At 70.0% G+C, this 45,989-nt stretch carries 46 protein-coding genes and 1 pseudogene (1 of these 47 running past the window's edge); 15 read left to right on the forward strand and 32 right to left on the reverse strand.

All coding sequences use genetic code 11. The features are described from left to right. Together AB0I43_RS32970 and AB0I43_RS32975 are read right to left on the reverse strand one after the other, a co-directional pair. Nucleotides 1–653, reverse strand: the 5' portion of a protein-coding gene (locus tag AB0I43_RS32970; RefSeq protein ID WP_356981354.1) for an FAD-dependent monooxygenase. 406 nt of this gene lie to the left of the window's left edge; the window shows 653 of its 1,059 coding nt (coding positions 1–653); its start codon is at nucleotides 651–653; the stop codon falls past the left edge of the window. Between the two features lie 55 nt (nucleotides 654–708). Next, nucleotides 709–1,317 carry a helix-turn-helix domain-containing protein gene (locus tag AB0I43_RS32975; RefSeq protein WP_356981355.1) on the reverse strand — a complete coding sequence of 203 codons (609 nt, stop codon included), beginning with the start codon at nucleotides 1,315–1,317 and terminating at the stop codon, nucleotides 709–711. A 70-nt stretch (nucleotides 1,318–1,387) separates the two neighbouring features. Here AB0I43_RS32975 and AB0I43_RS32980 point away from each other — a divergent pair, with 70 nt between their 5' ends. Next, nucleotides 1,388–2,281: an NADP-dependent oxidoreductase gene (locus AB0I43_RS32980; protein ID WP_356981356.1), complete on the forward strand. Its 894-nt coding sequence runs from the start codon at nucleotides 1,388–1,390 to the stop codon at nucleotides 2,279–2,281. A gap of 6 nt (nucleotides 2,282–2,287) precedes the next feature. On the opposite strand, the gene AB0I43_RS32985 is transcribed toward AB0I43_RS32980, so the two are convergent. The 3 genes from AB0I43_RS32985 to AB0I43_RS32995 form a co-directional block, all read right to left on the reverse strand. Next, nucleotides 2,288–3,034, reverse strand: coding sequence for a class I SAM-dependent methyltransferase (locus AB0I43_RS32985; RefSeq protein WP_356981357.1), 747 nt, complete (start codon nucleotides 3,032–3,034; stop codon nucleotides 2,288–2,290). 320 nt (nucleotides 3,035–3,354) lie between these two features. Further along, nucleotides 3,355–4,875 (reverse strand): aldehyde dehydrogenase (NADP(+)), encoded by a 1,521-nt coding sequence (locus tag AB0I43_RS32990; protein ID WP_356981358.1) that lies wholly within the window; start codon nucleotides 4,873–4,875, stop codon nucleotides 3,355–3,357. A gap of 28 nt (nucleotides 4,876–4,903) precedes the next feature. After that, nucleotides 4,904–5,371 carry a MarR family winged helix-turn-helix transcriptional regulator gene (locus AB0I43_RS32995; protein ID WP_356981359.1) on the reverse strand — a complete coding sequence of 156 codons (468 nt, stop codon included), beginning with the start codon at nucleotides 5,369–5,371 and terminating at the stop codon, nucleotides 4,904–4,906. A gap of 122 nt (nucleotides 5,372–5,493) precedes the next feature. On the opposite strand from AB0I43_RS32995, the gene AB0I43_RS33000 reads away from it, so the two are divergent. Further along, entirely contained in the window at nucleotides 5,494–6,147 is a 654-nt protein-coding gene (locus AB0I43_RS33000; RefSeq protein ID WP_356981360.1) for a nitroreductase family protein, read from the forward strand. 54 nt (nucleotides 6,148–6,201) lie between these two features. After that, the gene (locus AB0I43_RS33005) at nucleotides 6,202–6,819 is read left to right on the forward strand and encodes an SMI1/KNR4 family protein (protein WP_356981361.1); all 618 of its coding nucleotides are present in this window, start codon (nucleotides 6,202–6,204) and stop codon (nucleotides 6,817–6,819) included. A gap of 6 nt (nucleotides 6,820–6,825) precedes the next feature. Here AB0I43_RS33005 and AB0I43_RS33010 read toward each other — a convergent pair whose 3' ends face one another. Further along, nucleotides 6,826–7,512: a GAP family protein gene (locus AB0I43_RS33010; RefSeq protein WP_356981362.1), complete on the reverse strand. Its 687-nt coding sequence runs from the start codon at nucleotides 7,510–7,512 to the stop codon at nucleotides 6,826–6,828. A gap of 163 nt (nucleotides 7,513–7,675) precedes the next feature. On the opposite strand from AB0I43_RS33010, the gene AB0I43_RS33015 reads away from it, so the two are divergent. Beyond that, nucleotides 7,676–8,164, forward strand: a complete 489-nt coding sequence (locus AB0I43_RS33015) for a carbonic anhydrase (protein ID WP_356981363.1) — start codon at nucleotides 7,676–7,678, stop codon at nucleotides 8,162–8,164. Between the two features lie 113 nt (nucleotides 8,165–8,277). Then, nucleotides 8,278–9,117 (forward strand): DMT family transporter, encoded by an 840-nt coding sequence (locus AB0I43_RS33020; protein ID WP_356981364.1) that lies wholly within the window; start codon nucleotides 8,278–8,280, stop codon nucleotides 9,115–9,117. A gap of 6 nt (nucleotides 9,118–9,123) precedes the next feature. Here AB0I43_RS33020 and AB0I43_RS33025 read toward each other — a convergent pair whose 3' ends face one another. From AB0I43_RS33025 to AB0I43_RS33045, 5 genes are all read right to left on the reverse strand, one after another. Next, nucleotides 9,124–9,522: a hypothetical protein gene (locus AB0I43_RS33025; RefSeq protein ID WP_356981365.1), complete on the reverse strand. Its 399-nt coding sequence runs from the start codon at nucleotides 9,520–9,522 to the stop codon at nucleotides 9,124–9,126. Nucleotides 9,523–9,584: 62 nt separating this feature from the next. After that, complete coding sequence (locus tag AB0I43_RS33030; RefSeq protein WP_356981366.1) at nucleotides 9,585–9,950, reverse strand: hypothetical protein; 366 nt, start codon at nucleotides 9,948–9,950, stop codon at nucleotides 9,585–9,587. A 1-nt stretch (nucleotide 9,951) separates the two neighbouring features. Then, the gene (locus tag AB0I43_RS33035; RefSeq protein ID WP_356981367.1) at nucleotides 9,952–10,605 is read right to left on the reverse strand and encodes a hypothetical protein; all 654 of its coding nucleotides are present in this window, start codon (nucleotides 10,603–10,605) and stop codon (nucleotides 9,952–9,954) included. Between the two features lie 34 nt (nucleotides 10,606–10,639). After that, nucleotides 10,640–11,617 (reverse strand): alpha/beta hydrolase, encoded by a 978-nt coding sequence (locus AB0I43_RS33040; RefSeq protein ID WP_356981368.1) that lies wholly within the window; start codon nucleotides 11,615–11,617, stop codon nucleotides 10,640–10,642. 26 nt (nucleotides 11,618–11,643) lie between these two features. Further along, a complete protein-coding gene (locus tag AB0I43_RS33045) occupies nucleotides 11,644–12,111 on the reverse strand; it encodes a DinB family protein (RefSeq protein WP_356981369.1) in 468 nt (155 codons plus the stop codon). An 88-nt stretch (nucleotides 12,112–12,199) separates the two neighbouring features. Here AB0I43_RS33045 and AB0I43_RS33050 point away from each other — a divergent pair, with 88 nt between their 5' ends. Beyond that, complete coding sequence (locus AB0I43_RS33050; RefSeq protein WP_356981370.1) at nucleotides 12,200–12,766, forward strand: XRE family transcriptional regulator; 567 nt, start codon at nucleotides 12,200–12,202, stop codon at nucleotides 12,764–12,766. Between the two features lie 201 nt (nucleotides 12,767–12,967). Here AB0I43_RS33050 and AB0I43_RS33055 read toward each other — a convergent pair whose 3' ends face one another. Both AB0I43_RS33055 and AB0I43_RS33060 read right to left on the reverse strand, forming a co-directional pair. After that, nucleotides 12,968–13,621 carry a CE1759 family FMN reductase gene (locus tag AB0I43_RS33055; RefSeq protein WP_356981371.1) on the reverse strand — a complete coding sequence of 218 codons (654 nt, stop codon included), beginning with the start codon at nucleotides 13,619–13,621 and terminating at the stop codon, nucleotides 12,968–12,970. Next, nucleotides 13,618–14,760, reverse strand: a complete 1,143-nt coding sequence (locus AB0I43_RS33060) for an LLM class flavin-dependent oxidoreductase (RefSeq protein WP_356981372.1) — start codon at nucleotides 14,758–14,760, stop codon at nucleotides 13,618–13,620. Before AB0I43_RS33060 ends, AB0I43_RS33055 begins: the two co-directional genes overlap by 4 nt. Before the next feature lie 112 nt (nucleotides 14,761–14,872). On the opposite strand from AB0I43_RS33060, the gene AB0I43_RS33065 reads away from it, so the two are divergent. Continuing rightward, nucleotides 14,873–15,901 (forward strand): DUF5996 family protein, encoded by a 1,029-nt coding sequence (locus tag AB0I43_RS33065; protein ID WP_356981373.1) that lies wholly within the window; start codon nucleotides 14,873–14,875, stop codon nucleotides 15,899–15,901. Here AB0I43_RS33065 and AB0I43_RS33070 read toward each other — a convergent pair. Together AB0I43_RS33070 and AB0I43_RS33075 are read right to left on the reverse strand one after the other, a co-directional pair. Further along, entirely contained in the window at nucleotides 15,879–17,000 is a 1,122-nt protein-coding gene (locus AB0I43_RS33070) for a serine hydrolase domain-containing protein (RefSeq protein ID WP_356981374.1), read from the reverse strand. The genes AB0I43_RS33065 and AB0I43_RS33070 overlap by 23 nt on opposite strands. Nucleotides 17,001–17,072: 72 nt before the next feature. Further along, a complete protein-coding gene (locus tag AB0I43_RS33075) occupies nucleotides 17,073–17,564 on the reverse strand; it encodes a GNAT family N-acetyltransferase (RefSeq protein ID WP_356981375.1) in 492 nt (163 codons plus the stop codon). 150 nt (nucleotides 17,565–17,714) lie between these two features. Between AB0I43_RS33075 and AB0I43_RS33080 the strand changes: the two genes are divergently transcribed. Continuing rightward, complete coding sequence (locus AB0I43_RS33080) at nucleotides 17,715–18,635, forward strand: sensor histidine kinase (protein WP_356981376.1); 921 nt, start codon at nucleotides 17,715–17,717, stop codon at nucleotides 18,633–18,635. Here the strand turns inward: AB0I43_RS33080 and AB0I43_RS33085 are convergent. Continuing rightward, nucleotides 18,632–19,471 (reverse strand): SigB/SigF/SigG family RNA polymerase sigma factor, encoded by an 840-nt coding sequence (locus AB0I43_RS33085; RefSeq protein WP_356981377.1) that lies wholly within the window; start codon nucleotides 19,469–19,471, stop codon nucleotides 18,632–18,634. The two genes, AB0I43_RS33080 and AB0I43_RS33085, sit on opposite strands and share 4 nt — an antisense overlap. An 88-nt stretch (nucleotides 19,472–19,559) precedes the next feature. After that, complete coding sequence (locus AB0I43_RS33090) at nucleotides 19,560–20,831, reverse strand: GAF domain-containing protein (protein WP_356981378.1); 1,272 nt, start codon at nucleotides 20,829–20,831, stop codon at nucleotides 19,560–19,562. 234 nt (nucleotides 20,832–21,065) lie between these two features. Between AB0I43_RS33090 and AB0I43_RS33095 the strand changes: the two genes are divergently transcribed. Then, nucleotides 21,066–21,485, forward strand: coding sequence for a nitroreductase family deazaflavin-dependent oxidoreductase (locus AB0I43_RS33095; protein WP_356981379.1), 420 nt, complete (start codon nucleotides 21,066–21,068; stop codon nucleotides 21,483–21,485). A gap of 3 nt (nucleotides 21,486–21,488) precedes the next feature. Here the strand turns inward: AB0I43_RS33095 and AB0I43_RS33100 are convergent, their stop codons facing one another. The 5 genes from AB0I43_RS33100 to AB0I43_RS33120 all read right to left on the reverse strand — a co-directional run bounded on the left by AB0I43_RS33100 (nucleotide 21,489) and on the right by AB0I43_RS33120 (nucleotide 25,875). After that, nucleotides 21,489–21,809, reverse strand: a complete 321-nt coding sequence (locus AB0I43_RS33100) for a hypothetical protein (RefSeq protein ID WP_356981380.1) — start codon at nucleotides 21,807–21,809, stop codon at nucleotides 21,489–21,491. Between the two features lie 113 nt (nucleotides 21,810–21,922). Then, nucleotides 21,923–22,786, reverse strand: a complete 864-nt coding sequence (locus AB0I43_RS33105) for a hypothetical protein (protein ID WP_356981381.1) — start codon at nucleotides 22,784–22,786, stop codon at nucleotides 21,923–21,925. A gap of 296 nt (nucleotides 22,787–23,082) precedes the next feature. Then, nucleotides 23,083–24,273: a site-specific integrase gene (locus AB0I43_RS33110; RefSeq protein ID WP_356981382.1), complete on the reverse strand. Its 1,191-nt coding sequence runs from the start codon at nucleotides 24,271–24,273 to the stop codon at nucleotides 23,083–23,085. A 35-nt stretch (nucleotides 24,274–24,308) separates the two neighbouring features. Further along, entirely contained in the window at nucleotides 24,309–24,920 is a 612-nt protein-coding gene (locus tag AB0I43_RS33115) for a DUF998 domain-containing protein (RefSeq protein ID WP_356981383.1), read from the reverse strand. Nucleotides 24,921–24,993: 73 nt separating this feature from the next. Next, entirely contained in the window at nucleotides 24,994–25,875 is an 882-nt protein-coding gene (locus AB0I43_RS33120) for an SDR family NAD(P)-dependent oxidoreductase (protein WP_356981384.1), read from the reverse strand. 201 nt (nucleotides 25,876–26,076) lie between these two features. On the opposite strand from AB0I43_RS33120, the gene AB0I43_RS33125 reads away from it, so the two are divergent. Next, the gene (locus AB0I43_RS33125; protein ID WP_356981385.1) at nucleotides 26,077–26,514 is read left to right on the forward strand and encodes a hypothetical protein; all 438 of its coding nucleotides are present in this window, start codon (nucleotides 26,077–26,079) and stop codon (nucleotides 26,512–26,514) included. A 9-nt stretch (nucleotides 26,515–26,523) separates the two neighbouring features. Here the strand turns inward: AB0I43_RS33125 and AB0I43_RS33130 are convergent, their stop codons facing one another. The 5 genes from AB0I43_RS33130 to prpD form a co-directional block, all read right to left on the reverse strand. Beyond that, complete coding sequence (locus tag AB0I43_RS33130) at nucleotides 26,524–27,111, reverse strand: dihydrofolate reductase family protein (RefSeq protein WP_356981386.1); 588 nt, start codon at nucleotides 27,109–27,111, stop codon at nucleotides 26,524–26,526. A gap of 79 nt (nucleotides 27,112–27,190) precedes the next feature. Then, nucleotides 27,191–27,997 carry a metalloregulator ArsR/SmtB family transcription factor gene (locus AB0I43_RS33135; RefSeq protein ID WP_356981387.1) on the reverse strand — a complete coding sequence of 269 codons (807 nt, stop codon included), beginning with the start codon at nucleotides 27,995–27,997 and terminating at the stop codon, nucleotides 27,191–27,193. 104 nt (nucleotides 27,998–28,101) lie between these two features. Continuing rightward, nucleotides 28,102–29,220 (reverse strand): bifunctional 2-methylcitrate synthase/citrate synthase, encoded by a 1,119-nt coding sequence (locus tag AB0I43_RS33140; RefSeq protein WP_356981388.1) that lies wholly within the window; start codon nucleotides 29,218–29,220, stop codon nucleotides 28,102–28,104. Beyond that, a complete protein-coding gene (prpB, locus tag AB0I43_RS33145) occupies nucleotides 29,220–30,134 on the reverse strand; it encodes a methylisocitrate lyase (protein WP_356981389.1) in 915 nt (304 codons plus the stop codon). The genes AB0I43_RS33140 and prpB overlap by 1 nt, the downstream gene beginning before the upstream one ends. Next, the gene (gene prpD / locus AB0I43_RS33150; protein ID WP_356981390.1) at nucleotides 30,134–31,636 is read right to left on the reverse strand and encodes a 2-methylcitrate dehydratase PrpD; all 1,503 of its coding nucleotides are present in this window, start codon (nucleotides 31,634–31,636) and stop codon (nucleotides 30,134–30,136) included. The genes prpB and prpD overlap by 1 nt, the downstream gene beginning before the upstream one ends. A gap of 154 nt (nucleotides 31,637–31,790) precedes the next feature. On the opposite strand from prpD, the gene AB0I43_RS33155 reads away from it, so the two are divergent. Continuing rightward, nucleotides 31,791–33,206: a short-chain fatty acyl-CoA regulator family protein gene (locus tag AB0I43_RS33155; RefSeq protein ID WP_356981391.1), complete on the forward strand. Its 1,416-nt coding sequence runs from the start codon at nucleotides 31,791–31,793 to the stop codon at nucleotides 33,204–33,206. Here the strand turns inward: AB0I43_RS33155 and AB0I43_RS33160 are convergent. Together AB0I43_RS33160 and AB0I43_RS33165 are read right to left on the reverse strand one after the other, a co-directional pair. Continuing rightward, entirely contained in the window at nucleotides 33,191–34,186 is a 996-nt protein-coding gene (locus AB0I43_RS33160) for an SMP-30/gluconolactonase/LRE family protein (RefSeq protein WP_356981392.1), read from the reverse strand. The genes AB0I43_RS33155 and AB0I43_RS33160 overlap by 16 nt on opposite strands. 554 nt (nucleotides 34,187–34,740) lie before the next feature. Then, complete coding sequence (locus AB0I43_RS33165) at nucleotides 34,741–36,255, reverse strand: DUF222 domain-containing protein (RefSeq protein WP_357433256.1); 1,515 nt, start codon at nucleotides 36,253–36,255, stop codon at nucleotides 34,741–34,743. Nucleotides 36,256–36,780: 525 nt separating this feature from the next. On the opposite strand from AB0I43_RS33165, the gene AB0I43_RS33170 reads away from it, so the two are divergent. Genes AB0I43_RS33170 through atzF form a run of 3 tightly spaced genes read left to right on the forward strand, consistent with a single transcriptional unit; the run spans nucleotide 36,781 to nucleotide 43,118 of the window. Continuing rightward, complete coding sequence (locus AB0I43_RS33170) at nucleotides 36,781–37,494, forward strand: GntR family transcriptional regulator (protein ID WP_356981547.1); 714 nt, start codon at nucleotides 36,781–36,783, stop codon at nucleotides 37,492–37,494. A gap of 2 nt (nucleotides 37,495–37,496) precedes the next feature. Then, nucleotides 37,497–41,396, forward strand: coding sequence for a 5-oxoprolinase/urea amidolyase family protein (locus AB0I43_RS33175; protein WP_356981546.1), 3,900 nt, complete (start codon nucleotides 37,497–37,499; stop codon nucleotides 41,394–41,396). Beyond that, nucleotides 41,397–43,118: an allophanate hydrolase gene (atzF, locus tag AB0I43_RS33180; RefSeq protein ID WP_356981545.1), complete on the forward strand. Its 1,722-nt coding sequence runs from the start codon at nucleotides 41,397–41,399 to the stop codon at nucleotides 43,116–43,118. Nucleotides 43,119–43,156: 38 nt separating this feature from the next. On the opposite strand, the gene AB0I43_RS33185 is transcribed toward atzF, so the two are convergent. Together AB0I43_RS33185 and AB0I43_RS33190 are read right to left on the reverse strand one after the other, a co-directional pair. Then, complete coding sequence (locus tag AB0I43_RS33185) at nucleotides 43,157–44,278, reverse strand: NADH:flavin oxidoreductase (RefSeq protein ID WP_356981544.1); 1,122 nt, start codon at nucleotides 44,276–44,278, stop codon at nucleotides 43,157–43,159. Between the two features lie 134 nt (nucleotides 44,279–44,412). Continuing rightward, a complete protein-coding gene (locus tag AB0I43_RS33190; protein ID WP_356981543.1) occupies nucleotides 44,413–45,252 on the reverse strand; it encodes a helix-turn-helix transcriptional regulator in 840 nt (279 codons plus the stop codon). A gap of 133 nt (nucleotides 45,253–45,385) precedes the next feature. Here AB0I43_RS33190 and AB0I43_RS33195 point away from each other — a divergent pair, with 133 nt between their 5' ends. After that, nucleotides 45,386–45,787 carry a RidA family protein gene (locus AB0I43_RS33195; RefSeq protein ID WP_356981542.1) on the forward strand — a complete coding sequence of 134 codons (402 nt, stop codon included), beginning with the start codon at nucleotides 45,386–45,388 and terminating at the stop codon, nucleotides 45,785–45,787. Between the two features lie 52 nt (nucleotides 45,788–45,839). On the opposite strand, the pseudogene AB0I43_RS33200 reads toward AB0I43_RS33195, so the two are convergent. Beyond that, nucleotides 45,840–45,989: pseudogene (locus tag AB0I43_RS33200) on the reverse strand (serine hydroxymethyltransferase); the annotation flags it as partial.

Consider the following 45,989-nt stretch of genomic DNA (forward strand, 5'->3'; position numbering starts at 1 on the left):
CGCAGGAACCACAGGGCCGGAGTGTTTCCGTCCCAGACGTGGCCGAACGTCGCGCCCTTGCCCGCCGGAGTGATCTCGTCGTAGAAGTGCAGAACCGCGGCGGGTGTGGGCAGTGTGAGCGGTTCGGTGGTCATGCCGTAGAGGACGACGTCGCCTGAATAGACGGGGGTGCGGGCGGGTTCGAGCGCGGTGCGCACCATCGAGTCGATGCCGTCCGCCGCGACGACCAGCTCGTCGCCGAACGCGACGGCGGGGCCTGATGGTCGGTGCAGCGTGTGCGCGGCGAGGTCGATGCCCGAGATCGGGACGCCGAAGTGCGCGTCCGCCCCGGAGGTGGCCAGGGACTCGCGGAGTACGTCGATCAGGTTGGCGCGCAACCAGAATCGGTGGCCGCGGTCCATCCGCGCGGAGTGCACGCCGACGCTGTTGGCGTAGTCCAGGCCGAGGAGCGGGTGCGAGGCCGCGTGCAGGGCGGACAGGTCAACGCCCAATCCGGTCAACGCGGCGTGGCCGCGATCGTCGAGGAACAGGAACGCCCCGCCGGAGCTGCCGGCTCGTTGCTGTTCGTACAGGGTGACTTTCGTGCCGCCGTGGGCCAGCGCCGCCGCCAGTGCCGTGCCGGCGATGCCGCCGCCGAGGATGATGGTCGCCACGATCGATCCTCCTGGGTTGTGCTCACACTACGCCGGGATGTCGATTCCCAGTTGATCACGTCCGGTCGTGTGCGGGAGGCGAATCGGGCACGATCGGCGCACTGTCCCACGCCGCCTGGATCATTCGGAAGATCTCGTCCACGGCGGCCGCCGGATCGGCGGCGTCGCGCGCCAGCGAGTAGGCGTCGACCACGAAGCGTGCCAGCGCCCGGCAGCTGGTCGCGGTCCGCGTGCTGCCGGGCTGGGCGGCGATCGCCGCGGCCAGTGATTCCGCGTGCCGCAGCCGCATCGACTCCTCGTACTGGCGCAGCGCGTGCGACTCGCAGACCATGTGCCAGATCGGCGCGGCCTCGCTGGAGGCGCAGTGCCGCATGATCGCGTGGACCTCGTGGCGCAACGCGGGAATCAGCGGCTCGCCCGCCGCGCGGTCGGTGACGGCGCGGGTGAGGCGCTGCTCGAAATCGGCGTCCCGCTCGAAGATCAGGGCTTCCTTCGACGGGAAATGCGCGAACAGCGTGGTGACGGCGACATCCGCCTCGGCGGCCACCTCGCGGATGCCCACGGCCTCGTAGCCGCGTTCGAGGAACAGGCGCAGTGCGGTGTCCGCGATCTTCTGGCGGGTCGCGGCCTTCTTGCGTTCGCGGCGGCCGGGCGGCGAGGTCATGCCGGAACACTAGCAGGTACAAAACCATAGCTGTTTCAAAACACTAACCGTTAGTGTTAGCGTCGTCGGCATGAAGAGCGTGAGATTCAGTGAGTTCGGCGGTCCGGAGGTTCTGCGGTTGATCGACACGGAGGAGCCGCACGCCGGGCCAGGGCAGGTGCGTGTCGCCGTGCGGGCGGCGGGCGTGAATCCGGTGGACTGGCGGATTCGGGAAGGGCAGGTGCTGGGCGCTCATCCGATCACGTTGCCGTCCGGGGTCGGGCTGGACGCGGCGGGCGTGGTGGACGAGGTGGGGCCGGGCGTCACCGGGGTGGCGGTCGGCGACGCGGTGTTCGGCGAAGGTGCCGACACCTACGCGGAATTCGCGGTGCTGTCGGCCTGGGCGCGCATGCCCGACGGACTGTCGTTCGAGGAGGCCGCCGGGTATCCCTCGGTCGTGGAGACCGCCATCCGGATCCTCGACCAGGTGGGGGTGCGGCCGGGCGAGACGCTGCTGGTCAGCGGTGCGGCCGGGGGAGTCGGCTCGGCCGTGCTCCAGATCGCGCGCGATCGCGGCATCACCGTGATCGGCACGGCCGGGTCCGCGAACCAGGACTATCTGCGCGGCCTGGGCGCGCTGGCCACGACCTACGGCGACGGCTGGGTCGAGCGGGTGCGCGGCCTCGGCCGGGTCGACGCGGCCCTGGACCTGGCGGGCGCCGGCGTGCTCGGCGAACTCGTCGCTCTCACCGGCGATCCGGGGCGCGTCGTCTCCATCGCCGACCTCACCGCACCCGAATTCGGCGTCCGATTCTCCGGTGTCGCGGGCAGCGTGCCGGACGCTCTCGCCGCCGCCGTCGACTTGATCGCCCGCGGCAAGCTGCACATTCCGGTCGAGCGGTCCTACCCGCTCGCCGACGCCGCGGCGGCGCATCGCGACAGCCGGGCCGGCCACACCCGCGGCCGGCGCGTCATCGTCGTCTGAGCACGCCTACCGATCCGGTTTGCGCCACACCGACACGTGGCTTTCGCTGTCATTAGTGAAGGGCGCACCCCGCCAATCGGCATGGCGCGATTCCGGCTCCATTTCCGCCAATCGCGCCATCAGGTCGCATTCGGCGGGCCAGATGTAGCGGAAGTTGCTGGCGCCGTAGGTCACCGAGCCGTCGGGGTGCCGGAGGTAGTGATGCGATGTGCCCTGCTGGGTGCTCATGTCGAAGGTGTCGAAACCGGCGTGCCGGTTTCCCACGTGGAACGGCACGGCCACCTGCCCCGGCGGGAACCGCCGAATGCCGGGAACATTCAGTTCGAGAACGAACCGTCCGCCGGGTGCGAGATGTCGCGCGGCATTGCGGAAGCACTCGACCTGCTCGGCTTGGGTTCGCAGATTGCCGATGCTGTTCCACACCAGGTACACCAGGGAGAATTCGCCGGGGACCCGGGTCGAGGTCATATCGCCGACGACGACCGGAAGATCGGGGCGTTTGCGGTGGAGTCGATCGGCCATCGGCGCGGAGAGTTCGATTCCGCTCACGTCCAGGCCCCGCTCCAGCAAGGGGATCGCGACGCGGCCGGTGCCGATCGCGAACTCGAGCACCCGGCCGCCGACGGCCGCGTTCGCGAGGAATCGCACTGCCGGATCGAGCACGTCGGGTGCGAACATGAATGCCGAATCCTGGTCGTAGCGTGCCGCTTGCGCGTCGTCCCATACATCGCTGCTGACCACGGCGGTCAGCATTCCCGACGGACGGCTCCTGCTGCCACTCGTTTTTCAGAGCCATCGCCACTGCAACGCTCGATAAGTGACCGGGATCACAACATTGGAGTGGTGTGAGCTGTTCGAGGAGCGCGGGAGCGGGTATGCGCTGCTTTGCGATCCGCAGTGGGCGGATGGGCTCGGCAGAGGAAGGGAATCGTGGCGGTGACCGTCGTCGTGTTGGTCGGAATATCGGTGCTGGCGATGGGAGTCATCGGCTGCCACGCGGTCGTGGCCGCCGGCTACTGGTGGGAAATGCGCGAGCTACGACGGAACCTGCTAGGGCGGTCCGCCGCCGAGCCTCAGCTGGTGGTGGAGCGGCCGTCGACGCGCCTGGGCAACCCCGTGGGATTGCCGGCGCGCAGCTCGGGCGGCAGCAGCGGATCCGGGGTGTTCTGATAGACGACAGGCCGCAGCCAGCGTTCGATGGCTGTCGCGCCGACCGAAGTAGACGTCGAGGTGGTGGCCGGGTAGGGCCCGCCGTGGTGCTGGGCACCGGCGACCGCGACGCCGGTCGGCCACTGATTGATCACCAGCCGACCGGCCAGAGCGCGCAGCCGGTCGAGTAGTGCGGACGTGCCCGGATCACCGAGATCCTCGTCCGCGAGTTGAATTGTGGCGGTGAGGTTTCCGCTCAGCCGGGTCAGCACGGCCGCGACGGCCTCGAAGTCGGGATAGCGGACCGCGACGGTGACCGGCCCGAAGCATTCCTCGAGCAGCAGGTCCTGTGCGCCGGTGGCGAGGGCCGTCGTCGTGGTGGTGAGCAGCGCGGCGGGCGCGGTGCGGCCGGTGGCCGGCGGGGTGACGAGGGCCGCGACCTCGGGCAGGGCCGCCCGTTCGGCTACGCCCCGGACGAAATTCGCGCGCATGCGCTCGTCCAGCATCGTGCCCGGCGCGGTTTCGGTCAGTGCCTTGGCCAAGGCCGTCAGCAGGTGGTCGCCGTCGGGTCCGGACGGCACGAAGACGAGACCGGGTTTGACGCAGAACTGGCCGGTGCCCAGCGTGACCGAACCGGCCAGCTCGGTTCCGAGGCGCTCCGCCCGCTCGGTCGCGGCGGCACCGGTGACCACCACCGGATTCAGGGAGCCCAGTTCGCCGTGGAAGGGGATCGGGACCGGGCGCGCCGCGGCCGCGTCGAACAGGGCGCGACCCCCGCGGATCGAGCCGGTGAAACCGGCCGCCGCGATCAGCGGATGACGAACGAGCTCCAGCCCGGCGTCGAAGCCGTGCACGACCTGCACGACATCGGCTGGGATAGCGCATCTTTCGGCCGCCGAGCGCAGGACCGTGCAGACGGCCTCGGAGGTCGCCGGGTGGTCGGGGTGCGCCTTGACGACCACGGGGCAACCGGCCGCGAGCGCGCTGGCGGTGTCGCCACCGGCCACCGAGAAGGCGAAGGGAAAGTTGGAGGCGGAGTAGACGGCGACCACGCCCAGCGGAATCTTGAAGCGGCGCAGATCAGGTCGCGGCGGAGTGGCTTCCGGGTCGGCGTGATCGATGATGATGTCGAGGTATTCACCCCGGGTCACGACCTCGGCGAACGCGCGCAATTGCGCACTGGTGCGGGCGATCTCGCCATGCAGGCGGGGGAGGCCGAGAGCTGTTTCGGCGTCGGCGAGGGCGGCGAGGGTGGTGGTGTGGGCGTCCAATTCGTCGGCCGCGGTGCGCAGGAACAGCGCCCGCCGCGTGCGGTCCGCGAGCGCGGACAGGGTGGCGTCTGCCGCGCGCACCGCCGCGTCGACCGCGCTCGCGTCCGCTTCGATCGCCACCCGGTCCCGGCGGTCGCCGGTTCGCGCGTCCACGCTCCACACCGCACTACTCATCGCGCACCCTCCTCATCGACTACCGAACTTACTGCGGGCGGCCTCGGTCGGCGAACAGCAGCTTGCCCAGCAAGGTGGTGAGCTGGTCGCGCTCGGTGTGGGTGAGTGCGGCGAAGGCGCTGTCCAGGAATGCCGGGACGGTCTTCTCCGCCTCGGCGAGTGCGCGGCGGCCGGTTGCGGTGATGGTGACCGCGTAGGCGCGGCGATCGGCGGGATCGCGGTCGCGACGCACCAGGCCGGCGTCCTCCAGGTCGTCGGCGATGCCGACCATGACGCTGCGGTCGATGCGCAGCTCGGCGCTCAGCGTCTGCTGCGAGCAGGGGCCGACGCTCGCGAGCATCTTCAGGACCAGGTGCTGGCCGACGCCCAGGCCGGTGTCGGCGGTGGCCTGTTCGGCGGCGCGGGCTATGCCCGCGGACGCTCGGCACAGCGCGATATCCGGGCGTTCCACGGCGAGCCGGGGGAGGTAGGAGGCGGTCGGGTCGGTCCTGGGCATATCCGTAAGTTAGCACAATAGTCTGCTGACAGATCGTTTGACAGCTGACTGTTGTCGGCCATACCGTTTCGGATCGTAGTGTCAAAGATATTCTGGGAACAGATGATTCGAGGAGTGGTCGGATGTCGCTCAACCTGTCCGCCGACGAGGTCCTGTCCACCACGCGGGCCGTGCGCAAACGTCTCGATCTCACCCGGCCGGTGCCCCGGCGGCTGATCGAGGAATGCGTGGATCTCGCGATGCAGGCGCCCACCGGCCGCAACCGGCAGCGCTGGCACTTTCTGATCGTCACCGACAAGGCGCGGCGCGCGGCCGTCGCCGACATCTACCGCAGGGCACTGCATCTGGCCCAGGGCACGCCGCTGACGGCCGAGGACATGCGCAGGATGAACGCGCACGGTTCCTGGCCGCGGATCGCCGAGGGGGTGGAGTACCTCTACCGGCACATCCACCAGGTGCCGGCCATCGTCATTCCCGCAGTCGAGGGGCGCACCGATCGTGCGTCCGTGACCGACCAGGCCGGGACCTGGGGTTCCATCCTGCCCGCCGCCTGGAGCTTCATGCTCGCCGCGCGCGCCCGCGGCCTGGGCACCGTCTGGACCACGGCGCAGGCGCCGCTCGAGCGCGAGCTGGCCCAGCTGCTGCATGTGCCCTATGACCAGGTCATGCTGGCCGCGCTCATTCCGCTCGCCTACACCGTCGGCACCGATTTCCGCCCCGCCCAACGTATCTCCCGCGATCGCGTGCTGCACTGGGACGACTGGCGGACGGCGTGAGGGGGCCGGGGCCGGAAAATCGGCCCGTGCGCGCCGAACGCTTATGGTCACACCGTGACTCTCGGCACTTTCGATCATGAGTGGGATCGCCTTCTCACCCTGCTGTCCTACTACTCGCCCGCGGCGCGGGCCGCGTTGCGGCCACCGGCCGCGAGCGCGGAGATCGACCGCCTGGAAACCGAATTCGGCTGCCCGCTGCATCCCGAACTGCGGGCACTGCTGCGGCGCAACAACGGCGCCGCGAACACCAGATACGGGGATCGGCTCGAACGCACCGGCGCGTTCCTGCCCGGGGGTTACCAGCTGATCGACGCCGACGGGATCATCGCGGCCCACCACAGCTCCGTCGACATCATGCGGCGAGTGCTGACGCCGGAGCTGTGGCAGGAGGACGAGCTATACGGTCACATGCACCAGTGGGCGACCATCGCTCACTCCGTCGCGGGCGGCGCGCTCATCATCGATCATCGGCCCGGGCCGGCCTACGGCCATGTCTACGAGATCGGGATCGGCTCGGGAACCACCGAGGGCACGCTGTGGGGGACCAGTCTCGCCGCCTTCGTCCGCCGGGTCGCCAACGCGCTCAATACGAGAAGCGCGTTCCGTGACGAGTGGCCGACCGTGCGCGAGAGTGAATTGTCCGGGCAGATCCTGCTCGCCTGGGAGCGATGACCGCGCTCACCACAGCGCCGAGTAATGCCGGAGCGCGTCGACGATCAGCGCGATGCCCAGGATCGCCAGCAGGATTCGGACCGAGCCGGGTCCGAAGCGGCGCAGGAATCGCATCAGGACGCGATGGATTCGCCGCGCGCGAGGTGATCGCCGGGTCGCGGTGAACAGCACCAGCGCCGGCGGGAGCAGCGCGATCAGGCAGTACGCGACGATGATCAGCGGCCACAGCGCGGGCCGGGGATCGCGCGCGGCCAGCATGGTCAATCCGGCCAGATAGGGCACCGCCGTCGGCGCTTGCCCCAACCCGATCGCCACGCCGGCCAGCCCGAGCAGCAGCGGCCGCCGCCGCGCCGCCATCGCCCACCCGGGCACCGCGACGCTCGCGTTCCCGGAGAACCGGACCGCGCCGAGCGCCACCAGCGCCACGCCCGCCACCAGCGTCGCCCGATACCGCATCGCAGGCGTGATCTCGATATCGACGAGATCGGTGAGAAACCCTATCCCCAGCACCGTGCAGAGCCCGAAAACAGTGGTGACGGCAAAAACCCCGCCCATCAAACTCAGCGCCCCCGGCACCGGCGACCGCCGCCCCAGACGACTGTCATAGATCACCGCGGCAGTCACCCCCACCAGCAAGGCATCCAGCGAATCCAGAAACGCGAACCCCGCGAGCGCCAGTAAGAAGATCAACATGCCACCCCCGACCCTACCCGCGGCCCGGACCGCTCTCGTCGAGCCCGAGGCGGGCAAGGGTTAACTTCACGGTGCGTGCATCCCTCGCGGGGTGGGGGTGGGTGGGAGAGCGTCGGATGCGGAGATTCGCATGTCCTCAATCCGTCGACGCTAGGACACGAGCATGAGCGCAACCGATGATTTTCTCGTCAACAATGCGGCGTACGCGGCGCAGTTCAGTGGGCCGCTGCCGTTGCCGCCGAGTAGGCAGGTGGCCGTGGTGGCGTGCATGGATGCCCGGCTGGATGTGTATCGCATTCTCGGGTTGCGGGAGGGGGAGGCGCACGTGATCCGGAATGCCGGGGGTGTGGTCACCGAGGACGAGATCCGGTCGCTGGCGATCAGTCAGCGGCTGCTGGGCACGACCGAGATCATTCTCATCCATCACACCGACTGCGGCATGCTGACGTTCACCGACGACGATTTCAAACGGGCTATTCAGGAGGAGGTCGGGATCAAGCCGACCTGGTCGGCGGAGGCGTTCCCGGACCTGGACGACGATGTGCGGCAATCGATCCGGCGGATCGAGGCGAGTCCCTTCATCACCGCGACCACCTCGCTGCGTGGATTCGTCTTCGATGTCGCCACCGGGAAGCTCAACGAGGTCGGTTAGTCAGCACCGCCCACGTTCGTGGGCGGTGCCTTCTCGGTATTTTGTTTACATGTAACGAATCTCCGGCTACGGTAATCGTTACTTGTAACGAACTCGAGAAGGAACACTGCGTCATGATCGCGATCGCGCTCGCCCTCGGAGCCGCACTGGGCTGGGGTACCTCGGATTTTCTCGGTGGCCGGGCCAGCCGCAGGGCACCGTTGCTCACGGTGTTGCTGATCTCGCAGACCACCGCGCTGGTCCTGGTGGCGGGTTTCGCGCTGGTTCGCGGCGGCGGCCTGCCCGGCCCGGGTGCGCTGGGTTACGCTGCGCTCGCGGGCCTGGCCGAAACGGCGGCGGTCGCCGCGCTGTACCGCGGCCTCGCGGTCGGCAGTATCAGCATCGTGGCGGCGGTCGCCTCGACCGCGCCGGCGGTGCCGTTGCTGGCGGGGCTGCTGGCCGGTGAGGTGCCGGGGGCGATCCAATCGGCGGGTCTGGCCATCGCGCTCGGGGGGCTGGTGATCGCGTCCTATCAATCCGATCGCGGCGGTGCCGGCGGGCGGGTGCTGCCGAGCGTCGGGTTCGGTTTGCTCGCCGCGGTCGGCTTCGGCACGTTCTTCCTGGCCATGGATACCGCGAGCAGCGGCAGCGTCGGATGGGCGCTGCTCACCGCCCGGCTCACCGCGGTGGCGGTCATCGGCGGCGTCGTGCTCGCGCTGCGGCACCGAGTCACGGTGGCGGCCAAGGATATTCCGTCGATCGTCGTAATCGGCGTGCTGATCGTGACCGCCGACGCCCTCTACGCGACCGCCTCGACGCTGGGCATGGTCGGCATCGTCGCCGTGCTCGGCGCCCTGCACACCCTGGTCACCATGGCGCTGGCCCGAATCTTCTTGCGGGAGAGGCTTGCCCGCCCGCAGCAGCTCGGCGTCGGAGCCGCGATCGCCGGGGTGCTCGCGATCGCGGCGGGCTGAATGCTTTCAGTCGGAGCGCACCGAACGCCCGGTCGAGCGGGTGCGCAGATAGGCATAGAGGAACGCGAAGGTGAAGGCCAGGTGCACGACGAGGAAGAGGCGGGCGAGGTCGCGCGCGTCACCGGTGGCGACGCCGACGACGTCGTTGGCGGCGACGACGCCGAAGCCGATCAGGTTGGCCAGCAGCACCGCGTCGCGGACGGGGGACGGTTCGGCATTGCGGCACAACCAGTTCAGGGCCGCGATGCCGAGGAAGGGGCCGCCGAGCAGGCGCAGCAGGGCGATGAGTTCGGTGGAGGCGTCCTCGGGGACGGCGTCGACGCCGAATCGGGCCGGGACGATCAGCAGCGCCAGGCCGATGATCAGCAGGTAACCGGCGGCGGTGAGGAGCAGCGATTTGACCATGGGGCACAGCTTCCGTTCGAGCAGGTCCGCACCTCGATCCTAGGCCAGTGCGGCCGCCCGGGTCAGAGCTCTACGCCGATTTCCGGGGCGTCGCGAGGTTCGCGCGGCCGCCGGGCCCACCACCCGGCGACATAGGCGACGGTGGCGATGATCAGGATGTGGGCGCTCAGCAACACGAGCATCGGGAGCACGAAGCCCGCGTCGGTGACCGCGCCGCGCTCGGTCACGCAGTAGAGCGTGTAGTTGGTGGAGGTGCCCTCGGAGTCGTGGAAGGTGTCCGACACCACCATGGGCTCGTCGTAGGGCGACGCGCAGAACAGCGGGGCGGTGAGTTTCGCTTCGCCGGGCCAGATCGCCACCGGCACGACAGTGCTGAATACGCCGACTCCCACGCCGGTCGCCAGTGCGGCACGCAACGAATGCGTCATGTCAGACCTGCCGGATGCCGAGAAAGGCGCCGTGGCGGTCGAATTCGGCCACCATGTCGGTGCGCTGCGAGACCACGTTGGCGACCATGCGGATCTCGGCGCCGAAACGGCTCACCACGACCACCGGCACCTCGCCGGTCGTGAGTCCGCTGCGGGCGACGGCGGTGTCGACCAGCTCCTCCAGGCGCGCGAGCCCCGGCACCTCGCTCACCGCGAAACCCTCGGCGTCCAGGTCGTCGAATGCCGAGACCCGGACCGCCTCGGGCGCGCTGAGCGCGCCGAGCATGAAGGAGTAGTCGTCGAGCGTGCGGGACCCGTCGGCGTGCCGCACCCGCAGGCGCACCGCCGCGGTGCGGGCGGTGAGATCGGGTCGCGCGGTGAGAAATCGGGATACCTGCACCGGCTGGTTCGGCAGCACCAGCCGGAACTGGGTGGTGTCCGGCGCGGTGAGCACGATGACCGAGGCCTGGAAATCGCCGACGCCGAGACGTTCGCGCACCGCGGCGAGCGCCGAGGTGGCGAGCCGGTTGTCCAGTCCGCTGCCGCGGGTCCGGAGTTCCTGTTCGAAATCGGCCCGGTCCACCGCGCCGAAACACCCGCCGGCCGCGAGCACGACCAGGCACAGTGCGGCTCGCAGCCACCTCCGAGGGTGCATGCCCGAATCCTAAACGCTCACAAGTCGAATGGCGCTAGCCGTCGAGGAACCGTTCCAGTTCGGCGGTGACGAATCCGGGGTTCTCCTCCACCAGCCAGTGCCCGGCGCGCGGAACATCGACGGCCCGCACGATATTGGTCATCCGCGGCGCGGCGGTCGCGCGGACGGCGTCGAGCTGCCCCTGCGCGGTCAGGAGCAGGGTCGGGACCTGGGTGGGCGCCGCCGCGGTGGCGTCGCGCACGTCCTGCTCGAGCGCGCGGTACAGCTCGAACCCGCCCGCGAGCGCCTCGGGCCGCCGATAGGTGCGGGCGAACTCGTCGACGTCGGCGGCGCTGAACGGTGACCGGTCCGCGGTGCCGCCGAAGGCGCTGCCCTCGAAGGCGACCTGCGGATAGAACAGGTCCAGGTATTCGCGGACGTCGTCGCCGACCACGGTCTCCGGCACCCGGCGCTGGGTGTGGAACGCGATGTGCCAGCTCATACCGCGATAGGTCGCCGCGTCGACGGCCGGGCCGGGCAGCGGCAGATCGAGGTAGCCGAGACGGGCGGTGTCCTGGGGAAATTGGGCGGCGTACTGGAAGGCCACGGCCGCGCCGAAATCGTGGCCGACGACGCGGGCGTCGCGGATGCCGAGGCGCTCGGCGATCAGGGTGTGCACGTAGCGCGCGAGCGTGGCCTTGTCGTAGCCGCTGGGCACGCCGGTGCTGTCGCCGAGGCCGGGCAGGTCGATGGCGTAGACGGTGTGGTGTTCGGCGAGTTCGGGCATGATCGGCCACCAGCCGTACCAGGTTTGCGGCCACCCGTGGATCAGCACCACCGGCGAGCCGGAGCCACCTTTCACATAGTGCATGCGCACGCCGTCGACGTCGGCGAACTGGTGCTCGAAGGTCCGCTCGAACGCGGGGTCGGCCCGGGTCGCGGCGGCGTAGGGCGCGCTCTCGGCGGTGGTGGGTGCGCAGGCGGTGAGGGCGAGCGCGACCGCTACGGCGGCGGCGCGGAACAGACGGTTCATCGGATATTCCTTTGTGCGAGCGGGGTTCAGCGGCCGGTGCGGCCGTCGATCAGTTCTCGGAGGATGTCCGCGTGGCCCGCGTGCCGCCCGGTCTCCTCGATCATGTGGGTGAGCGCCCAGCGGACGCTGGGTTCGCTGCGGTCCGGCAGTGGTGCGGCGAGATCGGTGCAGCCGTCCAGGATTTCGTCGGCCGCGCGCACCGTTCGCCAGTAGCGGGCGACCACCTCGGCGCGCGACTCGGTGGCCGCGACGCGGAAGGTGGCTTTCCAGTTGGTGATTCGCTCCCCGAGGAACAGCGCGCGTTCCACGGCTTCCAGGTGCGCGAGCAGGCCGAGCAGGTGCGTGCCCGACGGCACGCCCGCGGTGCGGACCTGCGGTTCGGGCGCGCCGGCCACCTTCGTGGCGATCGCAGTGCGCAGGTAGCCGAGAAAGCCGCGCAGGACTTCGGCCTCGCTGTTGCCGGTGCGCGGGGGCGGGTTGTCGCGGCGGGCCATGGCGGTCTCCTTCGGTCGGGGTGACCCGAGTGTCGCCGGAGCGATCACCGGATGGCACGCGATCTTGCGGTTCCGGCAAGATCGAGGGATGGATCCCGAAACAGACGACGTGCTCGACACCGTCGGCCCGCGCCTGCGGGCCCTGCGCCGTGAGCGCGGGTTCACCCTGGCCGATCTGGCCGCGACCACCGGCGTCTCGGAGAGCACGCTGTCGCGGCTGGAGAGCGGGCAGCGCCGGGCCACCCTGGAACTACTGCTGCCGCTGTCGCGGACCTACGGCGTCCCGCTGGACGACCTGGTCGGCGCGCCCCGCACCGGCGACCCCCGGATTCACCTGAAGCCGATCGAGCGGCACGGCATGGTGTTCATCCCGCTGTCGCGGCGGCCGGGCGGCGTGCACGCGTTCAAGATGATCATCCCCGCGTGCGACGCGCCGCAGGAGCCGGCATTGAAGACACACGAGGGCTCGGAATGGGTATACGTGCTCAACGGACGGTTGCGGCTCGTGGTGGGCACGCGCGATCTGATCCTGCCCCCGGGCGAGGCCGCGGAATTCGACACTGCGCTGCCACACTGGCTGGGCAGCGCAGACGGCAGCGCAGTAGAGCTGCTTATTTTATTTGGATTGCAGGGCCTGCGCACGCACGTGCACTGAGCGCAGCCGGCAGCGCAGCAGAGCTGCTGATCTTGTTTGCATTGCAGGGCTGCTCACGGACGTGCACTGCGCGCAACCGGCCGCCCGGTCGAGCTGCTGATCCTGTTCGGCTCGCAGGGCCTGCGCACGCGCGTGCACCGAACTCAGCCGGCGATGCAGTAGCGCTGCTGATCCTGTTTGGATTGCAGCGCAGCCCTGCGCTCAGCCTGCGCCGTCGTGTCCGGCGAGCAGTTCGGTGAACGGCGCGGACCGGCCCAGCGTGTTCCCGGAGCGGCGTGGGCGGTGGCCGTCGTCGGAGAGGAAGCCGCGGACACCGGCGTCCTCGGCGACGATCAGCGCGGCGAACTCCGCGGCCGCGCGGCCGACCCGGTCGACCGTGCCGGGTGCGTTCAGATCCTCGTTCGCGCAGAACACGCCCGTGGTGGCTACGGTGGCGCGCAGGTAGACGAACAGCGGGCGCATCGCGTGATCCAGCATCAGCGAATGCCGGGCGGTGCCGGCGGTGGCCCCGAGCAGCACCGGCATGCCGTTGAGCGCGTCCGGGTCGAGCACGTCGAAGAACATCTTGAACAGGCCGCTGTAGCTCGCGGCCAGCACGGGCGTCACCGCGATGACGCCGTCGGCGGCCGACACCTGCTCCCGGACCGCCGCGACACCGGCGGTCGGCAGACCACCGGTGGTCAGCATGGTCGCCAATTCCACCGCCAGTTCCCGCAATTCGACGACGGTGAGCTCCACCGATTCGCCGCGGGCGGACACCGCCGCGCTGACCGCGGCGCCCAGTTGATCGGCCAGCAGCCGGGTCGAAGACGGCTGGGACAGGCCCGCGGTCAGGATCACGACCTGCCGGGTCACTGTTCGTCCTCGAGTTTCGCCATGGCCGCCGCGCGGCCCGGCTCCACCTGATGGAAGCGGGCCTGCGGGCCCTGCTCGACCATGGTGGCGTGGGTGGGCGGATCGCTGGGCACCCCGGCCGGGCGGCGTGCCTCGAATTCCTTGCGCAGCACCGGGACCACCTCGCGGCCCAGGATCTCGATCTGTTCCAGCACCACACTCAGCGGCAGGCCCGCGTGATCCATCAGGAACAGCTGGCGCTGATAGTCACCGACGTAGTCGGCGAAGCCCAGGGTCCGCTCGATCACCTGCTCCGGCGTGCCGACGGTGAGCGGTGTCAGCTCGGTGAACTCCTCCAGCGACGGGCCGTGCCCGTAGACCGGGGCGTTGTCGAAGTAGGGCCGGAAGAACTCCTTGGCCGTGGCCTCGGTGTCGGCCATGAACACCTGCCCGCCGAGGCCGACGATGGCCTGCTCGGCCGGACCGTGCCCGTAGTACTCGAAGCGTTCCCGGTACAGCCGCACCATCTGCTGGGTGTGCTCCTTGTTCCAGAAGATGTTGTTGTGGAAGAAGCCGTCGCCGTAATAGGCGGCCTGCTCGGCGATCTCGGGGGAGCGGATCGATCCGTGCCATACGAACGGCGGCGTGTCTTCGAGCGGCGCGGGGGTGGACGTGTAGTTCTGCAACGGCGTGCGAAACTTGCCCTGCCAGTTGACGACCGGCTCGCGCCAGAGCTTACGCAGCAGGTGGTAGTTCTCGATGGCCAGCGGGATGCCGTCGCGGATGTCCTTGCCGAACCAGGGATAGACCGGGCCGGTGTTGCCCCGGCCCAGCATCAGATCGACCCGGCCCTGCGCCAGGTGCTGGAGCATGGCGAAATCCTCGGCGATCTTCACCGGATCGTTGGTCGTGATCAGCGTGGTCGCGGTGGACAGCACCAGGTCGTCGGTCTTGGCGGCGATGTAGCCCAGCATGGTGGTGGGCGAGGACGGCACGAACGGCGGATTGTGGTGCTCGCCGGTGGCGAAGACGTCCAGCCCGACCTCTTCGGCCTTGAGCGCGATGGCGACCATGGCCTGGATGCGCTCGGCTTCGGTGGGACCGGCGCCGGTGGTCGGATCGGGGGTGACATCGCCGATCGAGAAGACTCCGAACTGCATCTTCCCTCCTCCTACCTGGTTCGCGGGGACGAGCCGCTCGATCCAGCGTACGGCAAATTTCTGGCACACTTGACTCGGGCACTGGACGGGATCTCCGACGGAGGGAACGGCTATGACGAGCACTTCAGCACACCACCCGGCAGGCGGCGATCGCTACGCCGAAGCGCTGCCCGCCATCCCGCTGGAATCCTGGCGGCCCACCAAGGAGACACTGCACCGATTCGCCCAGGTCATCGGGAAAGTGGCGCTGGCCAAGGGGATTCGGCGCAACCACTGGTGGCATATGACCTATCGGCTGACCGCCCGGGGCTGGACGACGGTCCCGCTCGGCTCGGCCCGCAGCGGCCCGGTCTTCACCTGCGCCTTCGACTTCTTCGACCACGAGTTGCGCATCGCCACCGACCGCGGCGACCAGGCCGTGGTGCCCCTGGTCGGGCAGTCGGTCGCCACGTTCTTCACCGCGTCGCTGGCCGCGCTGCACGATCTGGGCATCGAGGTCAGCCTGGCCAAGCCGCACCCCTACGATCTGCCCGATCAGCACCGGCCGTTCGCCGAGGACACCGAACACGCCGACTACACACCGGATCTCGTGCAGCACGCCTTCCGGGTGCAGAGTCAGGTCGGGCGGGTGCTGGAGGAGTTCAGCGCCACCTTCTCCGGGCAGATCAGCCCGGTGCAGCTGTTCTGGCACACCTTCGACGTCGCGGTGCAGCGATTCTCGAACCGGCACATCGAGATGGACGGCAGCGTCGACCCGGTGACCAGGGAGGCATATTCGCGCGAGGACATCTCCGCGGGATTCTGGTTCGGCGACGACACCATCAGCGCACCCACCTTCTACTCCTACACCGCGCCCGAACCGAAGGGGCTGAGCGACAAGCCGCTCAAACCGGCCGGGGCGCAGTGGATTGCGGCCGGCAGCGGGCACAACGCCTATTACGCCTACGACGCGGCCCGCGCCACCGCCGATCCCGTCGGCTCGGTGCTGGAGTTCTTCCAGTCCGCCTACATCGCCGGTGCGGACCTGGTCGGCTGGCCCGCCCGGGACCTCACCTGCTGGGGCGGGGTCACCGACCCGGTCCGGCGCGCACACGATCCGCGCTGGCCGGAGTGGCCGGTCACCCACACAGGGCGCGGGTGAGCAGTCCGCCCAGGTCGGCGTCGGCGGGTGTGCCGGTGAAGGAGAAGGTGACCGCGCGCCCCGCGGCGGTCGCGCCGGAGACGGCGGTGAAGCCGCGCACGCCGCCGACATGGCCGACGTACCGGCCGCACGGCAGTTCGGTGTAGCCGACGCCGAGCCCGTAGGACATGCCGTCGCCGTTGCCCATGTCGACACCGTCGAGCATCTGGGTGAGCATTGCGGGCGGCACCACCCGCCCGGCCAGCAACGCGGTGTAGAAGCGGTTCAGGTCCGCGCCGGTGCTGACCAGTGCGCCGGAGGTCCACGGCAGCGAGGGCTCGATGCGGGTGCGGTCGGCAGGCGCGCCGTCGACGGTTTCGTAGCCGTTGGGGTGCGGGTCGCGCAGGCCCGTCTCGCCGGTGGCGGGCAGGTAGGTGTGGGTGAGGGCGAGCGGGGTCAGGATCCGGGTGCGCAGTTCCTCGGCGTAACTGTGGCCGGTCACCGCCTCGATCAGCATGCCCGCGACGAGGTAATTGGCGTTGGTGTACTGGAATCGGGCGCCCGGCGCGAACTGTGCGGGGTACCGCAGCACCAGGTCGATTTCCTGCGCGGGGGTGAACGTGCGGCCGGTGCGGGCCGCCTCGTACTCGTCGACCTCCGGGGAGAGTGCCGGTTCGGGCAGTCCGCTGCGGTGCCCGAGCAGCTGGCGGACGGTGATGGCGCGGCCGTCCACGCCGTCGCCGCGCAGCAGGCCGGGCAGATACGTCTCGACCGGCTGATCCAGGCCGATACTGCCCTGGTCGACCAGTTGCAGCACGAGCGCCGCGGTGAAGGTCTTGGTCAGGCTGCCGACCCGCACGTACTGCGGCACGTCCGCGGGCATCGCGCGACCAGCGGCGGCGTCGGCGACCCCGGCCGCCAGTACCGTGTCGGTGCCGTTCTCGCTGAGGGTGGCCAGCGCGCCGACCGCCCCGGCCCGGATCAACCCGTCCAGATCCGCGCGCACTGCCTCCGCCCGCGCGGGCGCTGCGGCGGGCGCGGGCGCGGCCGGACTGCTCGCACACGCCGAGACGAGCAGCGCCGCCGCGACACCGAACGGGACCAGAATTCGTTTACGCATGATCCGACGTTAGGAACCGTTGCTCCACAACCACATCGGACTGCGGTATCGGACGGGCCTCGACCCGGAGTGCTACGCGCGCGGCAGCGACAGCGCCATCCCGAACTCCAGGCGCGGATCCGTCGCCGAGATCGGACCGGCGGCGCCGGTGCGGCGGAAACCGTGCCGGTGATAGAGGCGCTCAGCGGCGGCGTTGCCGTCCGAGACCTCCAATCGCACCAGCGCACAACCGGTACCGGTGGCCCAGTCGAGGACGGCGCGGACCAGCAGGTCCGCGACCCCGGTGCCGCGCGCTTCCGGGGTCACCCACATCGACATCACGTGCGCCGCGGTGCCCTCGACGGCCGCGCCGACCGTGCCGAGGGCGCGCTCCTCGATCAGAGCCAGGAATTGCGTGCGGCCCGACAGCAACTCGCGCCACATCGGCTCGGTGCGGGCCTGTGCTTCGGCGAGGGTGGCGGCGAAGGCGTAGGGGGCTTCGGCCAGGGCGAGCAGGCGGATGGCGCGGAAGCGGGCCCAGTCGTCGGGGGTCAGTTGCTGGATCCGGAGGGCGGCGAGGTCCATCCGACCATGGTCGCTCGAGGTGGACCGGGTGCGAGGTGCACAGCGTGCAGAGTTACACTCGGCGCTCGAAAGGCTCTCAGTGCTGTGGCTCTCGGCTCGGAGCGTCGTCCTGCGCCCGGGTCCCGGGCCTGCCCGACGGGGGTGCCGACAATGGATGAGGTGTTCGAGCATCCCGCACTGTTCTATCGCGGCCCCGCCGAATACGTGCGCGAGACGGTCGGATTCCTGCGGGCCGGGCTGGCCGCCGGTGAGCCCGTGGCGGCCGCGGTGCCGGGCCCGAATCTGGCGCTGATCGAGGCGGGTCTGGGCCGGGACGCGCCGGATGTGCTGCTGCTGGACATGACCGAGGCCGGGCGCAATCCGGGGCGGATCATCGCCAAGGTGCTGCACGGGTTCGCCGACGCGCATCCGGGGCGGCGGGTGCGCATCATCGGCGAGCCGATCTGGGCGGGCCGCACCGCGCTGGAGTATCCCGCGTGCGCGCAGCACGAAGCGCTGATCAACGCCGCCTTCGCGGGCCGGGCGATGACGATCCTGTGCCCCTACGACCAGTCCCGGCTGGCGCCGCGGGTGCTCGCCGACGCGCGAATCACCCACCCCGACATCATGGATGCGGGTCGGCGGGAGGTCAGCGCGGACTACGACTGGCAGGCCGTCGTGGACCGCTACAACGAACCGCTCACCGCGCCGCCGCAGGCCCGCACCTTCGCGTTCGCCGCGCCCGAACTGCGCGCGGTCCGGCACTTCGCGGTCGAGCGGGCCGCCGGGCTGGGGCTGGCGGGTTCCCGATTACAGGACGCGGAGCTGGCCGTCGAGGAACTCGCGGCCAACAGCGTCGTGCACGGCGGCGGCAGCGGCACGTTCGCGATCTGGGCCGAGGCGGGCCAGGTGGTGTGCCAGGTCCGCGACCACGGGACGATGCCCGACCCGCTGGCCGGTCGCCGCCCGGCCGCGCCGGGGCAGCTGGGCGGGCGCGGCCTGCTGCTGGTGCACTACATCGCCGATCTGGTGCGCGTGCACACCAGCGCCGCCGGCACCACGATCCGCTGCTACCTCGATATCGGGAACTAGGCGACCAGGGTCAGCCGCCCCGGACGCCGCCGCGGCTTCTCCGCGAGAGCCTGCTCGCGCAGCTGCTCGAGCGTGCTCGCCAGGATCCGCGAGACCTGCATCTGCGAGCAGCCGATCAGGCGGCCGATCTCGGCCTGGGACCTGTTCTCCCAGAACCGCATGATCAGCACCCGGCGTTCCCGTTCGGGCAGCGCGGCGATCAGCGGGCGCACGGTGATCGAATCCTCGAGCAGGCCGTAGAGCGGCTCGACGGCGCCGAGGCTGTCGCGCAGCGCGGGCGCGGAACCCTCGTCGTCGGAGCGGTGCTGGGAGTCCAGCGATTCGGCGGTGTAGGCGTTGCGGGCGACGAGCGCGCGGGTGACCTCGGTCAGTTCGACGTCGAGTTCGGCGGCGAGCTCGCGGGCGGTGGGCACCCGGCCCAGCCGGTGGGTGAGCGTGTCGGTGGCCGGGCCCAGTCGCTGCTGGATCTCCTGCAGGTTCCGGGGCACGCGCACGGCCCAGCTGTGGTCGCGGAAGTAGCGCCGCACCTCGCCCATGATGGTGGGGATGGCGAAGGAGAGGAACGGCGCGCCCTGGCCGACATCGAAGCGGTCGACCGCGTGTACCAGGCCGAGGCGCGCGATCTGGGTCAGATCCTCGATGTCCTGTCCGCGGTTGGCGAACCGGCGCGCGATATTGGTCGCCAGCGGCAGGCAGCGGTGCACGATCTCCTCGCGCAGCGCGGCGCGGCGCGGGTCGTCGGCGTCCAGGGCCGCCAGCTTCTCGAACCACGGCTCGACGTTGTCGTAGCTGCTACGCGACGACCCGGCGTCGGTCCGTGCTGCCGGCTTGCTCATCTGAACTCCTCGTTCCAACCTGTGCGGGCTCGGTTCTGATACCCGGGCCCGCGGGGCCCAAACGCTGTCGGACAGAAGAAGTTAGGCGTCAGCGATTCACATATGCCGCCAGGCCGCCGAGCTCCTCGCTGGCGATGAAGACCGAGCGCACATTGAGGATGGCCTCCTCGACGTGATCGGGGCAGCCCCAGGCCGAATCGCCCCAGGAATCGGCGATCTTGATCTCGGCGCGCGCGGTGCAGCCCTCGGGACCGCCCAGCCGGCACTGCTCGGGGTGCGGCGCCTCGGCCTGAGCCGAGGCCGCGGCGCGGATGCGGGCGGCGAGTTCGGCGGCGGCCTCGGCGCGCTGTTCGGCTTCCGCGCGCAGTTCGTGCTCGACCCGCAGGGCCCGGGCCAGCTCGTCGCGCGCGGCCGCGGCCTGGGCTTCCGCCGCCGCCTGCGCCTGTTCGATGTGGTGGCGTTCGATGGCCAGCGCCGCCGTTTCCGCGAAGATGGCGGCCATGGCCAGATCGCTGTCGCCCGGCACGCGCGGCTCGCGGTGATACATGGCGAAGGTGCCCAGCAGACCGCCGTCGCGGGCCAGGATCGGCGTCGACCAGCACGCGGCCAGGCCCGCCCGCACGGCCAGTTCCCGGAAATCGTCCCAGAACGGATCGACGCCGATATCGGTGACCACGACCGGCGCGCGCCGATGCGCGGCGGTGCCGCACGAGCCGACGCCCTCGCCGGTGGCGATGCCGTCGATGGCCTCGTTGTAGAACTCGGGCAGGCTGGGTGCGGCGCCGTGCCGCAGATGCCGCCCGTCGGGGTCAGCGAGCAGCACGGACACCAGAACCTGCTGCGGCGAGAGGCTTTCGATGCTGCGGGCCATGCCGTCCAGCACCTCGGTCAGGGGCGCCTGCCGGGCGATCTGCTCGACCAGGGCGCGCTGCTCGGCCAGCAAACGCTGGGCGTGCTTGACCTGGGTGGTCTCCACGCCGATCAGCTGGATGCCGGTCACCGCGCCCGCGGCGTCGCGGCGCGGTTCGAAGCCGAAGTCGAACCAGGCTTCGCGGGCGGGCGCGCCCAGCAGCAGCGGGACGTCGGTGGCGCTCTGCGCACTGCCGGTGCGGTAGGCGTCGTCCAGTGCCGCGATGACACCGGCCGTGGCGAGCGCGGGCACCAGCTCGGCCAGTGGGACCCCGGTGTGCGGCGTAGGCGCGCCGGTCGCCTCGAGGAAGGCCGAGTTCGCCGTCTTCACCAGGTGCGCGGGCCCGGTGAGCGTCGAGAACACGGTGACGGACGGGCCGAACAGCGTGCGAAGTTCGTGCTCCGCTGGATACTTCGCGACGGTCGGCTGCGGGTCGGCCGGCGTTGTCATCGTGCGCCTCTCGTTCGTGGATCTGTGCCTGAGCACCCGCACCTCGACGAGGCGCCACCTTGCTGGAGAACCGTACCGGCTGCGGGGCGGGTTCCGAATCACAGGGCGGCCCGGCCGGACGCGACGATCGTCACGCGGAAAAGCAGGTGTGGATCGACGCCGACGGGTAACTCGTCCGGTATGCGCAATCCATTAGCCCGAGTTGCTCGCCGTCTGGCTCAGCGTCCGTGGGTCATGCGCACCGCACCCGCGGTGGTGCGCCTGGAATGCGGTGTGCGCCGGATCAGTAAGGGACGCAAGGGGATCCTGGACGTGGCCGGGTTGCCGTCGGTGCAGGTGACGGTGCCCGGGCGCAAGACCGGCGTGCCGCGCACGACCTCCCTGCTCGCGGTGCCCGAAGGTGACCGGTTCCTGGTCCTCGGATCCAATTGGGGGCGGGCGAAACACCCGGTGTGGTCGGCGAATCTGCGCGCGGCGGAGCAGGCGCGGGTCTGCTACCGCGGCGACTGCGCCCCGGCGGCGGTCACCGAGGTCACCGGGGCGGAGCGGCAGCGTGCCTGGGATCGGGCCGTGGCGTTCTGGCCCGGCTACCGGATGGAGTCGGAGCTGGCGGGTGGGCGCCGGTTCCGGATCTTCGAATTGCGGCCCAGCTGAGGGCTATTCGCCGGCCGTGTCGCGCCAGTCGCCGTGTGACCAGAACTCGGGTGTGATGCCCAGGCTCTCGAGCCAGGACTTCTCGCCCTGGTGCACGATGGATGCGGCGTTGGCGGCGAGCAGTTCCAGCACGTCCGTGTCGGGTTTCCCGCCGAGGGCCTGCCGCACGAACGGCACCTTGGCGGCGTCGACGGTGATCGTGTACTCATATTCGCCGCCGCGGCTCAGATGCTGGCCCTCGATGACCAGGGCCCCGGAATCGCGCAGGCTCGCGGTGATGTTCAGGCCGTCTCGACTCCAGAGCGAGACCGAGCGCGCGGTCATGAGCCAAGCGTAGACGGATCTGGCCGCGCCGGCCTACACCTGCCGGTACGCGACCGCCGAAATCCTCGACGACACAGTCGAAACCGCCTGCCGCGCAGCCTCTCCCGACCGAATCAGATCGCAGCGTCCAGGCCGGGAAACGCCCGGACGTAGCCGCGACCGGCCTCGGAGTTCACGGGGCGGCCGACGCGAATGAGCGCGTGCGGGTAGGCGCAGTCGTAGAGCACGCTGTCGCGCACCCCGGAGCGGACCTCCGGCACCTTCATGGTCTGGGTGAGCAGTGCGCCGGCCAGGCCGTTGCGGGTCGCGGTGAGCAGGATCGAGCTGGCGGCGATGCCGGCGCTCAGATGCGCGGCCCGATCGTCGCCGGGGGTGCAGAGCACGAGCAGTTCGGCGGCATCGGGGCGACGGTCCGGGAAGGGGTCGGCGAAAGTGGGTTCGAGCGGGGGCGCGGGCGGCTCGCCGCCCGGGTCGCGCTGGTCGACCCGGTCGCCGACGCCGGCGAGGAACTCGCCGTATTCGTTGCGGGTCTCGGCCGCCGCGCGGTACGCGCCGGCCAGGTCGCGGCGCAGGGTGTCGGGGACGTGCCGCGCGGCCGCCCGGGTGCCGTTGGTGCTGCCGCGGATCGAGCGGATCAGGTTCGGCGGCATCTCCCAGCGGCGGAACCGGTGGTGGTGCTGGGATTTGCGGTGGAAGATCGCGCCCGCCAGGCTGAATTCGTCGCGTGTGGCGGTGTAGGGCGTGAGGTGCAGGATCGCGAGATAGTTCGGGTCGACCGGGTCCGGCAGCCGGGTGATGTCACTGGCCCAGCCGAAGGCGGTGAGCGCCGTGCTCAGATGATGGAGCGCGGCGCCGTTCCCGAGCAGCATCACCCGCCGCAGCGCGGGATCTTCGGTCGCCCGGATCTGGGCTTCGTCCAGCCGGATGTGTAGTGCGGCGCCGTCGAGCCACCAATTCCACGGCAGTATGCCGTTCATCAGTGGTGCTTCACGGGCCATTTCGAGCGCGGCGCGAATGGTTTCTTCCGAAGGCGTGGAGCTGAGCGGCATGGCTTGTGATCCCTGGTGCTGTGGCCGCTGGCCGAAGGGGCCGGTCGCGGCGGCGGAGGCATCGGCCTTGTGTGATCCAAGGCCCAGTCAATCTGAAAAGCCCGTACCTCAAAGATTGAACCAGCTGGTAGAAGGCTTGTCCACCGAGCGATTCACCCGATAGCGCACAATTCGCCGCACATCACGACGTCACAACCGGATCGGTGCGGAAAAAAATTGATTGATCACAGGCCGAGTTTGGTGACCGCATTGTCCTCGAGTGGATTCGCGGTGCGAATGTAATTGTGGACCGTGCGCGGATTGGTCCAGCGGCCCTGGCGCATGATTTCGCGGTCGGACGCGCCGCCCAGCGCGGCCTGGGTGGCGAAACCGGCCCGCAGCGAGTGCCCGGAGAACAGGTCCGGATCCAGCCCGGCGCGGGCGGCATAGCGCTTGACGAGTTCGGCGACCGCGCGCCCGGACATGGCCTCGGCGCCGATGCCGCCGTGCCGGGTGATGGTGGGAAACAGTGGCAGGTCCGGGTTTTCGGTCAAAGCGGTGCCGGTGAAGCCGTGGCAGCGGTGGATCGCGGGGTCGCCCGCCGGTGCCTCGGCGAGCCGCGCGCGGACCCCGGGCGTGCCCGCGTCGTGCTGGATTTCCAGCAGCCGAACCCAATCGGCGAAGGCGCAGACCGGGCAGGTGCGCGGATGCTGACCGCGCGGGAGCGCGACGCGCTGCTCGGCGACGCCGGTCGGGTCGGTCTTGGTGGTCGGCAAATGCACCAGCAGCAGCGGCTCGCCGGTGCCGTGATCGACGTGCACCCGCACGTCGGCCAGGCGTAGCCCGGCGAGTTCGCTGCGGCGCAGCGCGCCGGCGAAGCCGATCAGCAGGGCCAGCGCGTCACGACGGCGTGCGGGGCCGGTGGGCCAGCCCGGTTCGGGCAGCCCGGCCAGCAGCTGGTCCAGGGTGTGCAGCAGCACCGGGCGCTTGCGGGTGGGCGGGGTGCGGCGGGTGCGCCGGATGCCGCGCAAGGTCAGCCGGACGACATCCGAGCGGGTCGGCGAGGGCAGCCCGTTGGCCGCGTGCACCGCGGCGATCGCGGCCGACTTGCGTTCCAGGGTGGCCGGGCCGAAGGCCCAGTCGCCGTTCTCGCGGCGCGCGTCCGCGGCGGCCGCGAGGTACACCGCCACGTCCAGTGCGTCGGCGGGCAGCGCCTGGCGCTGTTCGGCGGCGCACCACCCGGCCCAGGCGATCCAGTCGGTGCGGTAGGCGCGCAACGTGTTCGCCGACTGCGAGGCCTCCAGGTAGCGGCGCAGCGATCCCGCCTGCACGTCGTCGAACCGTTCCCGCACCAGCCGCAACGCCGCCGCGTCCACGAGCACGCTGCGCACGCCGCGGCGCAGCTCGTTGCGCACCAGCTCCGGTACCGCTTCCACCGCACCACCTTTCCGTCCATGGTCGCGGTCCAACCCTAGGCGCTGGACAGCTCCTTCGATAGGAACGCCAGCACCGTCAGCCAGGTCCAGCCGGCGACGATCGCGATCCGCTGCCAGAGACCGCCGGTGTCCACCAGGTTCGGCGCCTGCGCGAATCCGCTGCCCGCCACCATGAACGCCACACCGAACACCAGGCCCGAGGCCAGCGAATACCCCAGCCACAGCCAGCCTCGATCGCCCGCGAACACGACACACGCGGCCGTGAGACCGATCAGCACCAGGACCGAGAACACGTTGTGCAGCGTGCTGTGCAGGGTGGTGTCCGCGGGCGGCGGCACGCCCGGGGGATACCCGCTGACCGGATCGGTGTCGAACAGCGCCAGCCCCAGCAGCCCGATGGCCCACAGCCCCACCAGGATCGCGATGACGAGACGGCCCGCCCGCCACAGCCCGGCCGCGAAGACCAGTCCGAGTACGCCGCAGCCGCCGAAGACGACATCGGCCGTCCAGCCCCATGGCCCGAGCGACAACGCGCTCACCGGATGCCGCACCGGGTTGTATCCGTCCCGCACCGCGCCCAGGATCAGGAACGCGACGAGGAACAGCGGCCCCATGAGGAGGCCGCACCAGCGGCTCACCTTCGTCATGCCGTCAACTATGAGATCGTGAGCCCGGAAGGTGTTGCGGATCGGCGAGTTCCGGCGCGAACGGCCGTCGCGGTCACTCGGGCAGGCCCGCCAGGCGGGCGCTGTCGGCCCACAGGGTGGCGGCCAGTTTGTCGTCGCGGGCGAGTACGGACGGCTCGGTCCACGCCAGCTTTCCGCGCCGCAGCGCCGCGTAGGTGTGGCCCTCCGGCGGCGGTTCGAGCCGGAAGACGAGGTCGGCCAAGGCGTTTCCGGCGGCGTGGCGGGTGTTGCGGGTGGGGCTGAGCCGGCGGACCGGCGCGCCCACCGGGGTGCCCAGCACCTTCCAGGCGACGCGCAGCGGGAGCGCCAGATCCTTGGCCAGGCCCGTGCCGAAGACCTGCCCGGGGTCGTAGGCGAGGACGGTGAGTCCGGGGTGGCGTTCGGCCAGCGCGCGTACCGTCAGCACCGCGCACAGCTTGGACGCGGTGTACGCGTGCTGGCCCGCGTCGCTTGGCTTGGTGTCGCGGTCGGGATCGCGTTCGGGGTGGGCCAGCAGTTCGGCGTCGGCGTGCCGGGGCGTGACCAGGCCCGCCCCGGTGGCCGGATCGTGGGTGCCGCTGGTGGTCAGGGTGACGATCGCGTCCGGGGCGAGGGCGGGCAGCAGGGCGCGCAGCAGGAGGTAGTGCGCCAGATGGTTGACCGCGAAGGTGGTCTCCAGGCCGTCCACGGTCCGGCCCTCGGCATCGGGCCGGACCACGCCCGCGTTGAGGATCAGCGCGTCGATCGGGGTCTCGCCCAGTTCGTCCCGCACCGCGGCGGCGAAGCGGCGCACCGAATCCAGCTCTGCCAGATCCAGCGGGAGCACCCCGGCTCCGGCACGCCCGCCCAGCAGGACCCGGGCGCTGCCGCCCTGTAGCCGCTCGGCGGTGATCGCCCCGAATCCCGAAGTGCCGCCGGTCATTACCATGGTGGTCATAGTTGCCCCTTCGGAGCGGGAATCGAACTCCTCTCAAGCTACGCCCGCCGCACCTGCGGATGTCGGTCCCTGTACGAACTGACATGGAATTCGGCCGATCGAGCATCAGCACATCCATGCCCGATGTCGATCAATCGTCCACATCAGCCTCGCAACGGTAGTACCGTCACGAGTGTCGTTATGCGGGAAGGACATCCACTGATGATGGTTCGGCAGATGGCAGCGGTGCTCATGGCGGCGGCGGGAACGGGAGCGCTGGTTCTCGGCGCAGCGCCGGCGCAGGCGGATCCGCTCCCGCAGTGGGCGCCCTTCGGCACCACCCTCTTCAACTTCGGCAACGCGAATTTCTGCGCCGGGTCGATCAATATCGCGGTAGAGGCCGCGCCGCAGCGGCCGGGATTCGTCCGGGCGCATGTGCGGCCGCTGGGCTACCTGAGCGGGCCCTGTGGCAACCAGGTCTCGCTCGGCTGGGTCGGGTCGGCGGGCGCGCGGCATCAGAACGTGTACGTGCACACCGGCGCCGCGCCCGGCGAGGTCGTCACCGTCGACCTGTTCGTCGGCATGGGTCCCGCCAAGATCATGGCCGCCAGCTGGCCGATGCAGGGCACCTTCACCGAGTGGTATCTGCTGGTGCCCTGAGCCGGTGGTTCAGCGCGCGCGGTCGTAGATCATCGCGAGTTCACCCAGTTCGCCCGTGTCCTGCCGGACCAGGCGCCAGCGCGTGGCGGGCAGGCCGTCCTCGAACAGGCGCGCGCCGCCGCCGGCGATCTCCGGCGTGATCATCAGATAGAGCCGATCGAGCAGGTCTGCCGCCAGCAGCGGCCGGATCAGGCTGGAGCTGGTGTTGATCAGGATGTCGCCGCCCGCTTCCGCTTTCAGCTCGGACACGACCTCGGGCACCGAACCCCGCACCAGGCGGGTGCGCTCCCAGGGGGCCTCGGTGAGCGTGTTCGAGAAGACGACCTTCTCGGTGTCGACCAGCCACTTGGCGTACCCGCGGTCGCGCGGATCGGCGTTCTCGTCGGCGGCGACGGTGGGCCAGTAACCGAGGAATCCCTCCGCGTTCGCGCGGCCGAGCACCGCGGTGGTGGCGTTCTCCCAGAGCCGGGTCATGTGTTCGCGGGCTACCTCGCCGGTGGCGTAGCGCACGATCGCGCCCAGGTCGTTCGGGCCGGCGGGCCCGCTGTAGCGGCCGTCGAGGGTCAGGTTGATATTGGCGGTGACGAGACGGGTCATGGCTGTGCACTACCTTTCCGGGTAGGTCGTAGGGGCGGGTCGTAAGGTCGCTGTGGCCCAGGGAAACCGGGCGTGGTTTTCATCGCTGTGCGTTCTTTTCGATCGCGGCGTGTAAGTTGTCGAGAACTTGGCCCCAGCCGGTGTCGATGCCGGCGATGTAGGGGACCGCCGCGACGGTCGTTTCGGTGATGGACAGGCTCAGGCGCAGGTGGGTGCCGCCCTGGGCGGCGGCGAGTGACAGCGCGTAGTGGGCGGTGAACGAGATCGCGCCGGCGTCGTCGAGGACGGAGAGATCGAATTCCAGGCGCTCGGGCCGGGCGGCGGCGCGCACGGTGCCCTCGGAGCGGTAGTGCTGCCCTTCGGCGTCGCGGTAATCCAGCACGACGCGTCCGCCGGGCCGGGGCTCGATCCCGCAGGCGGTGATCATCATCGGGGCTGGAGCCCACCAGGATTCGAGCAGCGCCGGGTCGGACCAGTACCGCCAGACCAGCTCGGGTGCGGCGGGCAGCGCCCGGTCGAAGTCGAAGGCGCGGCCGTCGGCCCAGCGTTCGCGGTCGGCGCGGGCCGTCTCGGCGTCGATCGCGGCGCGGTAGCGGGCTACGGCATCGCGCTCACCCGCGGTGGCCTGGATGGCTTCGAGCAGCTGATCCAATGTCTGCCGTAATTCCCGCAGCGGCTCGGCCTCGACGGCGTACACCCGACGCTGGCCGAGCGGGAACACGGTGACCAGGCCCGCACGCGCGAGGGTCTGCAAATGCTTGGTGGTCTGGGGCTGCCGCAGCCCGGTCAGCTCGGCCAACTCACCGACCGAGCGGGGCCGTTCGGTGAGGAGCTCGACGATGCGCCACCGTGCGCTGTCGCCGAGGGCTGCTGCGATCCGGTCCATGGCCAGAAGTATTCACTACGGTGAATATTCAAGTCAAGGAATATCTTTGGAAGCGACCGCGGCCCCGCACCGATTCGGTGCGGGGCCGCAGATACAGAGGCTCGTCAGGCGACGACGGAACGTGGTGGCACGCCGACGTATTCGCTCAGCGGGCGGATCAGGGCGTTCGATTCGCCCTGCTCGATGATGTGGGCGGTCCAGCCGGTGATGCGGCTCATCACGAAGATCGGGGTGAACGCCTCGATGTCGAAGCCGAGCAGGTAATAGGCCGGGCCCGTGGGGAAATCGAGGTTGGGCTTGATGCCGGTGGCCTCGTTCATGGTCTTTTCGAGGATCTCGTACATCTGCACCCACTTGCCGCCGTCGGTCACGGCGGCGACGTCCAGGAAGGCCTGCTTCATGGTCGGCACCCGGGAATCACCGTTCTTGTAGACCCGGTGGCCGAAGCCCATCACCTTTTCCTTCTTGGCCAGCTTGTTGCGCATCCACTCCTCGGCCAGGGCGGGATCGCCGATCTCGAGCATGTCGTGCATGACCGCCTCGTTCGCGCCACCGTGCAGCGGACCCTTGAGCGCGCCGATCGCGGCGGTGACCGCACTGTAGATATCGGACAGCGTGGAGGTGACCACGCGGGCGGCGAAGGTGGAGGCGTTGAAGCTGTGCTCGGCGTAGAGGATCAGCGACACCTCGAACGCTTTGACCAACTCCGGAGCCGGGACCTTCCCGAAGCACATGTTCAGGAAGTTCTCCGCGAAACCCAGGTGCGAATGCGGCGCGATCGGGTCCAGGCCGTGGCGGCGGCGGTGATCGGCCGCCACGATGGTGGGCAGCACGGCCATCATGCGCAACGCCTTGGCGCGGTTGGCCTTCGGCGAGTTGTCGTCCTCGAGCGGATCCTCGGCGCCGAGGTAGCTGATCGCCGTGCGCACCACGTCCATCGGATGGCAGTTCTCGGGCAGCTTGGCGACCAGCGACAGCAGCGAGCGATCCACGCGGCGGGCGGCGCGCTCCTGTTGCAGGAAGTGCGCCAGCTGGGTGTGATCGGGCAATTCGCCGTACCAGAGCAGGTAGGCGACCTGCTCGAAGCCGCATTTCGCCGCCAAGTCCTGCACCGCGTAGCCGCGGTAGGTCAGGGAGTTGGTTTCCGGCACCACCTTCGAGATCGAGGTGGTGTCGACGACGACACCGGCGAGACCTTTGTAGATGGCCGCGGTCTCGGTCATCACTGGTTCCTTCCCAGAGTGAAATTGAAGATGTCGGAATCGAATTCGTTGTAGCGCTCGTACTGCAGCAGCTCGTAGAGGCGGCTGCGATGCTGCATCTGGTTTAAAAGCCCTGCTTGCGTGCCCTGCTCGAAGATCTCGCGCAGGCCCACCTCAGCCGCATGCATCGCCAACCGCAGTGTGGACACCGGATAGATCACGGCGTTGTACCCGATCGACTCCAGCGTCTTCGCCGACAGCAGTTCGGACTTGCCGAACTCGGTCATGTTGGCCAGCAAAGGAATCGAGACCGCCGCCCGGAACTTCTCGAAGTCGGCCGGAGTGTGCAGCGCCTCGGTGAAGATCAGGTCCGCGCCCGCGTCGGCATAGGCTTTCGCGCGGTCGATGGCGGCGTCGATACCCTCGATCCCCGCCGCGTCGGTGCGGGCGCAGATCACGAAGTTCGGATCCCGCCGCGCGGCGACTGCGGCGCGCAGACGGCGCACCATCTCCTCGGCGGGGACCACGGCCTTGCCGTCGAGATGACCGCAGCGCTTGGGGTTGACTTGGTCCTCGAGGTGCAGGCCCGCGATCCCGGCATCTTCCATGACCGTGACGGTGCGGGCCGCGCTCATCGGCTCACCGAAACCGGTGTCGGCATCGATGAGCACCGGCAACTCGGTCACCCGGGCGATCTGCTGGCCTCTACCCGACACCTCGGTCAGGGTCGTCAGGCCGATATCGGGCAGACCCAGATCCGCCGAGAGCACCGCGCCGGAGACATAGACGCCCTCGAAGCCGATCTCCTGAATCAGCTTCGCCACCAACGGATTGAACGCACCCGGAAAACGCTGGATCTGGCCGGAGGCCAGGCCGGCTTTGAACGCCGCGCGCTTGTCGGCGGCGGAGTTGGCCGCCGCGAGCAGCCCGCCCATCAGAACAGCCCCTGCGGGGACTTGGGCGCGCGGGCGAGCACGTCGGCGGAGACGGTGAACGTGAGCTCCGACAGCTCCTGCGCCGACAGCTCGCCCGCGCGCTGGACCACCTCGAGGAAGCGGTCCTGCTCGGAGGATTCGATGACACCCTCGGCCAGGGTGCGGAACTTCGCGATGTACTGCTCGCGCGCGAACGGGCGCGCGCCCAGCGGATGCGCATCGGCGACCGCCAGCTCGTCGGTGATGACCTCGCCGCTCTTCAGCGTGACCTCCGCGCGCGCGCCGAAAGCCTTCTCGTTCGGGTCGGTGGAGTGGTAGCGCCGCGTCCACTCCGCGTCCTCGGCGGTGGAGATCTTGTTCCACAACTCGATCGTGTCGGGGCGCTGGGCGCGCTCGGGAGCGTAGGAACGCTCGTGATGCCAGGCGCCGTCCTGCAACGCGACCGCGAAGATGTACATGATCGAGTGGTCCAGGGTCTCCCGCGACGCCTGGGGGTCGAACTTCTGCGGATCGCCCGAGCCGGTGCCGATCACGTAGTGGGTGTGGTGGCTGGTGTGCAGCACGATCGAGGCGATCTGGCTCAGGTCGCCGATGCGCTCGCGCAGGCGGAACGCCAGATCGATGGGGGCCTGGCTCTGGTATTCGGCCGAGTGCTCCTTGGTGTAGGTGTCGAGAATGCCGCGCTTGGCCTCACCCGGACCGGGCAGCGGCACCGTGTATTCCGCCTTCGGGCCGCCGAGCAGCCAGGCGATCACGCCGTCCTCGCCCTCCCAGATCGGCGACGGCGCGCCCTCCCCGCGCATCGCCCGGTCCACCGCCTCGACGGCCATCTTTCCGGCGAAGGCGGGCGCGTAGGCCTTCCAGCTGGATATTTCGCCCTTACGGGACTGCCGGGTGGCGGTCGTCGTGTGCAGCGCCTGGCCGATGGCCTGGTAGATGGTCTCGGTGTCCAGGCCGAGCAACGTGCCGATGCCCGCGGCGGCCGAGGGGCCCAGGTGGGCGACGTGATCGATCTTGTGCTCGTGCAGGCAGATTCCGCGCACCAGGTCGACCTGGATCTCGTAACCGGTGGCCAGGCCGCGGATCAGGTCGCGCCCGGAGCGGCCGGTGTGCTGGGCGACGGCCAGGATCGCGGGGATGTTGTCGCCGGGATGCGAGTACTCGGCGGCCAGGAACGTGTCGTGGAAGTCGAGTTCGCGGACCGCGACGCCGTTGGCCCACGCCGCCCACTCCGGGGAGAAGCGTCCCTCGACACCGAAGACGGTCGCGCCCGGGGTGTAGGGGTGGGTCTGTGCCTGGGCGCGGGCGTTGGTGACCGGGCGGCGGGTGAGCGAGGCGGCGGCGACGGCCGCGTTGTCGATGATCCGGTTGACGATCATCTCCTCGGTCTCCGGGGCAACCGCCACCGGATCGGCCGCGACCTCGGCGATGCGCCACGCGAGATGCTGCTCGCGGGGGAAGTGCTCCGCGGATCGATGGGTGCGGACGAGATGATTCTGCACGGTCGGTGCCCTCCCAGGCGTCGGTGTCGGCGGTACATTTCGCACGCTACACACGCGGATTGCCGCCGGAAACACCCCGCAAATGCCTATTTTTGTGGAAGCCGGCCTGTGATTTTGTGAAAGTTGTGTAAGTCAGAGTTGCTAGATTGGCCGGGTGCAGAAGATGTATGCGGGAGCGCGCCTGCGGGCGCTGCGCGACCAGCGCGGTCTGTCCCAGTCCGCGCTGGCCAAGGCGCTCGAGCTATCGGTGAGCTACATCAACCAGCTGGAACACGACCAGCGCCCGCTGACGGTGCCGGTGCTGCTGCGCCTGAACGCCCGCTTCGATCTGGATATGGGATTCTTCGCCGCCGACACCGACGCCCGGCTCATCGCCGACCTGCAGGACGTCTTCGCCGAGGACCCCGAAGGCGCGAGCATCACCACCGCCGAGATGGACGACCTGGTGGCCCGCGTCCCGGCGGCCGCGCGGCTGCTGGTCGGACTGCATCGCCGCCTGCGCGGCGCCACCGAGCAGATGGAACGGGTGGCGGCCGGAATCGACGGAGCCGTCACCGAATCCGGCGCGGCCATGCCCTACGAGGATGTCCGCGACTACTTCTACGATCGGCGCAACCACATCCCCGAACTCGACCTCGCGGCCGAGGACCTGTTCGCGCGCAACGGCTTGAGCCTGGGCGGGCTGGACCTGCAACTGACCCGGCTGCTGCGCGAACAGCACGGCATCGCTGTGGCGATCCGCACCGACGACCCTGATCACCCGGGGCCCAAGCGCGTCTACGACCCGGACGCGCAGGTGCTGACCCTCGCCCGGCGGCTCAGCGCCGGACAGCGCGCATTCCAGCTGGCCACGCAGCTGGCGTTCCTGACCCAGGGGCCGGTCGTCGCCGCGCTGATCGAACAGGCCGAGACCATGCCGGAGCACGCGCGCGGGCTGCTGCGCATCGGCCTCGCCCACTATTTCGCCGGTGCGCTGATCCTGCCCTACACCCAGTTCCGGGACGCGGCCGAAACCCTGCGCTACGACATCGAACTGCTCGCCGCCAAGTTCGAGGTCGGCTTCGAGACGGTCTGTCACCGGCTGTCCACGCTGCAGCGGCCCGGCAAGCGCGGGGTGCCGTTCTTCTTCGTGCGCACCGACCGCGCCGGGAACATCTCGAAGCGGCAGTCCGCCACCGCTTTCCACTTCTCCCGCGTCGGCGGCAGTTGCCCGCTGTGGGTGGTGCACGACGCCTTCGCCACGCCCGGCAGCATCCGCACCCAGATCGCGCAGATGCCCGACGGGCGCAACTACCTGTGGCTGGCGCGCACCACCGACGAGAAGACGCCCGGATATCTCGCGCCGAAACGGGATTTCGCCATCGGGCTGGGCTGCGACCTGGCCTACGCCGACAAACTCGTGTACTCGCACGGCCTGCCGGTCGACGACCCGCGCACCGCGGTGCCGATCGGGGCGGGCTGCAAAGTCTGTGAGCGCACCGGCTGCGCACAGCGCGCCTTCCCGCAGCTGGGCCGGCCGATCCGGGTCGACGACAACAGCTCCCTCAATATCCCCTACGTGCCGTCGTAGCGGGTGACGGCGATCGCCGATTCGCTCAGGCTGCCCAGGTACAGCACGCCGTCCCGTTCGGCGACGCCGGTCACCATGGCGTAGTCGGTGCCCTCGCGTTGCAGGTCGTGGATCAGGGCGCCGTCGAAGTCGAAGGCCTGCACCCACACCGTGCGCCCCGGCTTGGGTTGCAGACGATCCGGAATCGCCCAGACCAGCTGCCGCAGCACCGGCGGCAGCGGAAGCAGCGTGTCCAGCAGCGGATTTCGCGGCGACACCAGCGCCACCCAGACCAGGCCGTCGCTGCCCAGGCTCATATTGTCCGGGAAGGCGGGCAGGTTCTCGGCGAACAGGTCGTGCGTGCCCGCCTTCGGCCCGGACAGCCAGAAGCGGGTGATCCGGTAGCCGCCGGTCTCGGCCACCAGCACACACGAGCGGTCCGGGGCGAGCACGACGCCGTTCGCGAACTTCAATCCGTCGACCAGGGTTTCGACCGTTTTATCCGGCGCGCGGCGCAACAGGCGACCGGTCTCGGAATGCTCGACCATGTCGCCCATGTATTCCCCGAGCTTCCAGCGCCGGGTGGACTCGGAGAAATAGACGGTGTCCCCATCGCCGACGACATTGCTGGCGAAGTTCAGCGCGACGCCCTCGACCGCGCCGACCAGTTGCTCGAGCTGCCCACCCGGCCGGTCCAGCCGTAGCAGCCCGCGCTCGGCGTCGCAGATCAGCAGCGACCCGTCGGGCTCGGCGTGCAGGCCGAGCGGTCGCCCACCGGTATGCGCGATCTCCTCGACCACGCCGTCGGCCGGATCGACCGCGACGACCGCGCCGTTCGCAAGCCCCGCGATCACCCTGCCGTCAGGCGCGAGCACCACATCCTCCGGGCCCTCGCCAGGCACCTCGAGCCGCGTCAGCGGCGGCATCGGTGGCGTGCTGTGGTTTTCGTGCGCGCGTGCCGTCGCCTTGGGCGGCGTCCAGCGCCGGGGCTGCATCCTCATCGGTCCATCTAATACCGCAACGGCGCCCCGGGTCAGCCGAGTGGTGCGGACTGCGACGCATAGGGCACGAACGGCTCGGTCGGGTTGGCGCGTCCGGCCCCCAGCACGCGGAGCGCGCGACACCGGGCGCAGCGTTTGCCATCGAGCTCCTCGGGTGTTCGGCACCGCCCTCACCGCGCCGCTCGCAGACGTGTTCGGCAGCTGCCGTCGCGCCGCTCGCAGCGTGGTCGATTCAGTGCACGCCCGGGTCGGCCGTTTTGTTCGCGTACCGACCGTGGATGCTACGTGAGGGATTCGAACCCGATGAGGGTGTCGACAGACTTGCGATCCCGTTGTGCGGCGATCCTCGCTCAGGCCCGGACGGTCAATGCGGTTCGACCAGGCCAGGTCCGGCGATGATCTCGCGCTACTTCGGCAGCCAGTGCAACTCGTGCGCCTGGGGTTTGGCGATGCTGCGGAGCTGGAGGTGCGGTGATGCCTGCAGCGGGCGAGCACCAGGTTGGGCTCAACCCGCTACACCGCTCGGCTCGAACTGCCCGGCGGGCATTTGGAGTTCAGGCCGCGCGGATATCTCGCGTGTGGCTGGATAGCCACCGCTGGCGTTGTTCGCGTTCCTGGGTTCGTTGTTCGTGGATGCGGGCCAGGGTGGTGGCGAGTAGTTCGCTGGTGTGGTGGCGGTGGTTGACGCGTGGGGTGGCGGTGGGGTCGATGTGGGGTGGGGCGATCCAGCCGGTGCGGCCCGGGAACTGGGAATCCTGGTCCAGGGTGACTGTTTTCCAGCCGCCTGGTCCGTCGTGGACCATCGCGTGGCAGCGGTCGCAGGCCAGGGTCAGGTTCTCGATGTCGGTACTGCCGTCCTCGCGCCAATCGCGCACATGATGGACCGCGCACAGGCTGGCCGGTGCGTCGCATCCGGGTCGGCTGCAACCACGCAGCGCAGCGATCAACGCGAGCCGCTGAGCTGGGGTAGCGAGGCGTTTGGTGCGCCCCAAATGTAAAGGGACACCGGCGTGGTCGAACACCATCAGCCACGGCAACCCTTGCTGGGCCAGCTCGAGGGCGTCGGTGAGGGGGACGGTGCCGCCGGTGGCGGTGGTCGCGACCCCGGCTGCGGCCTCGACCTCGGCGACCGAGAGGGTCAGGATCGTGGAGACCGGCAATCCCCGGTGGGTGCCCAGCGCCGCGGTGTCGACGTTGGGGGACAGCAAAGCTTGCAGGGCGTCGTGGGTGCGTTGACCGGTGCTGCGGGTGTCTCGTCGGGCGGCGGCGTCGAGGACGTCGCGGTCGATGTGGTCGTCGCTGCCGTGGGGGCTGTGTGGGTCGTCGGGGTTGTTCATGCCGGGGCGGGCGAGTTTGGCCAAAACGGGTTCGAGCAGGGCTCGCAGGGTCGGGGTGATTTCGCCGGTGAGGGTGGACATGCCGTCGGGTTGTTGTTTGCCCAGGCGCAGGCTGCGGCGGCGTTGGTGGTCGCGGTCGGTGCTGAGGCGGCCGTCGGGGTCGAGGCGGGCCAGGATGTCGCGGCCGATAGTGGTGAGGTCTTCGGGGTGGACGTCGCGGGCGGCGGTGGCGAGGATGTGTTCGGCGGCGGCGAAATCGGGGTTGCTGGTGGTGCCGGGGATTTTGTGCAGGATCTTCGCGATCGCGCGGGCGTGGTCGGTGGAGATGGCGCCCTCGGTTTGGGCGGCGGCTGTTGCGGGGTGGTGGGGTTCGACTTCTGTTCCGGTGAGGTCGTGCCAGGTGCCGAGGGTGCGGGCGGCGGCGACGCGGGCGGTGGCGTCGGGGTGGGAGATCCGCAGGGTGTGGATGAGGAGTTTGGGCAGGGTGCCGGTACCGGTGCGGGCGGGTAGGCCGCCTTCGCTGGCGCGCACGATCAGGGCGTGGGCGAAGGAATCGAGCATGCGGCGGGCTTGTTCGAGATCGCGGAGTGCGTGCAGGGTTTGCTCGTCGGTGAGGTGGGTGACGGTGGTGGTGGTGAGGTCGGTGGCGGCGCTCAGCAGCGGGTCGGTGATCGCGACGGGGTGGGGGGCGGTCATCGAGGTTTCGGGGCTGGGTTCGCTGCTCGAACGCATGTGCCAATTCTATCGTTGTCGAGAGCGGTTCGCTATCGCGTGTGGGGTCTGAATTCGATCTGTTCACATTCGGTGTGTTTGTGAAAACGCTGACAACACAAGGGTTTTGCTGACGCGTGCTCGACGGTGAACCTGGGCGCGTGTGTCTGTGGCTGACCCGGGCGGGAACCGAATGTGCTGGGCGCGTGGGGAGCCCTACCGGACTTACCTGCCGCAGTGGGAAGCGAATGGTGGAAGTGGTCGTGGGTGCCCCGCTGTGGTCCGGTTTCAGAGATCGATGAGAAGAAGAATCAATGGGTTTCATGGGGGTCCTGAAACGGGACCACAGCGGGGCGGGGAGACGCGTCGAGTGTTCGTGTTGTGGTGATTGGTAGGTCCGGTAGGGCTCCCGGCGTGCCCGGCATGGTTGGTTTTCCACGCCGTACCCCAGAGACCTTTCCAGACGCTCCACGTGTGAGCACTTCCTAACTCAGCGGTTACCTAGCGTGACGACCCGGAAATAGCAGGTCCATAGCGTCTACAGCCATGTCGACACCACCGGGTACACGTGCGACGACCACCGGAAAACACCTGCGCGACACCGTTTACACCGTGCTCCGAGACGAACTGATGAACGGTCAGGTCAAATTCGGCCACCGCTTGACCGAGCCGAAGATCTCGGCGCGATTCGGCATCTCCCGAACACCGGTGCGCGAGGCCCTCGCCATGCTGTGCGCCGACGGGCTGCTCCAGCGCGAGGAGATCGGCTTCAGCGCCGTGCGGCCCAGCATCCCGAAGGTGCGCGACCTCTACGAACTGCGAATCACGCTGGAGTTGGCCGGTATTCAGCGCGCGATCGGCAACCCCGAGGTGGTGCACGATCGCGAGCTGCTGGAGTTGGAGCGGCAGCGCTGGCTGGCGTTGCGAGCCGACCCGCCCGCGCAGGAGCCCGGGTTCGTGGTCGTCGACGAGGAGTTCCACGTCGCGCTGCTCTCGGCGGGTGGCAACGGCGAACTGGTCCGCGCCCTGGTCGCGGTGAACGCCCGGATCCGGCATGTGCGGATGTACGACTTCATGATCAACAACCGGATCGAGGTGACCATCGCCGAACACCTCGCCATCCTGGACGCCGTTCTCGCCGGTGATCTTCCGCGCGCTTACGACCTCCTGCGCGTGCACATCGGCGAATCCCTCGACGTCGTGCTGGACCGCGTCACCCGCGCCATCGTCGCCATGTCCATGGCGACCGAGCAGGAGTAGCCATGAGCCTGAATTTCGACACCGTGCTGATCGCCAACCGCGGCGAGATCGCCTGCCGGGTCATGCGCAGCGCCCGGACCCTCGGGCTGAAATCGGTGGCGGTCTACTCCGACGCCGATCTGGGTGCGGCGCACGTCCGAATGGCGGACGCGGCCATCCGGCTCGGACCGGGTCCGGCCGCGCACTCGTATCTGCGGGCCGACCTGGTGATCGAGGCCGCGCTCGCCACGGGCGCGGGCGCGATCCATCCCGGCTACGGATTTCTCTCCGAGAACGCCGATTTCGCCGCCGCGGTCGCCGCGGCCGGACTCGTGTTCGTCGGCCCGACCCCCGAGCAACTGCGCGTCTTCGGCGACAAGCACACCGCACGCGAGGCCGCTCGCGCCGTCGGCGTGCCGCTGGTGCCGGGCAGCGGAATCCTGGAATCGGCGGAGCACGCGGTCGCCGAGGCGGAGCGGATCGGCTACCCGGTGATGGTGAAGGCCGTCGGCGGGGGCGGCGGGATCGGCATGCAAGCCTGTTCGGACGCCGCTGAACTCCGCTCGGCCTACGAGCGTGTGCAGCGCCTGGCCGCCGCGAACTTCTCCTCGGCGGGAGTGTTCCTGGAGCGGTTCGTCGCGCGTGCCCGCCACGTCGAGGTGCAGGTGTTCGGCGACGGATCGGGCCGGGTCGTCAGCCTCGGCACCCGTGACTGTTCGCTGCAACGGCGCAACCAGAAGGTGATCGAGGAAGCGCCCGCTCCGGGGCTGTCCGAGGAACTCACCGCCGAACTGCTGGCCACCTCACGGGCACTGGGTCGCTCGGTCGGCTATCGCTCCGCGGGCACCGTCGAATTCGTCTACGACATCGACCGTGGTGCGGCTTCGTTCCTGGAGATGAATACCCGTCTGCAAGTGGAACATCCGGTCACCGAGGCGGTCACCGGCGTGGATCTGGTCGCATGGATGCTGCGGCTGGCGGGCGGCGACACCGGCCTGCTCGACGGCGTTCCCGACAGTGGGCCCGCGCCGAACGGGTGGGCCGTGGAGGCCCGGGTCTATGCGGAGGACCCGGTGCACGACTACCGGCCCAGCGCCGGACTGGTGACGTCGGCGGTGTTTCCCGCCGATGCGCGCGTGGACACCTGGATCGATACCGGTACCGAGGTCAGCGCGTTCTACGATCCGCTGCTCGCCAAGGTCGTCACGCACGGCGCGACGCGCGAGCAGGCGCTGACGAAGCTGACCGCGGCCCTTGCCGACACCCATGTGTACGGCGTGCAGACTAATCTGCCGCAACTGCGCGCGGCCGCCACCGCACCGATCGTGCGCGCCGCCGAACACAGCACCGGCACACTCGCCGAGCTCGGCTGGGCCGGGCGGCGCATGGATGTGCTGCGCGCGGGCACGATGACCACCGTGCAGGATCGACCCGGCCGAATCGGGTTGTGGGAGGTCGGCATTCCGCCCTCGGGGCCGATGGACGACCTGTCGTTCGCACTGGCCAACACCGCGGTCGGGAATCCGGATTCGGCACCGGGACTGGAGTGCACGCTGCACGGACCGCGCCTGCGGTTCTCCGGCGCGGCGACGATCTGCGTCACCGGTGCGCCCGCGCCCGTGACCGTGGACGGCGAGCCGGTGCCGATGTGGGAACCGGTCGCTCTGAAGTCGGGCGCTGTCCTGGACATCGGCGCACCGGCGGACGCGGGTCTGCGCACCTATCTCGCGATCCGCGGCGGCGTCGACGCGCCCCGCTATCACGGCAGCGCGTCGACGTTCACCCTGGGCGGCTTCGGCGGTGTCACCGGCAGGGCCGTCGCCGACGGCGATGTGCTCGGTATCGTTGCCGTGCCGCCGGATTCGGCCGCGCCGACTTCGGTACCGGTCGCCCATCGCCCCGATTTCACTCACAACTGGCAGCTTGCGGTCGGTGAGGGCCCGCAGACCGCGCCCGCCTACTTCACCGACGCCGACATGGCGCAGTTCTACGAGCAGCCCTGGCGCGTCGGCGGCCACGCCAACCGCACCGGTATCCGCCTGGAAGGCCCCAAACCCGAATTCTCCCGCACCGACGGCGGCGACGCGGGCCTGCACCCGTCCAACCTGCACGACAACCCCTACAGCGTCGGCGCGCTGAACGTCTCCGGTGACACCCCGATCCTGCTCGGCCCCGACGGCCCCAGCCTGGGCGGCTTCGCCTGCCCGCTGACCGTCGTCTCGGCACACCGCTGGAAGCTGGGTCAGCTGCGCCCCGGCGACACCGTGCGATTTCTGCCGATCGATGACCAGACGGCGGCAGCGCTGCGTGGCTCGACCGCCGCTCGCGCCACGGGGGTGCTTGTAGAGGCTGTGGCGGCAGGTGGTCGGACGGGTCCGGATCGAGCTGAATACATCGGCGGGGCCGAATGCGGCGGCGCTGTCGGAGCGTCGGCGGTCGAGGGCGCGGCGCACGGCGGCACGGTGGGAGCGTCCGCGTTCGAAGGGGCTGCATCCGGTGGCGCTGTCGGAGGGTCGGCGATCTTGGGGGCGGCACCCGGCGATGCTGTCGGCGCGTCCGCGATCGCGGGGGCAGCAGAGGGCGGCACGGCCGGAGCGCCCGCAATAGCGGGGCCAGCCGCGCGGGTGCGCAGCATCGCTGGCGCGGCGCTGCGCGATCGGGGCATCCTTCGGTCGACGGCGGCCGGGGCGGACCGACCCTCGGTCGCCTACCTGCGCGGTGGTGACGACAACATCCTTGTCGAGTACGGCGAGCGGGTGCTGGATCTGGGCTTGCGGATGCGGGTGCACGCGCTGGCGCGGGCGCTGGGCGAGGCCGCGCCGCGGGGGATCGTCGATGTGACTCCGGGTGTGCGGTCGTTGCATATCCACTTCGATCCGGACGAGTTGGCTCAGCACCGCCTGCTCGGGCTGCTCGCCGAGCTGGAGGACGATCTGCCCGCCACCGGTGATCTGGTTGTGCCGAGCCGCACCATCCGCCTGCCGCTTTCCTTCGACGATCCGTCCATCGCCGAGGCGATCGACCGCTACCGCAGCGGGATTCGCGACACCGCACCGTGGCTGCCGTCGAATGTCGAGTTCATTCGGCGGGTTAACGGGCTGGACAGCGTCGACGACGTGCGGCGTGTGGTGTTCGACGCCGAGTACCTGGTGCTGGGGCTCGGTGACGTGTATCTCGGTGCGCCGCTGGCGGTTCCGCTGGATCCCCGGCACCGGCTGGTCACCACCAAGTACAACCCCGCGCGCACCTGGACGCCCGCCGACGCGGTCGGGATCGGCGGCAAATACCTGTGCGTCTACGGGATGGCCTCGCCCGGCGGCTATCAGCTGATCGGCCGCACGGTGCCGATCTGGTCCAGCTACCGGCAGCACCCGCCCTTCGAAAACGGCACGCCCTGGCTGTTCCGGTTCTTCGACCGCATCGTGTGGGAACCCGTCACCCCCGAGCAGCTGCTGGAACACCGGGCCGCGGCCCGCGCCGGACGGTTCGACGCCGAGGTCGGCGAGGGCAGCTTCGCCCTGGCCGATCATCGGCGCATGCTCGCCGCCGACGCCGGCGGGATCGCCGCCTTCGAAGCCCGGCAGAGCGCCGCGTTCGAGGCCGAGAAACGCGCCTGGCGGGCGGCCGGCGAATTCGACCGCGCCGTCGCCGCGCCGCCGGTGGCCGGTGCCGCCGCAGACGTGCTCGCCGATCTGCCGCCCGGGGCGACGGTCGTCACCGCGCCCATGGTCGGCAACGTCTGGCGGGTCGACATCGAGCCCGGAACCCGGCTCGCCGCAGGCGATCCGGTAGCCGTGCTCGAGGCCATGAAACTCGAACTGCCCATACCGAGTCCCGCTACCGGCACCGTGCTGCGCGTGCTCGCAAAGCCCGGTGCCACAGTGGAACCCGGAACCCCTCTCGCCGTGATCGGAGTCGACTGAATGACCACCCCCCAGACCGAAACCGGCGCGTCGCCCACCGCGCGCGTCCGTGCGGCCTTCGCCCGCGTCGCCGAGGTGGATCGGCCCGAGGTGTGGATCACCCTGCGCGAGCAGGCCGATGTGCTGGCCGACGCCGCCGCCGTCGAGGAGCGGCTCGCGGCCGGCGAGGCGCTGCCGCTGGCCGGCGTTCTCGTGGCGGTCAAGGACAACATCGATGTCGCGGGCCTGCCGACCACCGCCGCCTGCCCCGAATACGCCTACACCCCGCAGGAGACCGCCACCGCCATCGTCCGGCTCACGGCGGCCGGGGCGATCGTGCTCGGCAAGGCCAACCTCGACCAGTTCGCCACCGGCCTGGTCGGCACCCGCAGCCCCTACGGCGCGGTGCGCAACGCGGCGCATCCCGAGCTGATCGCCGGCGGCTCCAGCTCCGGGTCGGCGGCCGCGGTCGCGCTGGGGATCGCCGACATCGGAATCGGCACCGACACCGCCGGTTCCGGGCGCGTGCCCGCGGCGTTCCACGACCTGATCGGTCTCAAGGCCACCCTGGGCGTGATCCCCGCGCACGGCGTGGTCCCGGCGTGCGCCGACTACGACGCCGTCACCGTCTTCGCCGCCGATCTCGACACCGCGACCCGGGCCGCGGCGGTCATGGCCGGGCCGGACCGGCGCGATCCGCGCAGCCGGGCCTGGCCCGCCGACGTGCGCCTGGCCGCGCCGCGCGAACCCCGGCTGGCGATTCCGGCGCCCGCGAATCTGGCCGCGCTCAGTCCCGAGTATCGCCTAGCGTTCGACAAGACGGTGGCGGCGGCGCTGGCCGCCGGGTTCAAGATCGACACCGTCGACATCGGCGTCCTGCTCGACGCGGCGCTGCTGCTCTACGACGGCGCGCTCGTCGCCGAGCGGTACGCGGCGGTCGGCCAGTTCCTGGCCACCGCACCGGCGGGCGCGGATCCGACTGTGGCGGCTATCATTTCGGCCGCGGGTGCGGCGACCGGACCCGGCTTCGCCACCGACCTGGACACGCTCGCCCGCGCCAGGAACGCCACGGCGGAGCTGTTCGAACCGTTCGACGCGTTACTGCTGCCGACCACCACCGAGCACCCGGAAATCGCGGCGGTGCAGGCCGATCCGGTGACGATCAACCGCCGGCTCGGCACCTACACCAACTTCTGCAACCTGCTCGATCTGGCCGCGGTGGCCATCCCGGGAGCGCCCACCGCGGCGGGTACACCGTTCGGAGTAATGGTGGTGGTTCCCGCTTTCGCCGACCAGGTGGCCCTCGATATCGCCGCGGGCCTCCAGCAGCGCGAGACCGCACCGCTGTTCGTCGACAAGGGCGTCGAGCTGGCCGTGTTCGGCGCGCACCTGCGCGAGCAGCCCCTGCACTGGCAGCTGGAAGAGCTCGGGGCCCGCTTCGCCGGGGTCATCCGCACCACCGACGCCTATCGCCTGACCGCCCTGGACACCACGCCCCGCAAACCCGGCCTGGTCCGCACCGGCCCCGGGCGAGGCGCGCCGATCGCCGGTGAACTGTTCCGTCTCTCCGAGGCCGCCCTCGGCCGCTTCCTCGCCGCGCTCCCGGCCCCCATGGCCCTCACCGCGATCGAGCTCGAGGACGGCCGCTCGGTGGTCGGCTTCACCGCCACTCACGACGCCACCGGCACCGCCACCGATATCACCGACTACGGTTGCTGGAAGGCATATCTGAGCGCCGACTGACGAGCCGGTCGCGCTCGCGAGCGCGACCGGCTCCGCACTCAGGACCGGCTACGCCACGCGGCGGCGGAGTCCAGGGTCGCCATCGGATGCAGCATCGCGTAGTCGAAGGCGGCCAGATCCGCGCCGGTGCGGACCCGGTGCGGCAGATCCGGATTGGCGAGCGCGCCCCGACCCAGCGACAGCATGTCGGCGTGCCCGCCCGCGAGCACGTCGGCGGCTTGCCCGAGGTCGTGCATGCCGCCGTTGGCCACGACCGGCCGCCCGGAGATCTCGCGCGCCAGCTGGGTGATGGTCGCCCCGGACGGGAAACGCGCCGTCTCGATGAAATCCCTGCCCTCGCTGGCGATATGCAGGTAGCTCGCGTTCCGCAGGGCGGCGAAGACCACGCGCGCGTCGTCTTCGCCGCCGGGCCAGCGGTAGGTGAAGTCGTTGACCTTGGTCTGCGACAGCCGCACGCCGACCGGGAAATCGCCCACGGCGGCCCGCACCTCGTCCAGGATCCGCGCGGTGAGCCGGATCCGGTTCGCCACCGGGCCGCCGTACTCGTCGGTGCGCTGATTGGTGTAATCGGTGAGGAACTGATCGAGCAGATAGCCGTTCGCGCCGTGCAACTCGACACCGTCGAACCCGGCCGCCCGCGCATTCGTGGCGGCGGCAGCGAAACCGGCGACCACGTCCTCGATATCCCGCGATGACATCTCCCGGGGCGCGCCCCACGCCCCGCCGACGCCGCCGTAGTCGACCATCATCTGCCCGCGCGGCACCACGGCCGAGGGCCCGATGGTCTCGAACCCGTGCGCATTGCCCTGCGAGATCGCGCCCGCGTGCATCAGCTGCGCGACGATCGTCGCCCCGGCGGCCCGCGCGGCCGCGGTCACCGTCCGCCAGCCCTCGACCTGCCGATCGGTGGCCAGGCCCGGCTGATTGAAATAGCCCTGACTGTGGGTGGTGTCGGTGTAGATGCCCTCGGTGATGATCAGGCCGAATCCGCCCGCGGCGTAGTCGGCGTAGTACTCGGCCATCTGCGCGGTCGGCGTGCCGTCGGGTGTGGCCGAGACCCTCGTCATCGGGGCGACCGCCAAGCGGTTGCGCAGCGCCAGCCCCGCGAGCCGGTACGGCGCCAGCGCGGGGTGGGCCAGATCGTGTTCGGTGATGGTCAAGGTGGCAGCTCCTCGTCTCGGATGCCCGCGGCCGGTTGCCGCGGTGCGCCGATGAGCCTCATCCACCGCGCCCGAACGGACCAGCACCTGACGAACCGCTGTTCCCCGAACCTGGTTCCGGTGGACCTACCTTGCTAGCCCCGGTCGATGAGCCCGCGCAACGCCTGCTCGCTGTGGCTGCCGGGCATCGCGGTATAGGTCACCAGCGCCCGAACTCCGGGATCGGCCACCAGTGTGAAGAATTCGTAGTCGAGCTCGATCGGTCCCAGTTCGGGATGGCGCATGTGGTAGGTCCCGAACGCCACGTCGTTGACGTCATGGCTGCGCCACAGCTCGTCGAACAGCGTGCTGCTGGAACACATTCGATCGATCAGCGCGGCGAAGGCGGCGTCGTCGGGCCGGTGCCCGATCTGCAGCCGCAAGTCGCGGGCCACCTGGCGGGCCAGTTCGGTGTACCGGTCGCCGAAGAGCGCCCGGACACGCGGGTCGGAGAAGACCAGATGCGCCCAGTTGCGCTGTTCGTCGGGCAAGGCGGCGAAATCGATGCCGAACAGCAGTTCTGCGGCCCGGTTCCAGCCCAGCAGGTTGGTGTGGTGGCCGATGATGTAGGCGGGCACGGAGTCGAGCGCGGACAGCAGCACCCGCAGGGTGGGGCGCAACCGCGGCGGAGCGGCCGCGCCGGGCTCGGCCGCACGCGGCGGACGTGCCAGATTGTGCAGGTGGACGCGCTCGTCGGGACTCAGTTGCAGCGCGGTTGCGACGGCATCGAGCACGGTGGTGGAGACATTGTCCAGCCGGCCCTGCTCCAGGCGGGCGTAATAATCGGCGCTGACGCCGGCGACCTGTGCGAGCTCTTCCCGGCGCAGGCCCGGCACCCGTCGCCGGGTACTGAAATAGGGCAGGCCGACGTCCTCGGGACGTAGTCGCGCCCGGCGCGAGGCCAGGAATCCCCCTATTTGCTCAACATTGTCCACGGCTGCCGATTCTAAAGGGAGGTTTTCCAGACCCAGGTTTCGTGGTCATCGGTTCCGCAGGGGCTGTCCGCCGGGGTACGGCACTGCGCAGACTGGCTGCGAACGCACCACACCTACGGACGAAGGACCGCCGATGAGCGCCCGCATCGAGAAGATCGCCACCGACCCCGACTGGTACAGCGCGTACCGGATTTCCCAGGCCGTCGTGGCCGGTGGGTTGATCTATGTCTCCGGCCAGGCCGGTTTCACCCCCGATGGCAAGACCGTGCCCGGCGGCTTCCACGCCCAGGGCCGCCAAGCCTTCCGCAATGTCGAGGCCGTGCTGGCGCGCGCGGGCGCCACGCTGGCCGACGTGGTGAAGGTCGGCATCTTCGTGCGCGACATGGCCGCGAACCTCCCCGCGGTCCTCGAACTCCGCGCCGAATTCCTCAGCGAGCCCTATCCGGCCGACACCCTGCTGGAGGTCGCCGGATTGGCTCAGCCGGACTGGCAGATCGAGGTCGAGGTGATCGCGCTCGCTCCCGGCAGCGAGTGACCCGGTGGTGTGGCGCTCGCAAAGGCGCCACACCACAACGGCTTCCGTGGCCTCAGCCGAGCAGGCGCCAGTCCTCCAGACCGTCATACAGCGGCACGCTCTGGGCCAGTTTGGTGACCCGGGCGCGCTGGGTCTCCACGTCGCCCCCGGCCAGGGTGGCGGCGATGATGTCGGCGACCTCGGTGAACTCGGCGTCGCCGAA

Origin of the sequence: Nocardia sp. NPDC050435 (genome assembly GCF_040655395.1) — a bacterium.
GTDB lineage: Bacteria > Actinomycetota > Actinomycetes > Mycobacteriales > Mycobacteriaceae > Nocardia.

Excerpts from the sequence above, each read along its gene's own strand:
- AB0I43_RS33070 (WP_356981374.1), bottom strand. The coding sequence starts at position 17,000 with ATGCGTAAACGAATTCTGGTCCCGTTCGGTGTCGCGGCGGCGCTGCTC.
- AB0I43_RS33120 (WP_356981384.1), bottom strand. The coding sequence starts at position 25,875 with ATGACCACCATGGTAATGACCGGCGGCACTTCGGGATTCGGGGCGATC.
- AB0I43_RS32980 (WP_356981356.1), top strand. The coding sequence starts at position 1,388 with ATGAAGAGCGTGAGATTCAGTGAGTTCGGCGGTCCGGAGGTTCTGCGG.
- AB0I43_RS33160 (WP_356981392.1), bottom strand. The coding sequence starts at position 34,186 with ATGAGGATGCAGCCCCGGCGCTGGACGCCGCCCAAGGCGACGGCACGC.
- AB0I43_RS33050 (WP_356981370.1), top strand. The coding sequence starts at position 12,200 with ATGGATCCCGAAACAGACGACGTGCTCGACACCGTCGGCCCGCGCCTG.
- AB0I43_RS33090 (WP_356981378.1), bottom strand. The coding sequence starts at position 20,831 with ATGACAACGCCGGCCGACCCGCAGCCGACCGTCGCGAAGTATCCAGCG.
- AB0I43_RS33040 (WP_356981368.1), bottom strand. The coding sequence starts at position 11,617 with ATGAACCGTCTGTTCCGCGCCGCCGCCGTAGCGGTCGCGCTCGCCCTC.
- AB0I43_RS33125 (WP_356981385.1), top strand. The coding sequence starts at position 26,077 with ATGATGGTTCGGCAGATGGCAGCGGTGCTCATGGCGGCGGCGGGAACG.
- AB0I43_RS33170 (WP_356981547.1), top strand. The coding sequence starts at position 36,781 with ATGTCGACACCACCGGGTACACGTGCGACGACCACCGGAAAACACCTG.
- AB0I43_RS33165 (WP_357433256.1), bottom strand. The coding sequence starts at position 36,255 with ATGCGTTCGAGCAGCGAACCCAGCCCCGAAACCTCGATGACCGCCCCC.
- AB0I43_RS33045 (WP_356981369.1), bottom strand. The coding sequence starts at position 12,111 with ATGGCCCGCCGCGACAACCCGCCCCCGCGCACCGGCAACAGCGAGGCC.
- AB0I43_RS32990 (WP_356981358.1), bottom strand. The coding sequence starts at position 4,875 with ATGAGTAGTGCGGTGTGGAGCGTGGACGCGCGAACCGGCGACCGCCGG.
- AB0I43_RS33030 (WP_356981366.1), bottom strand. The coding sequence starts at position 9,950 with ATGACGCATTCGTTGCGTGCCGCACTGGCGACCGGCGTGGGAGTCGGC.
- AB0I43_RS33080 (WP_356981376.1), top strand. The coding sequence starts at position 17,715 with ATGGATGAGGTGTTCGAGCATCCCGCACTGTTCTATCGCGGCCCCGCC.
- AB0I43_RS33060 (WP_356981372.1), bottom strand. The coding sequence starts at position 14,760 with ATGCAGTTCGGAGTCTTCTCGATCGGCGATGTCACCCCCGATCCGACC.
- prpB (WP_356981389.1), bottom strand. The coding sequence starts at position 30,134 with ATGGGCGGGCTGCTCGCGGCGGCCAACTCCGCCGCCGACAAGCGCGCG.
- AB0I43_RS33115 (WP_356981383.1), bottom strand. The coding sequence starts at position 24,920 with ATGACGAAGGTGAGCCGCTGGTGCGGCCTCCTCATGGGGCCGCTGTTC.
- AB0I43_RS33010 (WP_356981362.1), bottom strand. The coding sequence starts at position 7,512 with ATGTTGATCTTCTTACTGGCGCTCGCGGGGTTCGCGTTTCTGGATTCG.
- AB0I43_RS33100 (WP_356981380.1), bottom strand. The coding sequence starts at position 21,809 with ATGACCGCGCGCTCGGTCTCGCTCTGGAGTCGAGACGGCCTGAACATC.
- AB0I43_RS33015 (WP_356981363.1), top strand. The coding sequence starts at position 7,676 with ATGAGCGCAACCGATGATTTTCTCGTCAACAATGCGGCGTACGCGGCG.
- AB0I43_RS33075 (WP_356981375.1), bottom strand. The coding sequence starts at position 17,564 with ATGGACCTCGCCGCCCTCCGGATCCAGCAACTGACCCCCGACGACTGG.
- AB0I43_RS33140 (WP_356981388.1), bottom strand. The coding sequence starts at position 29,220 with ATGACCGAGACCGCGGCCATCTACAAAGGTCTCGCCGGTGTCGTCGTC.
- AB0I43_RS33085 (WP_356981377.1), bottom strand. The coding sequence starts at position 19,471 with ATGAGCAAGCCGGCAGCACGGACCGACGCCGGGTCGTCGCGTAGCAGC.
- AB0I43_RS32995 (WP_356981359.1), bottom strand. The coding sequence starts at position 5,371 with ATGCCCAGGACCGACCCGACCGCCTCCTACCTCCCCCGGCTCGCCGTG.
- AB0I43_RS33065 (WP_356981373.1), top strand. The coding sequence starts at position 14,873 with ATGACGAGCACTTCAGCACACCACCCGGCAGGCGGCGATCGCTACGCC.
- AB0I43_RS33025 (WP_356981365.1), bottom strand. The coding sequence starts at position 9,522 with ATGGTCAAATCGCTGCTCCTCACCGCCGCCGGTTACCTGCTGATCATC.
- AB0I43_RS32975 (WP_356981355.1), bottom strand. The coding sequence starts at position 1,317 with ATGACCTCGCCGCCCGGCCGCCGCGAACGCAAGAAGGCCGCGACCCGC.
- AB0I43_RS33195 (WP_356981542.1), top strand. The coding sequence starts at position 45,386 with ATGAGCGCCCGCATCGAGAAGATCGCCACCGACCCCGACTGGTACAGC.
- AB0I43_RS32985 (WP_356981357.1), bottom strand. The coding sequence starts at position 3,034 with ATGCTGACCGCCGTGGTCAGCAGCGATGTATGGGACGACGCGCAAGCG.
- AB0I43_RS33000 (WP_356981360.1), top strand. The coding sequence starts at position 5,494 with ATGTCGCTCAACCTGTCCGCCGACGAGGTCCTGTCCACCACGCGGGCC.
- AB0I43_RS33095 (WP_356981379.1), top strand. The coding sequence starts at position 21,066 with ATGCGCACCGCACCCGCGGTGGTGCGCCTGGAATGCGGTGTGCGCCGG.
- AB0I43_RS33175 (WP_356981546.1), top strand. The coding sequence starts at position 37,497 with ATGAGCCTGAATTTCGACACCGTGCTGATCGCCAACCGCGGCGAGATC.
- AB0I43_RS33135 (WP_356981387.1), bottom strand. The coding sequence starts at position 27,997 with ATGGACCGGATCGCAGCAGCCCTCGGCGACAGCGCACGGTGGCGCATC.
- AB0I43_RS33105 (WP_356981381.1), bottom strand. The coding sequence starts at position 22,786 with ATGAACGGCATACTGCCGTGGAATTGGTGGCTCGACGGCGCCGCACTA.
- AB0I43_RS33035 (WP_356981367.1), bottom strand. The coding sequence starts at position 10,605 with ATGCACCCTCGGAGGTGGCTGCGAGCCGCACTGTGCCTGGTCGTGCTC.
- atzF (WP_356981545.1), top strand. The coding sequence starts at position 41,397 with ATGACCACCCCCCAGACCGAAACCGGCGCGTCGCCCACCGCGCGCGTC.
- AB0I43_RS33130 (WP_356981386.1), bottom strand. The coding sequence starts at position 27,111 with ATGACCCGTCTCGTCACCGCCAATATCAACCTGACCCTCGACGGCCGC.
- AB0I43_RS33020 (WP_356981364.1), top strand. The coding sequence starts at position 8,278 with ATGATCGCGATCGCGCTCGCCCTCGGAGCCGCACTGGGCTGGGGTACC.